Annotated in this window: 50 protein-coding genes and 1 pseudogene (1 of these 51 running past the window's edge); 23 read left to right on the plus strand and 28 right to left on the minus strand. The window is 66.5% G+C overall.

Annotated features, from left to right (window positions below; all coding sequences use genetic code 11):
• The 6 genes from HMPREF2886_RS29185 to HMPREF2886_RS29210 all read right to left on the minus strand — a co-directional run.
• Window positions 1–769, minus strand: a 769-nt coding sequence (locus HMPREF2886_RS29185) for an MFS transporter (RefSeq protein WP_139148433.1), incomplete at its 3' end; no start/stop codon positions are given.
• 577 nt (window positions 770–1,346) lie between these two features.
• Window positions 1,347–1,715 carry a DUF2195 family protein gene (locus HMPREF2886_RS29190; RefSeq protein WP_070748873.1) on the minus strand — a complete coding sequence of 123 codons (369 nt, stop codon included), beginning with the start codon at window positions 1,713–1,715 and terminating at the stop codon, window positions 1,347–1,349.
• 189 nt (window positions 1,716–1,904) lie between these two features.
• Window positions 1,905–2,459 carry a BRO-N domain-containing protein gene (locus HMPREF2886_RS29195; protein WP_070748875.1) on the minus strand — a complete coding sequence of 185 codons (555 nt, stop codon included), beginning with the start codon at window positions 2,457–2,459 and terminating at the stop codon, window positions 1,905–1,907.
• 530 nt (window positions 2,460–2,989) lie between these two features.
• Window positions 2,990–3,523 carry an REP-associated tyrosine transposase gene (locus HMPREF2886_RS29200; RefSeq protein WP_070748877.1) on the minus strand — a complete coding sequence of 178 codons (534 nt, stop codon included), beginning with the start codon at window positions 3,521–3,523 and terminating at the stop codon, window positions 2,990–2,992.
• Window positions 3,524–3,877: 354 nt separating this feature from the next.
• Window positions 3,878–5,125 carry a ribonucleotide-diphosphate reductase subunit beta gene (locus tag HMPREF2886_RS29205; RefSeq protein WP_003086547.1) on the minus strand — a complete coding sequence of 416 codons (1,248 nt, stop codon included), beginning with the start codon at window positions 5,123–5,125 and terminating at the stop codon, window positions 3,878–3,880.
• A 263-nt stretch (window positions 5,126–5,388) separates the two neighbouring features.
• A complete protein-coding gene (locus HMPREF2886_RS29210; RefSeq protein WP_003082358.1) occupies window positions 5,389–8,280 on the minus strand; it encodes a ribonucleoside-diphosphate reductase subunit alpha in 2,892 nt (963 codons plus the stop codon).
• A gap of 732 nt (window positions 8,281–9,012) precedes the next feature.
• On the opposite strand from HMPREF2886_RS29210, the gene HMPREF2886_RS29215 reads away from it, so the two are divergent.
• The 3 genes from HMPREF2886_RS29215 (at window position 9,013) to HMPREF2886_RS29225 (ending at window position 11,956) form a co-directional block, all read left to right on the plus strand.
• A complete protein-coding gene (locus HMPREF2886_RS29215; protein WP_033969263.1) occupies window positions 9,013–9,723 on the plus strand; it encodes a winged helix-turn-helix domain-containing protein in 711 nt (236 codons plus the stop codon).
• Window positions 9,724–9,810: 87 nt separating this feature from the next.
• The gene (locus HMPREF2886_RS29220; RefSeq protein WP_033969262.1) at window positions 9,811–11,427 is read left to right on the plus strand and encodes an ATP-binding protein; all 1,617 of its coding nucleotides are present in this window, start codon (window positions 9,811–9,813) and stop codon (window positions 11,425–11,427) included.
• Between the two features lie 319 nt (window positions 11,428–11,746).
• Complete coding sequence (locus HMPREF2886_RS29225) at window positions 11,747–11,956, plus strand: cold-shock protein (protein WP_003082372.1); 210 nt, start codon at window positions 11,747–11,749, stop codon at window positions 11,954–11,956.
• 104 nt (window positions 11,957–12,060) lie between these two features.
• Here HMPREF2886_RS29225 and HMPREF2886_RS29230 read toward each other — a convergent pair whose 3' ends face one another.
• The 4 genes from HMPREF2886_RS29230 to ndvB all read right to left on the minus strand — a co-directional run bounded on the left by HMPREF2886_RS29230 (window position 12,061) and on the right by ndvB (window position 17,140).
• Window positions 12,061–12,444: a hypothetical protein gene (locus tag HMPREF2886_RS29230; RefSeq protein ID WP_003163102.1), complete on the minus strand. Its 384-nt coding sequence runs from the start codon at window positions 12,442–12,444 to the stop codon at window positions 12,061–12,063.
• A gap of 17 nt (window positions 12,445–12,461) precedes the next feature.
• On the minus strand, window positions 12,462–13,265 hold the full coding sequence (locus HMPREF2886_RS29235; RefSeq protein ID WP_033969259.1) for a putative RNA methyltransferase: 804 nt from the start codon (window positions 13,263–13,265) through the stop codon (window positions 12,462–12,464).
• Window positions 13,265–14,416: a succinyl-diaminopimelate desuccinylase gene (dapE, locus tag HMPREF2886_RS29240; protein WP_033969258.1), complete on the minus strand. Its 1,152-nt coding sequence runs from the start codon at window positions 14,414–14,416 to the stop codon at window positions 13,265–13,267. The genes HMPREF2886_RS29235 and dapE overlap by 1 nt, the downstream gene beginning before the upstream one ends.
• Window positions 14,417–14,530: 114 nt before the next feature.
• Window positions 14,531–17,140, minus strand: coding sequence for a glycosyltransferase NdvB (gene ndvB / locus HMPREF2886_RS29245; RefSeq protein WP_070748879.1), 2,610 nt, complete (start codon window positions 17,138–17,140; stop codon window positions 14,531–14,533).
• A 211-nt stretch (window positions 17,141–17,351) separates the two neighbouring features.
• Here ndvB and tcdA point away from each other — a divergent pair, with 211 nt between their 5' ends.
• Window positions 17,352–18,164: a tRNA cyclic N6-threonylcarbamoyladenosine(37) synthase TcdA gene (gene tcdA, locus HMPREF2886_RS29250; protein WP_003086553.1), complete on the plus strand. Its 813-nt coding sequence runs from the start codon at window positions 17,352–17,354 to the stop codon at window positions 18,162–18,164.
• Here tcdA and HMPREF2886_RS29255 read toward each other — a convergent pair whose 3' ends face one another.
• Window positions 18,165–18,893 carry a 4'-phosphopantetheinyl transferase family protein gene (locus HMPREF2886_RS29255; protein ID WP_033969256.1) on the minus strand — a complete coding sequence of 243 codons (729 nt, stop codon included), beginning with the start codon at window positions 18,891–18,893 and terminating at the stop codon, window positions 18,165–18,167.
• Between the two features lie 227 nt (window positions 18,894–19,120).
• The gene (locus HMPREF2886_RS29260) at window positions 19,121–19,909 is read right to left on the minus strand and encodes a dienelactone hydrolase family protein (RefSeq protein ID WP_003086555.1); all 789 of its coding nucleotides are present in this window, start codon (window positions 19,907–19,909) and stop codon (window positions 19,121–19,123) included.
• Window positions 19,910–20,084: 175 nt separating this feature from the next.
• On the opposite strand from HMPREF2886_RS29260, the gene HMPREF2886_RS29265 reads away from it, so the two are divergent.
• Together HMPREF2886_RS29265 and HMPREF2886_RS29270 are read left to right on the plus strand one after the other, a co-directional pair.
• Window positions 20,085–20,756 (plus strand): polysaccharide lyase family 7 protein, encoded by a 672-nt coding sequence (locus HMPREF2886_RS29265; RefSeq protein WP_042167566.1) that lies wholly within the window; start codon window positions 20,085–20,087, stop codon window positions 20,754–20,756.
• Between the two features lie 3 nt (window positions 20,757–20,759).
• Window positions 20,760–21,197: pseudogene (locus HMPREF2886_RS29270) on the plus strand (lipoxygenase family protein); the annotation flags it as partial.
• A 43-nt stretch (window positions 21,198–21,240) separates the two neighbouring features.
• Here the strand turns inward: HMPREF2886_RS29270 and HMPREF2886_RS29275 are convergent.
• A complete protein-coding gene (locus HMPREF2886_RS29275; protein WP_033969252.1) occupies window positions 21,241–21,975 on the minus strand; it encodes a TerC family protein in 735 nt (244 codons plus the stop codon).
• A 456-nt stretch (window positions 21,976–22,431) separates the two neighbouring features.
• Here HMPREF2886_RS29275 and HMPREF2886_RS29280 point away from each other — a divergent pair, with 456 nt between their 5' ends.
• Window positions 22,432–23,628: a lytic murein transglycosylase gene (locus HMPREF2886_RS29280; protein WP_033969249.1), complete on the plus strand. Its 1,197-nt coding sequence runs from the start codon at window positions 22,432–22,434 to the stop codon at window positions 23,626–23,628.
• Between the two features lie 31 nt (window positions 23,629–23,659).
• Here the strand turns inward: HMPREF2886_RS29280 and HMPREF2886_RS29285 are convergent, their stop codons facing one another.
• Genes HMPREF2886_RS29285 through napE form a run of 6 tightly spaced genes read right to left on the minus strand, consistent with a single transcriptional unit; the run spans window position 23,660 to window position 28,243 of the window.
• Entirely contained in the window at window positions 23,660–24,256 is a 597-nt protein-coding gene (locus tag HMPREF2886_RS29285) for a cytochrome c3 family protein (protein WP_003082412.1), read from the minus strand.
• Window positions 24,257–24,266: 10 nt separating this feature from the next.
• Window positions 24,267–24,758, minus strand: a complete 492-nt coding sequence (locus tag HMPREF2886_RS29290) for a nitrate reductase cytochrome c-type subunit (protein WP_003082414.1) — start codon at window positions 24,756–24,758, stop codon at window positions 24,267–24,269.
• A gap of 10 nt (window positions 24,759–24,768) precedes the next feature.
• Window positions 24,769–27,273, minus strand: coding sequence for a nitrate reductase catalytic subunit NapA (gene napA, locus HMPREF2886_RS29295; RefSeq protein WP_033969246.1), 2,505 nt, complete (start codon window positions 27,271–27,273; stop codon window positions 24,769–24,771).
• The gene (locus HMPREF2886_RS29300) at window positions 27,254–27,583 is read right to left on the minus strand and encodes a chaperone NapD (protein ID WP_003082422.1); all 330 of its coding nucleotides are present in this window, start codon (window positions 27,581–27,583) and stop codon (window positions 27,254–27,256) included. Before HMPREF2886_RS29300 ends, napA begins: the two co-directional genes overlap by 20 nt.
• Window positions 27,576–28,067, minus strand: coding sequence for a ferredoxin-type protein NapF (napF, locus tag HMPREF2886_RS29305; RefSeq protein WP_058177965.1), 492 nt, complete (start codon window positions 28,065–28,067; stop codon window positions 27,576–27,578). The genes HMPREF2886_RS29300 and napF overlap by 8 nt, the downstream gene beginning before the upstream one ends.
• A gap of 8 nt (window positions 28,068–28,075) precedes the next feature.
• The gene (napE, locus tag HMPREF2886_RS29310) at window positions 28,076–28,243 is read right to left on the minus strand and encodes a periplasmic nitrate reductase, NapE protein (protein WP_033969237.1); all 168 of its coding nucleotides are present in this window, start codon (window positions 28,241–28,243) and stop codon (window positions 28,076–28,078) included.
• 221 nt (window positions 28,244–28,464) lie between these two features.
• Here napE and HMPREF2886_RS29315 point away from each other — a divergent pair, with 221 nt between their 5' ends.
• The 4 genes from HMPREF2886_RS29315 to HMPREF2886_RS29330 all read left to right on the plus strand — a co-directional run bounded on the left by HMPREF2886_RS29315 (window position 28,465) and on the right by HMPREF2886_RS29330 (window position 34,631).
• Complete coding sequence (locus tag HMPREF2886_RS29315; protein WP_003082431.1) at window positions 28,465–29,067, plus strand: outer membrane protein; 603 nt, start codon at window positions 28,465–28,467, stop codon at window positions 29,065–29,067.
• A gap of 79 nt (window positions 29,068–29,146) precedes the next feature.
• On the plus strand, window positions 29,147–29,824 hold the full coding sequence (gene phoP, locus HMPREF2886_RS29320; protein ID WP_003082436.1) for a two-component system response regulator PhoP: 678 nt from the start codon (window positions 29,147–29,149) through the stop codon (window positions 29,822–29,824).
• Window positions 29,821–31,167 (plus strand): two-component system sensor histidine kinase PhoQ, encoded by a 1,347-nt coding sequence (gene phoQ / locus HMPREF2886_RS29325; protein WP_003082438.1) that lies wholly within the window; start codon window positions 29,821–29,823, stop codon window positions 31,165–31,167. The genes phoP and phoQ overlap by 4 nt, the downstream gene beginning before the upstream one ends.
• A 101-nt stretch (window positions 31,168–31,268) precedes the next feature.
• Window positions 31,269–34,631, plus strand: coding sequence for a diguanylate cyclase (locus tag HMPREF2886_RS29330; RefSeq protein WP_070748883.1), 3,363 nt, complete (start codon window positions 31,269–31,271; stop codon window positions 34,629–34,631).
• Between the two features lie 3 nt (window positions 34,632–34,634).
• Here HMPREF2886_RS29330 and HMPREF2886_RS29335 read toward each other — a convergent pair whose 3' ends face one another.
• Window positions 34,635–35,636 carry an AraC family transcriptional regulator gene (locus HMPREF2886_RS29335; RefSeq protein WP_070748885.1) on the minus strand — a complete coding sequence of 334 codons (1,002 nt, stop codon included), beginning with the start codon at window positions 35,634–35,636 and terminating at the stop codon, window positions 34,635–34,637.
• Between the two features lie 335 nt (window positions 35,637–35,971).
• On the opposite strand from HMPREF2886_RS29335, the gene dctA reads away from it, so the two are divergent.
• On the plus strand, window positions 35,972–37,282 hold the full coding sequence (gene dctA, locus HMPREF2886_RS29340; RefSeq protein ID WP_003133810.1) for a C4-dicarboxylate transporter DctC: 1,311 nt from the start codon (window positions 35,972–35,974) through the stop codon (window positions 37,280–37,282).
• 74 nt (window positions 37,283–37,356) lie between these two features.
• Here dctA and HMPREF2886_RS29345 read toward each other — a convergent pair whose 3' ends face one another.
• Window positions 37,357–38,247, minus strand: coding sequence for a LysR substrate-binding domain-containing protein (locus HMPREF2886_RS29345; protein WP_033969234.1), 891 nt, complete (start codon window positions 38,245–38,247; stop codon window positions 37,357–37,359).
• Window positions 38,248–38,448: 201 nt separating this feature from the next.
• Between HMPREF2886_RS29345 and HMPREF2886_RS29350 the strand changes: the two genes are divergently transcribed.
• The 4 genes from HMPREF2886_RS29350 to HMPREF2886_RS29365 all read left to right on the plus strand — a co-directional run bounded on the left by HMPREF2886_RS29350 (window position 38,449) and on the right by HMPREF2886_RS29365 (window position 42,606).
• Window positions 38,449–39,078 (plus strand): glutathione S-transferase family protein, encoded by a 630-nt coding sequence (locus HMPREF2886_RS29350; protein ID WP_003140525.1) that lies wholly within the window; start codon window positions 38,449–38,451, stop codon window positions 39,076–39,078.
• Window positions 39,075–40,094, plus strand: coding sequence for an LLM class oxidoreductase (locus HMPREF2886_RS29355; RefSeq protein WP_070748887.1), 1,020 nt, complete (start codon window positions 39,075–39,077; stop codon window positions 40,092–40,094). Before HMPREF2886_RS29350 ends, HMPREF2886_RS29355 begins: the two co-directional genes overlap by 4 nt.
• A 102-nt stretch (window positions 40,095–40,196) precedes the next feature.
• On the plus strand, window positions 40,197–41,336 hold the full coding sequence (locus tag HMPREF2886_RS29360) for an acyl-CoA dehydrogenase family protein (protein ID WP_070748889.1): 1,140 nt from the start codon (window positions 40,197–40,199) through the stop codon (window positions 41,334–41,336).
• 88 nt (window positions 41,337–41,424) lie between these two features.
• Complete coding sequence (locus HMPREF2886_RS29365) at window positions 41,425–42,606, plus strand: CaiB/BaiF CoA transferase family protein (protein ID WP_070748891.1); 1,182 nt, start codon at window positions 41,425–41,427, stop codon at window positions 42,604–42,606.
• Window position 42,607: 1 nt separating this feature from the next.
• Here the strand turns inward: HMPREF2886_RS29365 and HMPREF2886_RS29370 are convergent, their stop codons facing one another.
• The 4 genes from HMPREF2886_RS29370 to HMPREF2886_RS34465 form a co-directional block, all read right to left on the minus strand.
• On the minus strand, window positions 42,608–43,105 hold the full coding sequence (locus HMPREF2886_RS29370; protein ID WP_033969224.1) for a SprT family zinc-dependent metalloprotease: 498 nt from the start codon (window positions 43,103–43,105) through the stop codon (window positions 42,608–42,610).
• Between the two features lie 167 nt (window positions 43,106–43,272).
• Window positions 43,273–43,872, minus strand: a complete 600-nt coding sequence (locus HMPREF2886_RS29375; RefSeq protein WP_015503312.1) for a Yip1 family protein — start codon at window positions 43,870–43,872, stop codon at window positions 43,273–43,275.
• A 158-nt stretch (window positions 43,873–44,030) separates the two neighbouring features.
• A complete protein-coding gene (locus tag HMPREF2886_RS29380) occupies window positions 44,031–44,624 on the minus strand; it encodes a DNA-J related domain-containing protein (RefSeq protein WP_033969221.1) in 594 nt (197 codons plus the stop codon).
• Window positions 44,625–44,848: 224 nt separating this feature from the next.
• On the minus strand, window positions 44,849–45,841 hold the full coding sequence (locus HMPREF2886_RS34465) for a fimbrial protein (protein ID WP_128688653.1): 993 nt from the start codon (window positions 45,839–45,841) through the stop codon (window positions 44,849–44,851).
• 579 nt (window positions 45,842–46,420) lie between these two features.
• On the opposite strand from HMPREF2886_RS34465, the gene ttcA reads away from it, so the two are divergent.
• Window positions 46,421–47,245 carry a tRNA 2-thiocytidine(32) synthetase TtcA gene (gene ttcA / locus HMPREF2886_RS29395; RefSeq protein WP_070748895.1) on the plus strand — a complete coding sequence of 275 codons (825 nt, stop codon included), beginning with the start codon at window positions 46,421–46,423 and terminating at the stop codon, window positions 47,243–47,245.
• 46 nt (window positions 47,246–47,291) lie between these two features.
• Complete coding sequence (locus HMPREF2886_RS29400) at window positions 47,292–47,963, plus strand: DNA-3-methyladenine glycosylase I (RefSeq protein ID WP_070748897.1); 672 nt, start codon at window positions 47,292–47,294, stop codon at window positions 47,961–47,963.
• 1 nt (window position 47,964) lies between these two features.
• Here the strand turns inward: HMPREF2886_RS29400 and HMPREF2886_RS29405 are convergent, their stop codons facing one another.
• Together HMPREF2886_RS29405 and ddaH are read right to left on the minus strand one after the other, a co-directional pair.
• A complete protein-coding gene (locus tag HMPREF2886_RS29405) occupies window positions 47,965–49,383 on the minus strand; it encodes a basic amino acid/polyamine antiporter (RefSeq protein ID WP_070748899.1) in 1,419 nt (472 codons plus the stop codon).
• 104 nt (window positions 49,384–49,487) lie between these two features.
• A complete protein-coding gene (gene ddaH / locus HMPREF2886_RS29410) occupies window positions 49,488–50,252 on the minus strand; it encodes a dimethylargininase (protein ID WP_070748901.1) in 765 nt (254 codons plus the stop codon).
• Between the two features lie 210 nt (window positions 50,253–50,462).
• Here ddaH and ddaR point away from each other — a divergent pair, with 210 nt between their 5' ends.
• From ddaR to HMPREF2886_RS29435, 5 genes are all read left to right on the plus strand, one after another.
• On the plus strand, window positions 50,463–51,863 hold the full coding sequence (gene ddaR, locus HMPREF2886_RS29415) for a transcriptional regulator DdaR (protein WP_033976709.1): 1,401 nt from the start codon (window positions 50,463–50,465) through the stop codon (window positions 51,861–51,863).
• A 12-nt stretch (window positions 51,864–51,875) separates the two neighbouring features.
• Entirely contained in the window at window positions 51,876–52,646 is a 771-nt protein-coding gene (locus tag HMPREF2886_RS29420) for an NAD-dependent deacylase (protein WP_033969212.1), read from the plus strand.
• 65 nt (window positions 52,647–52,711) lie between these two features.
• A complete protein-coding gene (locus tag HMPREF2886_RS29425) occupies window positions 52,712–53,329 on the plus strand; it encodes a C40 family peptidase (protein ID WP_003082470.1) in 618 nt (205 codons plus the stop codon).
• Window positions 53,330–53,411: 82 nt separating this feature from the next.
• Complete coding sequence (locus tag HMPREF2886_RS29430) at window positions 53,412–53,945, plus strand: C40 family peptidase (RefSeq protein WP_003082473.1); 534 nt, start codon at window positions 53,412–53,414, stop codon at window positions 53,943–53,945.
• Between the two features lie 19 nt (window positions 53,946–53,964).
• The gene (locus HMPREF2886_RS29435; RefSeq protein WP_033976711.1) at window positions 53,965–54,627 is read left to right on the plus strand and encodes an O-methyltransferase; all 663 of its coding nucleotides are present in this window, start codon (window positions 53,965–53,967) and stop codon (window positions 54,625–54,627) included.
• Between the two features lie 7 nt (window positions 54,628–54,634).
• On the opposite strand, the gene HMPREF2886_RS29440 is transcribed toward HMPREF2886_RS29435, so the two are convergent.
• On the minus strand, window positions 54,635–55,494 hold the 3' portion of the coding sequence (locus tag HMPREF2886_RS29440; protein ID WP_058173052.1) for a LysR family transcriptional regulator. It continues 55 nt past the right edge of the window; 860 of the gene's 915 nt are visible here — the last part of the coding sequence; the start codon falls outside the window, past its right edge; it ends in the stop codon at window positions 54,635–54,637.

A 55,494-nucleotide genomic window follows, 5' to 3' on the forward strand; every position in this document is an offset into this window, starting at 1 on the left:
TCGCGTAGCGCGCCGGCTTGAGCAGGAAGTAGGCGATGCCGAGGACCAGCACGTGGGGATTCCTGAGCGCCTTCAGCAGGGCGCCGGAATGGCTCGGCCGGGGCGCGTTGGCGGGGCGCGCGGCCTCGGCCTCCACGGGCGGCAGGCCGACGTCCTGCGGACGGTTGCGCTGGAGGAAGAAGAACAGCACGGCCACCGCCAGCACCACTCCCGCCGAGGACAGGAAGGCTATGCGCCAGTCATGCGTCAACCGATAGGCGCACCAGCCGGCGAATGGCGTCGCCACCAGCCCGCCGAAGGCGTAGCAGGTACTCCACAGGCCGAGCACGCGGCCTCGCTCGTAGGTGGCGAAGAAGGCGCCGATGTTCTTGCACAGCCCCGACCAGCCGGTGGACTGCGCCAGGCCCTGGACCACCATGCAGGCGGCGAAGATCGGCAGGGTGGCGAAGGTACCCATCGCCAGCGCCGCCAGTGCCGAGGTGAGCAAACCGCCGAGCACCACCACGCGGGTGCCGAAGCGGTCGGCGAACACCCCCCACATGAACTGGCCCACGGCGTAGGCGGCCAGGTAGAGGGCATCGAGATCGGCCATGGCGCTCTTGTCGAGTTCGAAGGAGGGGTCTTCGGCGATGCCGAGCTTGGCCACCGAGAAGGCCTTGCGGGTGAAGTAGAAGGCGGCGTAGGCCAGCCAGGTGATGACGAAGATCTGGATGCGCCAGCGCTGGAGCGATTGCCAGCCACGGTGCAGGGTACCGTTGTGGTTGTTCATGTGGGTCCCTATGGGTCTAGACAGTGCGGGGAGGTTGTTCTTGTTGTGCTGCTGCAAAGCTGTCCGGATGCATGGTCTAGGCCAGATGCCTTTGATCATGACTTTTTTCACGCAAGGTTGGGTCTGGTGACGTGCTCCTTCTCGGCCATGCCGAGATAGCAATAGGGTATTGATCAGTAAAGGCGGGGCTTGCCCGGCGATCCGATCAGGCGGATCGGTGAACGGAGGCCAATCTAGCACCGTGATTTTTATTGGTATAGACCAAAAATAGTGCAAAAGGATTTGAATTTTTGCGAGGGAATGCCCTGAATTAATGCGAAAACGTCGCACTGGGAGGGGTGATGCAAGGCATTTATTGAGAAATTTCAGGAGTTTGGAATAGACCAGATTTTCGATGGATAGGCCGAAGGCCCGCCCGGCTGGATGCAAGGCGGGCTTTCATCGCGGAAGCAGGCATAGAAGTCCAGGATTGGCGGGAGACCGAGATGGTTGCCGCTGTGCTCGTTTCAGAGCGGTGAAACGCCGCTTGCAAGGCTGGTCGAGGCCCCGCGCCGGCCGTCGCTGGGGCGGTGGACAGTCAATCGGCGCCGGCGCAGCCGAGACGCACCGCGAGCGTCCTGCCAGTCGCCAGTCGCGTATCCGCCGCCAGCATCAGCGTGCGGACGCCTTCGTGGCGACCGTCGAGCAGGCCTTCCTGAAGGACCAGCGCCTGCGCATTGGCCTGCGTGGCCAGCAGCCGATAGCGCACCAGCGCCGAGGTACAACCGCACTCGCCGGTGGAGCGCCGGGCCTCAAGGGTGATTGGCAGGTGCAGTTGGCCGTCCGCCGTGTGCGGCGCACCGAGTTGGGCGGTGAGGCAGGCGGAGAGGGCATTGTCGAGCGTCGCCGCGTCGGTGAAGGGGCTGGCCAGGCAGAGGCTGCCGAGGAGCAGGGTTTTGGCGTCCATGACGGGGTTCCGCTGGGGCTGAGAGGGAATCATGGCTGAGGTGGGCGGGTGCTGCCAGCCCAGGAGGGCTATCAAGGAAAAACGTCTGGCTGAAACCACCGCTCTATCCGGTGACGAGCGTCGACTTGCATGAACGAGTGGCGTCCTCCACTGCTCAAGCCCTGACTCCTTTCAGGGCGTATGACGGGGTCAGGCCCGGATCAGCGGGCGTGAGCTGTCGAGGAGGTGGGGGCAGTCGGAGAGGGGGATCCAGGTCTTGCCTTGCCAGTGCAGGGTGTCGATCTCGGCGGTTTTCCAGCGCAGCACGGCGCGCTGGGGCGTGGCGTTGGGGCGGGTTTGGCTGCGCAGGCGTGGCAGCACCGAGCCGCTGACCCAGCGGCGCAAACCCCGCGCCGCGCCGGGCACGGCGAGCCAGAGCAGGGCGTAGAGCCCGGACTCGCTGACCAGGCAATCCTGGCGTGGCCCATGGCGTTCGTCATGGAGCCAGGCGAGCCGCCACTGGTCGGCATCCAGGTGCCGTTCCAGCGCATGGCAGAGGGCGAACAAGCGCTCGCGCTGTTCCGCCGTCGCCAGCGGCCACGACGTCTCGTCCCACAACGCCGCCGGCGCCCGACCGCCCAGGTAACGGCCCAGCAGTCGTGCCAGGTCGGAGAGCACGAACCAGCCTTCCTCATCCAGCAGCACGGCGCGCAGGACCCGATGGTGGTGGGTGAAACGGCTGGGGTGGAGGAGGGTGTCAGACATGGCGCACCTCCGGGGAGGTGGTGTTGGTGTCGTGCCGCGAGGGGATGAATGGGGTGGGTTGAAAAACGAATGGCATACGCATGTCCTCAATGGAATACACCGCTACTTTCGGGAGCGGTTTGCCGCTGGGTGGTATGCGTTCTTAGCGCCGACGAATGATTATGGAGTGCACCGATAGCGGTCAACGGTAGGGCGAATAACTGCAAAGCAGTTATCCGTCGATTCTCTGAAGCCATTGCTTGTACATCGGTTTGACGAAGTTTCTTCAATCCCCCGATGCTCGGGCGTTACAGGAAAATCCTGTGTAGCTGCGGATAACGCTTCGCGTTATTCGCCCTACCTCTTCCAGAGAAACATCCGATGCTCCGGTCCGTCCCATCAGGAGGCCGAGCGGAATCGTCGTGTAGGAGGCCGAATGCAGGGGCAAGCGCTTTGGTTACTTTCTCGGGGCCGGCCATCCTGCGAGGCCGAGAAAGACTTGGTAGCCGGGGTAGGGCGAATAACGGCACGGCCGTTATCCGCCAGCAGACTCAAACCCGCTCGGCCGCCCGGACCTCCAAGGAAGGATCACCGGCCCAATCCTCGGGATAAAGCCCTTCAGCCACGGCCCGGTGGAAGGTGGAGAAGGGCCAATCCTTGACCGCTGTAACCAGCCCGTGTTTCACAGGGTTGAGATGGATGTAGCCGAAATGGCGCCGGTAGTCCGTGTCATTGCGAATCAGGTGTTCCCAGTAGCGCTGCTGCCAGATGGCGCGTTGTCCTCGCCGCCGTTGCGCGAAGGTACGTGATTCGTGGCAGGGGATGCGCCGTGCGAAGCCGGACTTGATGACCTTCCAGCGGGTGGCGAAATCCGCGTCGTCGGGCGGCAGGGTCCAGAGGCAATGCATGTGCTCCGGCAGCACGACCCAGGCATCGATGCGGAAGGGATGCCGGCGCCTGGTCTGGGCGACCACGCGGCGCAGCAGGTCGATTTCGCGGGTCAGCAGGTTGGAGCGGCGGTCATGCAGGGTGACGGTGAAGAAATAGGTGCCGCCGGGGACCCAGGTTCGTCGGTAGCTTGGCATTGGGGATCGTCCGTGTATCCAGAAGGATTTCGGAGCGTACCTTGGCCAGCTGGCGGATAACGCTGCGCGTTATTCGCCCTACGGAGATTTCAGATTGAGCGAATGGTTGGGCATGTTTTTATTTCTTGTTTTCTAGGGCTGTTTGACTCAAATAGTCTGTCGATGGTGTCTTGGGGATAGTGAGCTTGGCACATATCTTCTATTTGATTTGGTGAATTAACTTGCTGAACACCTTGGGTTTTTATTTCTCTTTAATGAAGAACCCCGCACAAGGCGGGGCTCTTCATCTCTACCACTGTCCCGAAATCCCTTTCCGGCGACAGCGTCTAACGGTCTTGACCTAAATCGAGAATCTCAATCCCAGCTCAGTGCTCCGCCCGTCTGGTACTCGATAACCCGCGTCTCGAAGAAGTTCTTCTCCTTCTTCAGGTCCATGATCTCCGACATCCACGGGAACGGGTTGGTGGTCCCCGGATACTCTTCCTTCAGGCCGATCTGGGTCAGGCGCCGGTTGGCGATGAACTTCAGGTAGTCCTCCATCATCGCCGCGTTCATGCCCAGCACCCCGCGCGGCATGGTGTCGCGCGCGTATTCGATCTCCAGCTGGGTGCCCTGGAGGATCATCTGGGTCGCCTCGTCCTTCATCTGGGCGTCCCACAGGTGCGGGTTCTCGATCTTGATCTGGTTGATCACGTCGATGCCGAAGTTCAGGTGCATCGACTCGTCGCGGAGGATGTACTGGAACTGCTCGGCGGTGCCGGTCATCTTGTTGCGGCGGCCCATGGAGAGGATCTGGGTGAAGCCGCAGTAGAAGAAGATGCCTTCCAGCACGCAGTAGTAGGCGATCAGGTTACGCAGGAACTGGCGGTCGGTTTCCGGGGTGCCGGTCTGGAACATCGGGTCGGAGATCGAGCGGGTGTACTTCAGGCCCCACGAGGCCTTCTTCGCCACGCTGGGGATCTCGTGGTACATGTTGAAGATCTCGCCCTCGTCCATGCCCAGCGACTCGATGCAGTACTGGTAGGCGTGGGTGTGGATCGCCTCTTCGAAGGCCTGGCGCAGGATGTACTGGCGGCACTCGGGGTTGGTGATCAGGCGATAGACGGCCAGCACCAGGTTGTTGGCGACCAGCGAGTCGGCGGTGGAGAAGAAGCCGAGGTTGCGCATGACGATGCGCCGCTCGTCCTCGCTGAGGCCGTCCTTGCTCTTCCACAGGGCGATGTCGGCGTTCATGTTGACTTCCTGCGGCATCCAGTGGTTGGCGCAACCATCCAGATACTTCTGCCAGGCCCAGTCGTACTTGAAGGGGACGAGCTGGTTGAGGTCGGCGCGGGCGTTGATCATCTGCTTGTCGCCGACCTGCACGCGCGCGGCGGAGCCTTCGAGGTCGTCCAGGCCTTCCTGGATGTCGAGGTCGTTCAGGGCTTTCTTGGCGCGGGCGACGGCGTCGGAGTCGTCGGCGGAAACGGCGCGCGCTTCTTCCACCGAGCCGGCGGCTTCGTCGTCCAGCTTGTCATGGCCCTGGGCAACGGCCTGGGCGGCGGCGGGCGCGGCCTTGGCTTCGGTCGGGTCTTCTTTGTCGAATTCGTCCCAGCTCAGCATCTTGCTCTCTCCTGGTCTGGCGGCCGTCTCGGCGGCCTGGATATGGGGCGTGAGGTGCACGCGAAAGCGGTGGTCCGGCACGGTCTGGCCGGGCCGTTCTTCTCCCCCGGAGGGAAGAAGGGGATTGTTCCTGGCCCTGGCGAGGGGCCTTGTGCTGCCAGCGTGGCGCTGGACGAGCGACCGTCAGGCGCCGGGCAGGCCGGACCCACGAGAGGAGTCCGGCCTGCCCGGCCGCGACACGGATGCCGTTCAGCGATGCGCGATCACTGGCAGGCTTCGCAGTCGGGGTTGTCGATGCTGCATGCCTGCGGCACCGGCGCCGGCTTCGGCTCGGCGGCCGGGGCGGCTTGCAGGCCGTCGTTGCCACCGGCCGACACGGCGTTGAGCTTGCCGGTGTTGATGGTGGACTTCTCGGTGCTGGTGGCGGCCAGGGCACGGAGGTAGTAGGTGGTCTTCAGGCCGCGGAACCAGGCCATGCGGTAGGTCACGTCGAGCTTCTTGCCCGAGGCGCCGGCGATGTACAGGTTCAGCGACTGGGCCTGGTCGATCCACTTCTGGCGACGGCTGGCGGCTTCGACGATCCAGCGGGTCTCGACTTCGAACGCGGTGGCGTAGAGGTCCTTGAGGTCCTGCGGGATGCGCTCGATCTGCTGCACGGAACCGTCGTAGTACTTCAGGTCGTTGACCATGACCGGGTCCCACAGGCCGCGGGCCTTGAGGTCGCGTACCAGGTAGGGGTTGATCACGGTGAACTCGCCGGAGAGGTTCGACTTGACGTACAGGTTCTGGTAGGTCGGCTCGATCGACTGCGAGACGCCGGTGATGTTGGCGATGGTCGCGGTCGGCGCGATGGCCATGATGTTCGAGTTGCGGATGCCTTTCTGTACGCGCTCGCGCAGCGGCGCCCAGTCGAGGGTTTCCGACAGGTCGACTTCGATGTACTTGGCGCCGCGCTCTTCGATCAGCTTCTTCTCCGAGTCGATCGGCAGGATGCCTTGCGACCACAGCGAGCCCTGGAAGGTCTGGTAGGCGCCGCGCTCGTCGGCCAGGTCGCAGGAAGCCTGGATCGCGTAGTAGCTGATGGCTTCCATGGACTGGTCGGCGAAGGCGATGGCCGCGTCCGAACCGTAGGGGATGTGCTGCAGGTACAGGGCGTCCTGGAAGCCCATGATGCCCAGGCCGACCGGACGGTGCTTGAAGTTGGAGTTCTGCGCCTGCGGGACCGAGTAGTAGTTGATGTCGATGACGTTATCGAGCATGCGTACCGCGGTCTTGACGGTCTTCTCCAGCTTGGCGGTGTCCAGCTTGCCGTCGACGATGTGGTTGACCAGGTTGATCGAGCCCAGGTTGCAGACGGCGATCTCGTCCTTGTTGGTGTTCAGGGTGATCTCGGTGCAGAGGTTCGAGCTGTGCACCACGCCCACGTGCTGCTGCGGGCTGCGCAGGTTGCACGGGTCCTTGAAGGTCAGCCACGGGTGGCCGGTCTCGAACAGCATGGAGAGCATCTTGCGCCACAGGTCCTTGGCCTGGACGACCTTGTGCAGCTTCAGCTTGCCGTAGCTGGCCAGGGCCTCGTAGTACTCGTAGCGCTCCTCGAAGGCTTTGCCGTAGAGGTCGTGCAGGTCGGGGACGTCGGACGGCGAGAAGAGGGTCCAGGAGCCGTCGTCGAAGACGCGCTTCATGAACAGGTCGGGGATCCAGTTGGCGGTGTTCATGTCGTGGGTACGACGACGGTCGTCACCGGTGTTCTTGCGCAGCTCGAGGAATTCCTCGATGTCCAGGTGCCAGGTCTCCAGGTAGGCGCAGACCGCGCCCTTGCGCTTGCCGCCCTGGTTGACCGCGACCGCGGTGTCGTTGACCACTTTCAGGAAGGGCACGACGCCCTGGGACTTGCCGTTGGTGCCCTTGATGTAGGAGCCCAGCGCGCGCACCGGGGTCCAGTCGTTGCCCAGGCCGCCGGCGAATTTCGACAGCATGGCGTTGTCGTGGATGGCGCCGTAGATGCCCGACAGGTCGTCCGGCACGGTGGTCAGGTAGCAGCTGGAGAGCTGCGGACGCAGGGTGCCGGCGTTGAACAGGGTGGGGGTGGAACTCATGTAGTCGAAGGACGACAGCAGGTTGTAGAACTCGATGGCACGTGCCTCGCGGTCCTTCTCCTCGATGGCCAGGCCCATGGCCACGCGCATGAAGAAGATCTGCGGCAGTTCGAAGCGGATGCCGTCCTTGTGGATGAAGTAGCGGTCGTACAGGGTCTGCAGGCCGAGGTAGGTGAACTGCTGGTCGCGCTCGTGATCGATGGCCTTGCCCAGTTTCTCCAGGTCGAATTCCTTCAGCTTGGCATCGACCAGCTCGAACTCGGCGCCTTTCTCGATGTAGGCCGGCAGGGCCTTGGCGTACAGCTCGGCCATTTCGTGATGGGTGGCGCTCTCGGCCACGCCGAGGAAGCCCAGGGCTTCGGCGCGCAGGGTGTCCATCAGCAGGCGGGCGGTGACGTAGGAGTAGTTCGGCTCGCGCTCGACCAGGGTGCGCGCGGTCATCACCAGGGCGGTGTTGACGTCCTTCTCGGCGACGCCGTCGTAGAGGTTCTTCAGGGTCTCGCGCTCGATCAGCGCGCCGTCCACCTCGGCCAGGCCTTCGCAGGCTTCGCTGATGATGGTGTTCAGGCGGCCCATGTCCAGCGGCGACAGGCTGCCGTCGGCGCGGGTGATGCGGATGCTCGGGTGCGGCTGGGCGACGTCGCTGGCGGCGCCGGCGTTCTTGCGCTCGGCGGCGCGGGCTTCGCGGTAGATCACGTAGTCGCGGGCGACCTTCTGCTCGCCGGCGCGCATCAGGGCCAGTTCGACCTGGTCCTGGATCTCTTCGATGTGGATGGTGCCGCCGGACGGCATGCGGCGCTTGAAGGTGGCGGTGACCTGCTCGGTCAGGCGGCGCACGGTGTCATGGATACGCGACGAGGCGGCGGCGGTGCCGCCTTCCACGGCGAGGAACGCCTTGGTGATGGCCACGGTGATCTTGTCATCGGTGTAGGGGACTACGGTGCCGTTGCGCTTGATCACGCGCAGCTGGCCCGGCGCGGTGGCGGCCAGATCCTGCGACGAATCGGCGGCCTGCGGCGCGCTGGCCTGCGGGTTCTCGCGTGTGGTGTCGGTATGCATGGGTGGGTATCTCCACGTTCTCGTAATGGTTTTGCTAGCGGGCGCCGGGGCGCCCATTCCCTTGAATCGATAAAGAGCCGGGCAGCCGGCCTCGCGGCGGCTGCTTCATTCGAATGCTGAGGGTGGGGACTGTGAGTGCCTCCCTGGCCCTGGCGGGTTCGTGGCGTTTTGCCGTCGAACACAATACCTAGTGGTGTTGACTGTCTGTTTACAGAGTCCGTTGCAACACCCGTACCGCTTTTCCATCGTCATGAAGGGCTCCTTGCGGTGAGCGCCGTCGATGCTTTCAGTACGTCTGGAAAATGCTTTTTTGCGGAGCCGCCGGAGCCATCAGAGTGGTCCGTGCACGGTTGGTTCCGTTGTAGCCGTTCGTGCGCTCGAAACCCAAGATATAGGGGGTGGCGACGGTGGGGATACAAGATAATGCGCTGATGGGGTGTTTGCAAGGTGACAGTCTGGGGGAAACCTGTGGATAAAGTGTGGGTCTTCTGTGCGTGAGTCCTAGGAAACGTCTGTAGGCCGCGGCAGCGCTGGAGAATGCCATTCGTCGCCCTCGGAAAGCACCGGCGCAGACCCACTCCCCAACCTTTCGGGGCGCGCACCCTACCCACAATATGTAGTGTTTGCAAGATGTTCCTCGCGTGCTGCCGCGCGTCCCCCGTATTGGCTACAATGCGGGCCGCTCTGAGGGGGCCGCGCGGCGGCTCCGGGACCGCGATACGAGGAGGCTGTGTGGAGCAAGAAGCCTGGCGCATCCTGATCGTCGAGGACGATCGACGCCTGGCCGAGCTGACCCGGGAATACCTGGAAGGCAACGGCCTGAAGGTCGATATCGAAGCCAACGGCGCGCTCGCGGCGGCGCGGATCCTCGCCGAATGCCCGGACCTGGTGGTGCTCGACCTGATGCTGCCGGGCGAGGACGGCCTGTCCATCTGCCGCCAGGTGCGTCCGCAGTTCGACGGTCCGATCCTGATGCTCACCGCGCGCACCGACGACATGGACGAGGTGCTCGGCCTGGAGATGGGCGCCGACGACTACGTGTGCAAGCCGGTGCGCCCGCGTGTGCTGCTGGCGCGCATCCGTGCCCTGTTGCGGCGCAGCGAGGCGCCGGAAGCGGGCGCTCCGGCGGCGGACAGCAAGCGCCTGGCGTTCGGTCGGCTGGTGATCGACAACGCGATGCGCGAGGCCTGGCTGGACGGGACCACCATCGAGCTGACCAGCGCCGAGTTCGACCTGCTCTGGCTGCTGGCGGCGAACGCCGGGCGCATTCTCTCCCGCGAAGAGATCTTCAACGCCCTGCGCGGCATCGAGTACGACGGCCAGGACCGTTCCATCGACGTGCGCATCTCGCGAATCCGCCCGAAGATCGGCGACGACCCGATGCACCCGCGGCTGATCAAGACCGTGCGCAGCAAGGGCTACCTGTTCGTCGGCGAGGGCTGAGGCGCTTTTTTCCAGCGGGCCGGGGCGCGGGCGTCCCGGTCGGCCGGCCAGAATCAACAGCAGCGGACAGCGGCCGGGGGCTCGCCGATGAAATCCATCTTCCTGCGCATCTATGGCGGCATGCTCCTGGCCCTGCTGCTGGTCAGCGGCCTGGGCCTGCTCGGCCTGCACTGGATCAACGAGGTGCGCGGCGAGCACTACCGCGAGGAACTGGCGCGCGGCACCTTCCGCCTGATGGCCGACAACCTGCAACCGATGACCGCCACCGAGCGCAAGCGCGCCCTGGCGCAGTGGAGCCGGTTGCTGGGTATTCCCCTGCAACTGCGCGGGCTGGATGAGCTGCGGATGGACGGACGCAGCCGCGCGCGCCTGATGAACGGCCAGGTGCTGGTGAAGCAGACCGCCGAGCACGCCGTCACCGTCTATACCCAGGCCAGCGCCGCCGAGAACCTGGTGCTCAGCGGCGAGGTGCAGCAGGTCAGCGAGCAACTGGCGCGGGCCACGGTGTACCTGCTGATGGACGAACTGGTGCGCTACCCGGCCAGCGAACAGCCTTACCACCTGGCGCGGATCGTCCGCGACAAGCGCTTCGGTTTCCCGGTGCACCTGCTCCAGGTCAAGGAGCTGGACCTCGACGACGACCAGCGCCGGCGGGTGGTGGAGGGCGACACGGTGATGGCGCTGGGCAAGGACGGCGACTCGATCCGCATCTTCGCCGGCATCCTCGACACGCCCTGGGTGCTGGAGCTGGGCCCGCTGTTCCAGATGAACCTCTATCCGCCGCAGCTGCTGTTGCTGCTCGGCGCGCTGTGCCTGAGCTTCATCGGCCTGATCACCTACCTGCTGGTGCGTCGTCTGGAGCAGCGCCTGCGCAGCCTGGAGGCGGCCGCCACGCGGATCGCCCGCGGCAGCCTGGACACCCGCGTCGAGGTGCGCGGCGGCGACTCGGTGGGACGCCTGGGCGCGGCCTTCAACCATATGGCCGAGCATATCCACCGGCTGCTGACGGTGCAGCGCGAGATGGTTCGCGCGGTGTCCCACGAGCTGCGCACGCCGGTGGCGCGGTTGCGCTTCGGCCTGGAGATGATCGAGGCCGCCGAGACCGACGGCGCACGCCTGAAGTACCTGGAGGGCATGGACAACGATATCCAGGACCTCGACAAGCTGGTCGACGAGATGCTCACCTACGCGCGCCTGGAACAGGGCTCGCCGCCGCTGACCTACCAGCGCCTGGAGCTGGGTGCGCTGGTGCGCCAGGTGGTGGAGGAGATCGCTCCGCTGCGCCGCGAGGTGCTGGTCAGTTGCGAGGAGGGCGCACTGGTGCCTGAGGAACTGGGAAGCTGGATCGAGGCCGAGCCGCGCTACCTGCATCGGGCCTTGCAGAACCTGCTGACCAATGCGCTGCGGCATGCCGATCGTCGGGTCAGGATCAGCTACCGGGTCAGCCTGGAGCGTTGCCGGGTGGATGTCGAGGACGACGGGCCGGGGGTGCCGGAGGCGCAATGGGAGCGGCTCTTTACGCCATTCCTACGCCTGGACGATAGCCGGACCCGGGCTTCCGGCGGGCATGGCCTGGGACTGTCCATCGTCCGGCGGATCGTCTACTGGCATGGCGGTCGGGCCTCCATCGGCCGCAGCGAGACTCTGGGCGGTGCCTGCTTCACCCTGGCCTGGCCGCGCAAGGCAGGTCTGCGCGACCGCTGAAAAGCCGACGGAAATATGGCGGCTAGCTATCTGCAAGTGCATGCGCAGACGTATTCCAGGCGTAGCGAAAACATATCGGAAGGCCAGTCCCGCCGGGCGTGGCGAGTATTCCGCCAGGGGCTAAAAAAGTCCTTTTCAGTTGGACTCGTTTGTTTATACTCCGGGACGCGGTGGCTAGTGGAACGCCATTCGAAATGCCCGCTCCAACGGCATTTTGCCGGGGTCGGATAACAAGAACAGCGTTGCGCAGCCGAACCGTCGAAGTCTTCCCGGATTGGGAAGGCCACTTATAAAAAATTGCAAGTTGGAGAGTGTGGTAATGGCTGATCGTGAGGTCGGAACCGTCAAGTGGTTCAATGACGCCAAAGGTTATGGATTCATTCAACGCGATAGCGGTCCGGACGTGTTCGTTCACTACCGCGCCATCCGCGGCGAGGGTCACCGCTCCCTGGTGGAAGGCCAGAAAGTGGAATTCTCGGTGATCCAGGGCCAGAAAGGCCTGCAAGCGGAAGACGTCTCCAAGGTCTGATTCCCGCAAGCAAAAGCCCGTCGCGAGACGGGCTTTTGTCATCCAGCGCATCCACCCCGCCAGGCCCCGTTGGGCGGCCCCTCGCAGCGCGGGGTTTTCGTCGTTCAGGCGGTGCGCCAGGTAATTTCCTCGACGCCCCCGGCGTCGACCCGCAGCCAGCGGTCGGCATCCTCTTCGCCCTGGTTTTCCTCCCAGCCGCCCGGCGCGCAGCGGATCTCCACGCCGAGCGCGGCATGCGCGGCCCTGGCGCAGGCGAGGTCGTCGTCCCAGGGCGTGCTGTCGCTCTCCAAGAACAGGCTGTGCCACTTGCCCACCGCCTTCGGCAGCCAGGTGACGCGCACCGCGCCGTGCTCGCCGCGGGCGGTGCACTTGAGGGTCTGGCCGCGCTCCTGCCATGGGCCGCAGGGCCCCAGCGCCTGTTCCAGCCAGGCGGCGACGGCCGCGTGCTCGGCGTCTTTCAGGTAGATCTCGATATCCGGTTGGCGCATGGGGTCCTCGGGGACGGTCAGTCGCGTTGCAGCCAATCGTAGCGCACCGCCACGCTGACTTCGAAGGGTTCGGCCAGGATTCGCGCGCGGCGCTCGGGGTTGACCCGCCAGCCGTGCGGGGTCATGGCCAGGAGGTTTTCCCGCGCGTCGTAGCTGTCCAGCGCCAGGCGGAACTCGAGGGTCTCGGTGTGGCGCAGGCGCAGTTGCGCGGGCAGGCCGGCGAGGTGCTTGTCGTCGGCGTAGTCGCGCACGTCGTCATAGAGCCGCTGGCGCAGTTCCAGCAGGTGCGCGCTGGCCGGGCCCAGGCGCAGTACGCCGCCGCCGGGGGCGAGGACGCGCACGGCTTCGTTCCAGTCGATCGGGCTGAACACGCTGGCGATCAGCTCGCAACTGGCGTCGGCCAGCGGCAGCCGGGCCATGCTCGCCACCAGCCAGGACAGCTGCGGCGCGCGGCGGCAGGCGCGTTTCACCGCCTCGCGGGAGATATCCAGGGCATAGCCGTCGGCGCCGGCCAGGGCTTCGCCGAGCCGGGCGCTGTAGTAGCCCTCGCCGCAACCGATATCCAGCCAGCGTCGCGGCGCGCGTTCGCCGGCCAGTTCGGCCAGGCGCCGGGCCAGCGGCGCGTAGTGGCCGGCGCCGAGGAACTGGCGACGGGCCTCGACCATGGCGGCGTTGTCGCCCGGATCGAGGCTTTTCTTGTGCTGCACCGGCAGCAGGTTCAGGTAGCCCTGGCGGGCGCGGTCGAAGCGGTGCCCGGCGGGGCAGGCGACGCCGTTGTCGACCTCGCCCAGGGCGGCGGAGCAGAGCGGGCAGATCAGCATCAGGCGAGCAGCCTCACCAGGGTCTGGTAGTAGATTTCGGTGAGCAGCTCCAGGTCGCTGGCCAGGACCCGCTCGTTGACCTGGTGGATGGTGGCGTTGACCGGGCCGAGTTCGACCACCTGGGTGCCCATGGTGGCGATGAAGCGTCCGTCGGAGGTGCCGCCGCTGGTCGAGGGCTGGGTCTCGCGGCCGGTGACCGCCTTGATGCTGGCGGCCACCGCATCGAGCAGTTCGCCCGGCTCGGTGAGGAACGGCAGGCCGGACAGCGCCCATTCGACGTGCCAGTCCAGGCCGTGCTTGTCGAGGATCGCCTCGACGCGTTTCTGCAGGCCTTCGACGGTGGATTCGGTGGAGAAGCGGAAGTTGAACAGCGCGGTCAGTTCGCCGGGGATGACGTTGGTGGCGCCGGTGCCGGAGTTCAGGTTGGAAACCTGGAAGCTGGTCGGCGGGAAGAAGGCATTGCCGTCGTCCCAGTGTTCCGCCGCCAGTTCGGCCAGCGCCGGGGCGGCCAGGTGGATCGGGTTCTTCGCCAGGTGCGGGTAGGCCACATGGCCCTGTACGCCGCGGATGGTCAGCTTGGCGCCGAGGGAGCCGCGGCGGCCGTTCTTCACCACGTCGCCGACCAGGCTGGTGCTCGACGGTTCGCCGACGATGCACCAGTCCAGGCGCTCGCCGCGTGCGGCGAGGCGTTCGACCACCGCCTTGGTGCCGTGGTGGGCCGGGCCTTCCTCGTCGCTGGTGATGAGGAAGGCGATGGCGCCCTTGTGCCCCGGGTGGTCGGCGACGAAGCGCTCGACGGCGACGATCATCGACGCGAGGCTGCCTTTCATGTCCGCCGCGCCGCGCCCGCAGAGCATGCCCTGGTCGTCGATCAGGGCGTCGAAGGGTTGGTGCTGCCAGGCCTGCAGCGGGCCGGTGGGCACCACGTCGGTGTGCCCGGCGAAGCACAGCACCGGGCCGTCGCCGCCGCGCCGTGCCCAGAAGTTGTCCACCTCCTCGATGCGCATCGGCTCCAGGGCGAAACCGGCGGCTTCCAGGCGGCGCATCATCAGGGCCTGGCAGTCGGCGTCGAGGGGCGTGACGGAGGGGCGGCGGATCAACTCGCAGGCGAGTTCGAGGGTCGGCGAGAGACTCGGCGAAGAGGCGGTCATGGGGAGGGCATCCTGAGCGGGTCGAGCGGAAAGGGGGAATCTTAAAGCATAAACGCGGGCGAAGGGACGCCGTTTAGGCGAGCGGGGCCGGCTGTCCCGACGCCTCGCCCGACCTCAACCGCCGATCCGCTCGGCGCCGCCGGCCAGTTCCTCGCGCGGTTTCGGCAGCGACGAGAGCAGGGCCATGACCAGCGCCGCCAGGTAGGGCAGCGATTGCACCAGGAGCATGGCGACCCAGATCAGCAGGTCGCGGCTCGGCACGCCCTGAACCGCCACGATGCCGGCCGCCGCGCCCCACAGCAGGAGCATCACGAAGACTTCCTCGCGGGCCTCCGCCAGGGCCACCAGCAGGCCGTGGCTGGAGCGCATCTTCGGCGTGCGGAAGAACGGGATGCCGCGGGTGACGAAACCGTACAGCACCGCCTTGGCGATGGTGTGCGACAGTGACAGGCCGGCGAGGGCGGCGAAGAACGCGTCGCGCAGGTCGACGCCGACGGTGCGCCGGTAGAGGAAGAGGATCTTGCCGACCTTGAAGGCGAACAGGGCCAGCGGCAGGATCGCGAAGATCAGCAGCGGCGGGTCGACGCGCTTGGGCACGATGATCATCGCCGCCGACCAGAGCAGCGCGCCGAGGGTGAAGAAGATGTTCAGGCCGTCGGCGATCCACGGCAGCCAGCCGGCCACGAAGTGGTAGCGCTGGCCGCGGGTCAGGCGGCTGCCGTCGGGACCGCGGCCGCGCAGCAGGGCGTCGGTATGCCGTTTCATGATCTGGATCGCGCCGTAGGCCCAGCGGAAGCGCTGCTTCTTGAAGTCGATGAAGGTATCGGGCATCACCCCCTTGCCGTAGCTGCGCTCGAAGTAGGCGGCCGACAGGCCCTTCTCGAACACCCGCAGGCCCAGCTCGGCGTCCTCGGTGATGCACCATTCCGGCCATCTCAGCTCGTCCAGCACGCTGCGCCGGATCATGGTCATGGTGCCGTGCTCGATGATCGCGTCGCGGTCGTTGCGGGTGACCATGCCGATGTGGAAGAAGCCCTTGTACTCGGCGTAGCAGAGCCGCTTGAAGGCGCTCTCGTGCTGGTCGCGGTAGTCCTGCGGCGACTGCACCACGGCGATCCGCGGGTCGCCGAAGTGCGGCACCATGTGCCTGAGCCAGTCGGGGTCGACGCAGTAGTCGGCGTCGATCACCGCGACCACCCCGACGTCCGCCGCCACGTGGCCCAGGGCGAAGTTCAGCGCGCCGGCCTTGAAGCCTTCCAGCGGGGCGACGTGGAAGAAGCGGAAGCGCTCGCCCAGGCGCGCGCAGTGCGCCTCGACCGGCTGCCAGACGGCCGGGTCGCGGGTGTTGTTGTCGATCACCAGGACTTCGTAGTCCGGGTAGTCGAGGCGGGCGAGGGCGTCGAGGGTCTGCTTCAGCAGTTCCGGCGGCTCGTTGTAGCAGGGCACGTGGATCGACACCTTGGGCCGATAGGCCTGCGCGGCGGTGATCGGCAGGAATGGCCGGCGCCGCTTGCGCGTCCAGACCGCCTCGGCCAGCTCGTGGGCCTCGGTGAACAGCACGATGACCACCCCCAGCGCGCCGACGCCCAGCAACGCGCCGACGGTCAGGCTGAACCAGGTGCTGTACTGCTGGCTGTAGTCGTAGGCGATCCACACCAGCACCGAGGCGCAGGCGAACGAGACCACGGCGAGGAAGGTCCTCCCGCGCTGGCGCAGCGAGGAACTGTCGATCAGCAGCAGGGTGAAGGCGAGTACCGCGAGTACCGCCGAGGCGATGGCCAGGGCGCGCCACTTGGGAATCGGCACCACCGGCCCGGTGAAGTTGAACTTGGCCTTGCGGTCGGCGTTGTAGACGCCCCAGTAGGCGCCCACCGAGCCTTCGGCGCTGACCTTCCAGGGCTGGTCGAAGGCCTCGATGATGAAGTAGCTGTAGCCTTCGCCGTTGAGCGCGTTGGTCAGGCGCCGCAGGTAGATGGCCTGGTCCGCGGGCGTCGCCTCGGCGCTGCCGCGCATGCGCCCGTTGCTCGGCCAGCCGACCTCGGCGAGCAGCAGCGGCTTCCTCGGGAAGGCGGCCTTGAGTTCGCGCGCGCGTTCGAGCACGAAGTCCACCGCGTCGGCCACCGGCGTGGCCTCCCAGTAGGGCAGGACGTGGGCCGCGATCAGGTCGACGTGTTGCGCCAGTTCCGGGTGTTCGCGGTAGACGTGCCACTGTTCGGCGGTGGTCACCGGAACCTTGACCGCCGCGCGGACCCGGTCGAGGTAGGCGATCAACTGTTCCGCCGTCACCTCGCGGCGGAACAGCGCCTCGTTGCCGACTATCACCCGCACCACGCTCGGCGACTCGTTGGCGATGCGGATGGCGCGGGCGATCTCGGCTTCGTTGCCGGCCGGGTCCGGGCCGAGCCAGATGCCCAGGCTGACGCGCAGGCCGAACGCCTCGGCCAGCGCCGGGATGTCGCCGAGCGCGCCCTGGACCGAATAGGTGCGGATGCTGTGGGTGTGCCGGGCGACCAGTTCCAGGTCGGCGCGCATCTGTTCGGCGCTGGGGTAGCGGCCGCTCTGCGGGTTCTGGTTGAGGCGGAACGGCGAGAAGGAGAAGCCGGAGATGCTTTCCGGCCAGTCCGGTACGCTGACCGGACGGTTGTACAGGGCCCAGATGCCGGTGAAGAGGGCGGCCAGGGCGACGATGACCACCAGGTTGAGCCCGATCTTGCGTGAAGACATAGAGATGAAACCAGGTTCCGGATGTTTCGCTGAACACGGGGCGGCGCATGCTACCCCGCACCCCCCGGGGTGTACAGGCGCCGGGCCGGCGGGTCTGTTGCAAGTCTAGTCCGGCCTGCGCGACGAGCCGTAAGAACGCAGGCGACGCGGCGGCCGCGGCTTTTTATAATGCGCGCGGCAATCCGCGATTCGGTTTCAGAGGTGGTTGGTGATGCAGGTGGATGAACAGCGCTTCGGCGGTATCGGCCGGTTGTACGGTCGCGAGGGGCTGCAACGCCTGGCCGATAGCCACGTCGCGGTGGTCGGCATCGGCGGGGTCGGTTCCTGGGCGGCGGAAGCGCTGGCCCGCAGCGGCGTCGGCGAGATTTCCCTGTTCGACCTCGACGATGTCTGCGTGACCAACACCAACCGCCAGGTGCATGCCATCGAAGGCTCGGTGGGCAAGGCCAAGGTCGAGGTGATGGCGGCGCGCATCCGGGCCATCAACCCGGCCTGCCGGGTTCACGCGGTGGCCGATTTCGTCACCCGCGAGACCATGGCCGAGTACATCGTCGACTTCGACTACCTGATCGACTGCATCGACAGCGTGGCCGCCAAGGCCGCGCTGATCGCCTGGTGCAAGCGGCGCAAGATCCCGGTGATCACCACCGGCGGCGCCGGTGGCCAGGTCGACCCGACGCAGATCCAGGTCGCCGACCTGAACAAGACCTTCAACGACCCGCTGGCGGCCAAGGTGCGTTCCACCCTGCGCCGCGACTACAACTTCTCGCGCACGCCGGGGCGCACCTACAGCGTGCCCTGCGTGTTCTCCAGCGAACAACTGCGCTACCCGAAGCCGGACGGCACGGTGTGCCAGTCGAAGAGTTTCGTCGGCGAAGGGGTGAAGCTGGACTGCGCCGGCGGCTTCGGTGCGGTGATGATGGTCACCGCCACCTTCGGCATGGTCGCCGCCGCCCGCGCCGTCGAGCGCCTGGCGGAAGGCCGCGCGCTGCGGCCGTCGAGGCGCACGCCGGGGAACGCCTGATCAGGCGCCGACCGCCACCAGGCTGAGCAGGCGTTCGTCGAGCACGGCGAACTGGGCGTCCAGCTCGCTGCCGTGGCGCCACTCCGGCGACAGGTCGGTGAGCAGGCGCAGCCGGGCGTGGCCGTCGGTGCGCCATTCCAGCAGTTCCGCATGTTCGAAGTAGAAGCGCTTGCCCACCAGCGGATAGAGCGCCTTGAACAGGCTTTCCTTCAGCGAGAACGCCAGGGTCACCAGCAGGCCGGTGCGTCGCTCCAGGTCGTCGGCGAAGCGCAGGCGCTCGCCTTCGGTGAGGATCTCGCCATGCAGGTAGCGCGCCCGTTCGGCTTCGAGCAGGGTTTCCACGTCCAGGCCGAGCCCGCGCCAGTCGCCGCGCGCCGCCACCAGGGCGGCGGCCCAGCGGTCGCCATGGGTGATCGAGCCGCTGATCGCGGCCGGCCAGACCGGCGCGCGGTCCTCGCCGACGGCCGGCGTCTGGGCGCGGCCATCGAGGGCGAACAGGGCGGCACGTGCGCAGAGGCGCCCGGCGAGAAACTCGGCCTGGCGCTTGGCCACCGCGCGGAGGATGTTCGCCGGCGGCTGGATGCCGGCCAGGGCGAAGTCGCCGGGTTGCAGCAGCGCCGGGTCGAAGCGGGTGCTGCGCAGTTGCACGCCGGGCAGCGCGACGGGCAGCGGCCAGCGGTCGTCCAGCGGGGTGCAGAAGGAGGGGAGACGGTCGTTCATGGCGCGCATTGTGCCGGTTCCCGACGTGGCCCACCAGTCACGCGGCGCTTACACAAGATTGCAAAAGCGCAACAAAGGAAAACGGACCGCGAGGCCCGGTTTTGACAGACTGCGCCGCGCATTCCTGTGGAATGCAGGTGAGGTTGTTTGTTGATGACGGGATACTGTCCTGTCTCGACCTTTCAAGACGGGAGTCCCTCCGGGGACTCCCGTTTTTTTATGCGTCGGCGCAGGGTTCAACCCTGCCCGAAGATGTCCTTGAGGAACGCCTGCAGGTCGGCCCAGGAGCGCCGGTCGGCCTGGCGGTCGTAGCCGATGTCCAGGCCGTGGCCCTTGTGCGCGTCGGCGTCGGGGTTGGTGAAGCCGTGTTTGGCGCCGTCCTGGATCACCACCCGGTAGTCGGCGCCGGCGGCGCTCAGTTCCTGTTTCAGGGCGTCGAGGTCCTTGGCCGGGACCAGGCTGTCGGCGCTGCCGTGCTCCACCAGGATCTTCGCCTTGACGCTGCCCTTGCTGGCCGGGGTAGCGGTGCCGAGGGCGCCGTGGAAGCTCGCCACTCCGGCCAGCGGCAGGCCCTGGCGGGCCATGTCGAGGACGATCTTGCCACCGAAGCAGTAGCCGATCGCGGCGATCTGGCTGGGATCGGTCTGCGGTTGCCGCTTCAGCAGTTCCAGGCCGGCGAGGAAGCGCGCCTTGGCGGCGTCGGCATCCCGGGTCGCGGCCTGCATGAAGGCCATCGCGTCCTGCGGGTGCTCGGTGTGCTTGCCTTCGCCGTACATGTCGATGGCCAGGGCGCTGTAGCCGAGTTCGGCGAGGTCGCGGGCGCGGCGCTTGGCGTAGTCGTTGAGCCCCCACCATTCGTGGACCACGATGACCCCGGGGCGGATTCCCGGCTTGCTGTCGTCGTAGGCGAAATAGCCGACCATGCGCGTGCCGTCGGCGCTCCGGTAGGGCATCTCGCGGGTCTGGATAGCGGCCTGGGCGCTGGCGGCGCAGGCGATGAGCAGCAGGGCGCAGAGCAGGCGCATGGCATCTCTCCGTGAAAGGGTCCCCGATCAAGATAGACGCTTGTGCGCGGGACGCGGGGAAAACCCTCGGTGCCGGCCTTGCGCCGCTCAAACGCGGGCCATTCGGCCAGGCAAAGCGTGCGCCGCTCATCTACCCTATGGGCGAGTCCCTTCCCCTCGCTAGGACACCGTCTGGATGCCTGACCTGAGTACCTGGAACCTGACCATTCCCCAGGGCCGCCCGGCCATCACCATCTCCACCAGCCAATTGCAGCGCGACTACCGCAGCGACTATTTCCAGCGCACCGCCGACGGCATTCGCTTCTGGGTGCCGGTCAACGGCAGCCACACGCGCAACAGCGAGTTTCCGCGCAGCGAGTTGCGCGAGACCCTGTCCAGCGGCAGGCCCTACAACTGGCGTTACGCCAGGGCCGACAACTGGCTGGAGGCGACCCTGCGCATCGAGGCGGTGCCCTCGACCCGGCGCATGATCATCGGCCAGATCCACAGCGATGGCAGCAATAGCGGCCAGGCCGCGCCGCTGGTGAAGCTGCTCTACCAGTTGCGGCTCGACCAGGGGCGGGTCCAGGCGCTGGTCCGCGAGCGGCCGGATGACAGCGGGAGCAGGGTCTACACGCTGATGGATGGGATTCCCCTGGGCCAGTCGTTCAGCTACCGCATCGGCGTTTCCCGCGACGGGCTGCTCAGCGTGTCGGTGAACGGCAGCGCCCTGGAGCAGCGGTTGGATCCGCAGTGGGCCTACCAGGGTTTGTACTTCAAGGCCGGGCTCTATCTGCAGGACAACCGAGGGCCGTCCAGCGAGGGTGGGCGAGCGACGTTCAGTGAGCTGCGCGCTAGCCATCAATGATCGGTCGAGGTGCTGACCAGGGTGATCTTCACTGCCTCCGCGCAGCATGCGGCGGTCAATTTTCCCCAGCCTTCGATGATGACCTACGCGCCAGCGATCTGTGCCACGAGCGCGGCGCCGGCACCGGACTCGCCGAGCGGCAAGAGCGAGGCCGATTGGTTGAAGATGATGCCGCCGACCCTGGTGGCGCTGGAGAAGGTGAACATCTATCACCTGCTCGGTTCGGTCTGCCACGGTCGCCTGGGCGACTACCGGCAGACCGGGTTCCCCTACGCGCCGGTGTTTTCGGACAGGCGGGTGACCGCCAGCGGCGGCCCGCTGGAGCGCTTCCAGGCACGTCTGAAGGAGATCGAGGCGACCATTCGCTCACGCAACCAGGCGCGTCGCAGGCCCTACGAGTACCTGTTGCCGAGCCGGATCCCGGCGAGCACCAATATCTGAGACGGAGGCAGAGGACGGGGCGCCCCTGGGCGCCCCGTTGCTCTTAGCGGCCTTCGCTTTCGGCGGTGTCCGCCGGCGCGGCATGCCGCTGCTTCAACTGGCGGCGCGCCAGGAGGCTGCCGAGGAGGATCACGAACAGCGCGCCGAAGGCCGCCGCACCGTAGTGCAGGTAGGAATCCCATTGCGCGTAGGGCGCCAGCCAGGGCTTCAGGGCGCTGTCGGTGAGCAGCATGCCGCCGGCGATCCAGCCGAGCAGACCGCCGCCGAAGAGGATGATCAGCGGGAAGCGGTCGATCAGGCGCAGGATCAGCTGGCTGCCCCAGACGATGATCGGGATGCTGATCAGCACGCCCAGGGAGACCAGGAAGAAATCTCCGGCCGAGGCGGCGGACAGGGCGATGACGTTGTCCAGGCTCATCACCGCGTCGGCGATGATGATGGTCTTGATCGCGCCGAGCAGGTGGGTGCTGCCCTTGATGTCGTCGCCGTTCTCCTCCTCCGGCAGCAGCAGCTTGATGCCGATCCACAGCAGCAGGAGCGCGCCGATCACCTTGAGGTAGGGCAGGTCGAGCAGGTGCAGGGCGAAGAACAGCAGCAGGATGCGGATCAGGATGGCGCCGGCGACGCCGCCGAAGATCGCCTGCTTGCGCCGGTGCGCCGGCAGGTGCCGGCAGGCGAGGGCGATGACTACGGCGTTGTCGCCGCCCAGGAGGATATCGATGGCGACGATCTGCAGCAGGGCTGTCCAGAACGTCGGGTCGCTCAACCAGTGGATCAAGGTTGTACTCCGAAACGTGTAGTGAGGGTGGAAAGCCGGGGGCGGTGGCGGGTGGCGGCCGCCCGGCTTTCCTGCGGTGGTCTGGGACCGTCGGGGCCGGCTCCGGCTTGTGGACGGAGGCGGGGAACACTGCTTGGACCGGCGAACGCCCGGCCAGTGCCCGGAAAACGGACGCGCGGGTGGCGCAGCGCGTTCGGGCACGGATGTGACGCGGCGGATCGGCCGCGAGACACCCGGCATGCGTATTCCGCCACCAGTCTGCCCGAGCAAGGTTTCACCCGCCTTTCAGGGCGGAGATGGCGCCGCATCCGGCGGGACGGTAGGCTAGTGGCCCGTGTGGCTGACTCGACCAGTCGAACGCCGAACAGCGAGTCAACCGTACAGGCCACCAGGCCTTCGGCGCCGGGGGAAGCCCGCCGGTGCCATGGATGACCGTTCACCGTACAAGGAAACCCCATGCGCAGTCTTCTGCTCTCCTCGCTGGCCCTGCTACCCGCCCTGGCCCTGGCGCAACCCGACGCCTCGACCTTCCCTTCCTGTCTCGCCGGCCTGCAGAAGAAGGCCCAGGCGCAGGGCATTTCCGCCGACAGCTATGCGCGCTTCACCAGCGGCCTGCAGGCCGACCTCAGCGTGCTCGACCTGCTCGATGCGCAGCCGGAGTTCACCACCCCGCTGTGGGACTACCTGGCCGGTCTGGTGGACGAGCAGCGGGTCAGCGATGGCAAGGCGATGCTCGCCCAGCACGACAAGCTGCTCGACCAGGTGGCCGCGCGCTACGGCGTGGACAAGTACACGGTGGTGGCGGTGTGGGGCGTGGAAAGCGACTACGGGCGAATCTTCGGCAAGCGTCCGCTGCTGACCTCGCTGTCGACCCTGTCCTGCTACGGGCGCCGCCAGTCGTTCTTCCAGGGCGAGTTCCTCGCCACCCTGAAGCTGTTGCAGGCCGGCGACATCCGCGACGCCGGCATCACCGGCTCCTGGGCCGGGGCCTTCGGCCATACCCAGTTCATGCCATCGACCTACGCGCGGATCGCCGTGGACTTCGACGGCGACGGTCGCCGCGACCTGGTAGGCAGCGTGCCGGATGCCCTCGGTTCCACCGCCAACTACCTGAAGAAGGCTGGCTGGCGCACGGGGCAGCCGTGGGGCTATGAAGTGAAGGTGCCGGCCGACTTCCCCGCCAGCCTGGCCGGGCGCGGCAAGCGCCAGCCGCTGTCGGCCTGGGTCGCCCGTGGGGTGAAGCGGGTCGACGGCCAGCCGCTGCCGGGCGGCGACGAGAAGGCTGCGATTCTCCTGCCGACCGGGGCCCAGGGCCCGGCCTTCCTGGTCTATCGCAACTACGATGCGATCTATTCCTACAACGCCGCGGAAAGCTACGCGCTGGCCATCGCCCTGCTTTCCGACCGCCTGCGCGGCGGCAGCGGCCTGGTGGCGTCCTGGCCGACCGACGACCCGGGCATCAGCCGGCTCGAGCGCAAGCAATTGCAGAAGGCGTTGCTGGCGCGCGGCTACGACATCGGCGAGGCCGACGGGCTGATCGGCACCAGCACGCGCAAGGCGATCCAGGCCGAGCAGAAGCGCCTCGGCCTGACCCCGGCCGACGGTCGCGCCGGGCGCAAGATCCTCGAGGCGCTGAAGGGCGCCCAGCCCTGATCCCCTAGCGCCGCCCGGTCCGCGGGCGGCGCTACCAGCCCTTCACCCCGGTCATGTCCGGCAGGTGGTGGGCGATCCCCTTGTGGCAGTCGATGCAGGTGGCTTCGCCGCTGGCCAGGGCGGTGGAGTGCATCTGCCGCGCGCGCACGCTCTGCCGGGTGAAGTCCATGAACTCGAAGTTGTGGCAGTTGCGGCATTCCAGCGAATCGTTGGCCTTGAGCCGTGCCCATTCGTGCTCGGCCAGCTCGCGGCGGTGATCGAGGAATTTCTCGCGGGTGTTGATGGTGCCGAAGATCTTGCCCCAGACCTCCTTGGAGGCCTGCATCTTGCGCGCGATCTTGTCGGTCCACTTGTGCGGCACGTGGCAGTCGGGACAGGTGGCGCGGACTCCGGAACGGTTGCTGTAGTGGATGGTGTCCTTGAGTTCGACGAACACGTTGTCGCGCATCTCGTGGCAGGAAATGCAGAAGGTCTCGGTGTTGGTCGCCTCCAGGGCGGTGTTGAAGCCGCCCCAGAAGACGATCCCGGCGATGAAGCCGCCGAGGGTGAGGAAGCCCAGGCTGAAATGCACGCTGGGACGACGCAGGACCCGCCAGTAACCGGCCAGCCAGGCGATGAGTGCTTTCATGCGGCCTCCCTCAGGGTTTGCGCGCCGCATTGGCGGCTTCTTTCTCGAGGATCTGGTCGATGTTCTCGAAGCGGTTGTCGACCAGCGGCTTTACGTCCTGTTGTGGCACATGGCACTGCACGCAGAAGTAGCGGCGCGGCGAGACGGCGGCCAGCGGCTGGCCGTCGCGGTCCATGTAGTGGGTGATGCTGATCATCACCGCCTGGGTTCGCGCGCTGTTGGCGCGGCTGTGGCAGGACAGGCACTTGTTGCTGTCCTTGTCGATGCGATAGCCGACGATGCTGTGGGGAATGGTCGGCGGCTGCTCGGGGTAGTTGCGCTCGCGTTTCAGGTCCTTGTTTTCCTCGGCCGCCAGCGGCGGCGCGGGGCGGCTTTCGGCCAGCGTGCCGCCGGGGCGGCGGCCGTCGGGGGCGGGCGCGTCCAGCGGGTAGCCGAGGTCGGCGGCGAAGGCCGCGGGGGCGCCGAGCAGGACGAGGAGCAGGGCAGTCAGCAGAGGTTTCATGGCGCGCTCCTCAGGCCAGGTTGAGCAGTTCGATGCGAACGGCGCACTTCTTGTAGTCGGTCTGCTTGGAAATCGGGTCGGTGGCGTCCAGGGTGACCTTGTTGATCAGCTTGTTGGCGTCGAAGAACGGCACGAACACCAGCCCCTGGGGCGGCTTGTTGCGCCCGCGGGTCTCGACCCGCGCGCGGATCTCGCCGCGCCGGCTCACCACCTTGACCTCGCTGCCGCGGCGCAGCTTGAGCTGGCGCGCATCCTCAGGGTGCATGTAGACCAGCGCGTCGGGCACCGCCTTGTACAGCTCCGGGACCCGCGCGGTCATGCTCCCGGTGTGCCAGTGTTCGAGCACCCGGCCGGTGGCGAGCCAGAACGGGTAGTCCTGGTCCGGCGCCTCGGCCGGCGGTTCGTAGGGCAGGGCGAAGACGATCGCCTTCTTGTCCGGATAGCCATAGAACTGCACGCCGCTGCCCTTGCTCACGTAGGGGTCGTAGCCCTCGCGGTAGCGCCAGCGGGTCTCCTTGCCGTCCACCACCGGCCAGCGCAGGCCGCGCGCCTCGTGGTAGGCGTCGAAGGGGGCGAGGTCGTGGCCGTGGCCGCGACCGAAGGCGGCGTATTCCTCGAACAGGCCCTTCTGGATATAGAAGCCGAATGCGTCGACCTCGTCGTTGGCGTAGCCCTTGGCCAGGTCGCTGGCCGGGAAGCGGTCGACCTGGCCGTTGCGGAACAGCACGTCGTAGAGGCTCTTGCCCTTCAGCTCGGGGGCCTTCGCCAGCAGTTCGGCGGGCCAGACCTCGTCGGTGGTGAAGCGCTTGGAGAATTCCACCAGTTGCCAGAGGTCGGACTTCGCCTCGCCCGGTGCCTTCACCAACTGGTGCCAGAACTGCGTGCGGCGCTCGGCATTGCCGAAGGCGCCTTCCTTCTCCACCCACATGGCGCTGGGCAGGATCAGGTCGGCGGCCTGGGCCGAGACGGTGGGGTAGACGTCGGAGACGATCACGAAGTTGTCCGGGTTGCGCCAACCGGGCAGCACTTCCTGCATTACGTTGGGACCGGCCTGCATGTTGTTGCTGACCTGGGTCCAGTAGACGTTGAGCACGCCGTCCTTGAGCATCCGGCTCTGCTGCACGGCGTGGAAGCCGACCTTCTCCTGGATGGTGCCGGCCGGCACCTTCCAGATCTTCTCCGCGGTTTCCCGGTGCTTCGGGTTGGTCACCACCAGGTCGGCGGGGAGCCGGTGGGAGAAGGTGCCGACCTCGCGCGCGGTGCCGCAGGCCGAGGGCTGGCCGGTGAGCGAGAAGGGGCTGTTGCCCGGTTCGCTGATCTTCCCGGTGAGCAGGTGGATGTTGTAGATCAGGTTGTTCGCCCAGACCCCTCGGGTGTGCTGGTTGAAGCCCATGGTCCAGAACGACACCACCTTGCGCTTGGGGTCGGCGTAGAGTTCGGCGAGGGCCTTCAGCCGCTCGGCCGGCACGCCGCTTTCGCGCGCGGTGCGCTCCAGGGTATAGGGCTTGACGAACTCGGCGAAGGCCTTGAAGTCGATGTCGCTCCAGGTGTTGGCCTTGTCGGCGTTCTTCGCCTTCTTCTCCAGCGGGTCGTCCGGGCGCAGGCCGTAGCCGATGTCCTCGGCGCCATGGGCGAAGCGCACGTGGCGCTCGACGAAGTCGCGGTTCACCGCGCCGCTCTCGATGATGTGGTTGGCGATGTAGTTGAGGATGATCAGGTCGGTCTGCGGCTTGAACACCATGGGCAGGTCGGCCAGCTCGAAGCTGCGGTGCTCGAAGGTGGACAGCACCGCGACCTTGACCTGCGGCGCGCTGAGCCGGCGGTCGGTGACCCGCGACCAGAGCACCGGATGCATCTCGGCCATGTTCGAGCCCCAGAGGACGAAGCTGTCGGTGGCCTCGATATCGTCGTAGCAGCCCATCGGCTCGTCCATGCCGAAGCTGCGCATGAAGCCCATCACCGCCGAGGCCATGCAGTGGCGGGCGTTGGGGTCGATGTTGTTGCTGCGCAGGCCGGCCTTGAACAGCTTGTTCGCCGCATAGCCTTCCCAGACCGTCCATTGGCCGGAGCCGAACATGCCGACCGACTCCGGTCCCTTGGCCTTGAGCGCGGCCTTGAATTTCTCGGCCATGATGTCGAAGGCCTGCTCCCAGCTGATCGGCTGGAACTCGCCCTGCTTGTCGAACTTGCCGTCCTTCATGCGCAGCAGCGGGCGGGTCAGGCGGTCGCTGCCGTACATGATCTTCGACAGGAAGTAGCCCTTCACGCAGTTGATCCCGCGATTGACCTCGGCCTTGATGTCGCCGTGGGTGGCCACTACCTGGCCGTCGCGGGTGGCGACCATCACGCTGCAACCGGTGCCGCAGAAGCGGCAGGGTGCCTTGTTCCAGGCCAGGCTGGTGACGTCCGCCTCGGTCACCAGGTTGCTGGCGCGGACCAGGATCGGCAGGCCGGCCGCCGCCGCGGCGATGGCGGCGGCGTTGGCCTTGGCGAATTCACGACGGGTGAGGTTCATCGATTGTCTCCTCGGGCGAGCACGGTATCGCGCGGTCGGTCATGGCCGCCGCGTCGTTACTATCGTCGTCGTGCAGGATCTCGTGGTAGACCAGCACGGCGTTGAGCACTCCTGGCAGGTTCTGCAACTGGCCCAGGGTGTCGAGAATCTGTTCTTCGCGTTCGGCTTCCAGCACCAGGATCAGCTTGCCCTGCGGGCTTTCCTGGTAGATCTCCAGGCCGTCGAGCAGCGCCAGGTTGGCCTTCACCGCCGGCAGTCGCTCGGGTCGGCAATGCAGGATGAGGCTGGCGATCTGCAGGGCTTCAGGCATGTCGTGGAGACTCCTTGGTGGATAGCGCGCGCAGTTGGATGGCCTGGCTCGGACAGGGCGCCAGGCAGGCGCCGCAGCCGTTGCAGCGCTGGCTGTCCAGCTCGGCCAGGGCGACGCCGCCGGGGGCCGGGCGGAAGCGGATCGCGGCGGGTTCGCAGGCGTCCTGGCAACTGCGGCAGTGGATCCCGGCCAGGGCCAGGCAGGCTTCGCCGATCGCGGCGATCCAGGGGAAGGCCGGGCGGGTGCCATCGAACAGGCCGGCCTCGCAGCGGCTGGCGCATTCCCCGCACAGCGTGCAGCCAGCGCTGGAGAGGTCGAGTTCGGCGAGTCGCCCGGCGCCGATCCGTAGCACGCCTTCCGGGCAGGCCTCGACGCAGGCGGCGCAGCCTGTGCAGCCTTCGGCGAAGTCGGCGGCGGTCCACGGCGGGCGGCGCGTCGGCGGGTGCCCGCCGAGGCGGCGGAACAGCTCTCGGCGACTGCTCATACCCGACCTCAGGCCGGCGGCCCGGGCGGGCCGGCCAGTAGCTGGTACATCCAGACGCAGAAACCGAAGCTGCCGACCAGTGCGACGGACAGCAGCGGGAACAGGCAGATCACGAGAAACAGGAAGAGCCTGGCTTCCATGCCCTTGACGCGTCCCTGGTCGGGTTGTTCGTTCATTGGCCCAGCCTCTGTGCAGGCGACTGTAGGAAGCCTAGACCCTACTTGCAGTACGGGCAAAAACCTCGCCGAGCCGGCGCTTGGCAGCCTGGAAACAGAGCGTTCGCCGGCAAACGCGAGTCGTTCAGCCCGGGTTCAGCAAGCGTTCAGGGGCGGTTCAGTACCCTGTCCGTACTCTGCAAGCCGTGAACGACACGACTCTCGCAGAACGGAGAAACACCATGAAAGCACTCAAGACTCTCTTCATCGCCACCGCCCTGCTGGGTTCCGCCGCCGGCGTCCAGGCCGCCGACAACTTCGTCGGCCTGACCTGGGGCGAGACCAGCAACAACATCCAGAAGTCCAAGTCGCTGAACCGCAACCTGAACAGCCCGAATCTCGACAAGGTGATCGACAACACCGGCACCTGGGGCATCCGCGCCGGCCAGCAGTTCGAGCAGGGCCGCTACTACGCGACCTACGAGAACATCTCCGATACCAGCAGCGGCAACAAGCTGCGCCAGCAGAACCTGCTCGGCAGCTACGACGCCTTCCTGCCGATCGGCGACAACAACACCAAGCTGTTCGGCGGTGCCACCCTCGGCCTGGTCAAGCTGGAACAGGACGGCAAGGGCTTCAAGCGCGACAGCGATGTCGGCTACGCTGCCGGGCTGCAGGCCGGTATCCTCCAGGAGCTGAGCAAGAATGCCTCGATCGAAGGCGGCTATCGTTACCTGCGCACCAACGCCAGCACCGAGATGACCCCGCATGGCGGCAACAAGCTGGGCTCCCTGGACCTGCACAGCAGCTCGCAATTCTACCTGGGCGCCAACTACAAGTTCTAAATGACCGCGCAGCGCCCGCGAGGGCATGCTTCGATGGCCGGGCCGGAAGGTCCGGCCGCATCTCATCCGGAGGAACCTCATGAAACTGCTGGTAGTGGAAGACGAGGCGCTGTTGCGCCACCACCTCTATACCCGCCTGGGTGAACAGGGGCACGTGGTGGACGCGGTACCGGATGCCGAGGAAGCCCTCTACCGGGTCAGCGAATACCACCACGACCTGGCGGTGATCGACCTCGGCCTGCCGGGCATGAGCGGCCTGGACCTGATCCGCGAGCTGCGTTCGCAGGGCAAGTCCTTCCCGATCCTGATCCTCACCGCCCGCGGCAACTGGCAGGACAAGGTCGAAGGCCTGGCCGCCGGGGCCGACGACTACGTGGTCAAGCCGTTCCAGTTCGAGGAACTGGAAGCGCGCCTGAACGCGCTGCTGCGACGCTCCTCGGGGTTCGTCCAGTCGACCATCGAGGCCGGCCCCCTGGTCCTCGACCTGAACCGCAAGCAGGCGCTGGTCGAGGAGCAACCGGTGGCGCTGACCGCCTACGAATACCGCATCCTCGAATACCTCATGCGGCATCACCAGCAGGTGGTGGCCAAGGAGCGCCTGATGGAGCAGCTCTATCCCGACGACGAGGAGCGCGACGCCAACGTCATCGAGGTGCTGGTCGGCCGCCTGCGGCGCAAGCTGGAGGCCTGCGGCGGCTTCAAGCCGATCGATACGGTGCGCGGCCAGGGCTACCTGTTCACCGAGCGCTGCCGGTGATCCGTTCCCTGCGCATCCGCCTGATGCTCGGCGCCGCCGCCCTGGCGGTGCTGTTCATGCTGGCGCTGCTGCCGGCCCTGCAGCGTGCCTTCGGCATCGCCCTGGAGAACACCATCGAGCAGCGCCTGGCCGCCGACGTGGCGACCCTGGTCTCGGCGGCGCGGGTGGAGAAGGGCCGCCTGGTGATGCCCGAGCACCTGCCGGTGGAGGAGTTCAACCTGCCGGAGGCCAAGGTCCTCGGCTATATCTACGACCAGAATGGCGATCTGCTCTGGCGCTCCACCTCGGCGGCCGACGAGTCGATCAACTACACGCCGCGCTACGACGGCCGCGGCAACGAATTCCACACCACCCGCGACGCGAAGGGCGAGGAGTTCTTCGTGTTCGACGTCGAGATCGACCTGCTGCGCGGCAAGCAGGCGGCCTACAGCATCGTCACCATGCAATCGGTCAGCGAGTTCGAGAGCCTGCTCAAGGGGTTCCGCGAGCAGCTCTACCTGTGGCTCGGCGGCGCCCTGCTGGTCTTGCTCGGGCTGCTCTGGCTGGGCCTGACCTGGGGCTTCCGGGCGATGCGCGGGTTGAGTTCCGAGCTGGACCAGATCGAATCCGGCGAGCGCGAGAGCCTGAGCGAGGAGCATCCGCGCGAGCTGCTGCGCCTGACCCACTCGCTGAACCGCCTGTTGCGCAGCGAGCACAAGCAGCGCGAGCGCTACCGCCACTCCCTCGGCGACCTGGCGCACAGCCTGAAGACGCCGCTGGCGGTCTTGCAGGGGGTCGGCGACCAGCTCGCCGAGGAGCCCGGCAACCGCGAGCAGGTGCGGGTGCTACAGGGCCAGATCGAGCGCATGAGCCAGCAGATAGGCTATCAGTTGCAGCGCGCCAGCCTGCGCAAGAGCGGCCTGGTACGCCATCGCGAGCAATTGGCGCCGCTGGTGGAGACCCTGTGCGACGCGCTGGACAAGGTCTATCGCGACAAGCGGGTAAGCCTGCAGCGGGACTTCTCGCCGTCCTTCAGCGTGCCGGTGGAGCGCGGCGCGTTGCTGGAACTGCTCGGCAACCTGCTGGAGAACGCCTATCGCCTGTGCCTGGGCCGGGTCCGCGTGGGCGCCCGGCTGGGGCCGGGGTACTCGGAGCTGTGGGTCGAGGACGACGGTCCCGGGGTGCCTGCCGAACAGCGCGCACGAATCATCCGCCGCGGCGAGCGCGCCGATACCCAGCACCCGGGGCAGGGCATCGGCCTGGCCGTGGCGCTGGACATCATCGAGAGCTACGACGGTGAACTGAGCCTGGACGATTCCGAGCTGGGCGGCGCCTGCTTCCGCATACGTTTCGCTACAGTCTGAGACTTGGCGGCCGTTACCTACGTCTGAGGTGTTTCCGCGCTACGCTGAAGTCTGTTCGGCTGGCGCAGTTCCTTTGACGCAGGTACCGGGGATTCGAGCGGATGTTCAGTGGCAAAACCGACGACAGGGGCTTGTGGGCGGGCATCCAGGCCGGTGTGCTGTTCTTCCTCGCCGCCCTGGCCTGCATCTACCTGTCGCGCCAGCCTGCCACCATCGCTGCGATCTGGCTGCCCAACGCGATCCTCACCGCCGCCCTGCTGCGCGCGCCGCTGCGCCAGTGGCCGGCGATCCTGCTCTGCTCCGCCGTGGCCAACCTGGCGGCCAACCGCCTGTATGGCGACAGCCTGTGGATGAGCGCGGCGTTCCTGCCGGCCAACCTGAGCGAAGCGATCTTCGCCGCGATGCTGTTACGCATCAACCGGGTGTGCGAGGACTTCGAATTCAACCTGCATTCGGCGGTTCGCGTGCTCTGGGCTGGCGCGCTGATCCCGCCCTTGCTCGGCGCCCCGGTGGGCGCGGTGCTGGTCAGCGTCTTCGGCATGGGGCGTTTGCCGGAGATGTGGGCGCGCTGGTACGTGGGCGATGCGATGGGCATGCTCGCGCTGCTGCCGTTGTGCATGGCCAGCAACCTGGCGGCCTGGCGTCACGGTCTGTCGGGGCGGGCGGGAGTGGACAACGCGATGCTCCTGCTGGTGACCCTGGTGATCAGCTTCGTGGCCCTGACTCGCCTGCCCTACGCCTTCATCTACGTGCTCCTGCCGCTGCTGGTGGCCGCCGCCAGCACCAGCGTGTTCGGCACCGCGCTGATCGGCTGCCTGAACACCTGTTTCATCGCCGTGCTGATCGCCCTCGGCGTGTTCGTCCCGGAGTCGTCCCAGCAGCGTTTCGGCGAGCCGCTGCTGTACCTGCCGATGGCCTTGACCCTCATTCCCGCCTTCCTGGTCTCGGTGATCATGGAGCGCAGCCGCCGCGAGCAGCACCAGGTGGCCATCGGCGAGGCGCAGTTCCGCGGCGCCATGGAATTCTCGGCGATCGGCATGGCCCTGGTGTCGCTGGAGGGGCGGCTGTTCAAGGTCAACGAGGCGCTGTGCCGGATGCTCGGCTATTCCGCCGAACGCCTGGGCGAGCTGTCGTTCCAGGAGATCACCTATGCGGACGACCTGGAACTGGACCTCGACCTGGTGCGCGACCTGCTCGCCGGGCGTATCAACTCCTACCAGATGGAGAAGCGCTACCTGCGCCAGGACGGCGAAACCTTCTGGGCGCGCATCAGCGTGTCGCTGGTGCGCGACGAGGAGGGAGTCGCCCAGTACTTCGTCACCCAGGTGGAGGATATCGACAGTCGCAAACGTGCCGAGCTGGAGCGCGAGCGCCTCGCCGAACGGATCAAGCTGGCCACCGACGCCGGGCAGATCGGCATCTGGGAGTGGGACCTGGCGCGCAACCGCCTGCACTGGGATTTCCGCATGTTCGACCTGTACGGCATCCGCAGCGGTCCCGGGGAGACCACGGTGGAGCAGTGGAAGGCGACCCTGCATGCCGAGGATCACGACCGCGTGCTGCGCGAGCTGGAGCGCGCCGTCAGCGGGTTGCAGAAATTCGACTGCGAGTTCCGTATCGTCCGCCCCAACCGCGAGGTTCGCCACCTGCGGGCGATCGCCACGCTGACGCGCGACGAGGACAACCGTCCGGTGCGGATGATCGGCATCAACAGCGACATCACCGAGATCCGGACCCTGGCGGAAACCCTGCACGAGGAAAAGGAACGCCTGCAGGTGACCCTGTATTCCATCGGCGATGCCGTGTTGACCACCGACGCCGGCGGCCGCGTGACCTTCATGAACCCGGTGGCCGAGGCGATGACCGGCTGGACCCTGCAGGACGCCATCGGTGCGCCCCACGAACTGGTCTTCAACGTGCTCGACAGCGACACCGGCGAGGCCCTGGAAAGCCCGGTGCGACGCTGCCTGCAGAACACCCGGGTGTTCTACCTGGAGGACGGCGCCACGCTGATCAGCCGCAAGGGCGAGCAGCACGATATCCAGAATTGCGCGGCGCCGGTGCGCACCCGCGATGGCGAGATCATCGGCACCGTGCTGGTGTTCCAGAACGTCACCAAGGCCCGGGCGATGCAGCGCGAGCTGAGCTATCACGCCTCCCACGATGCCCTCACCGGGCTGTTCAACCGCACCAAGTTCGAGGAGGAGCTGCAACGCGCCCTGGCCAACGCCCAGGAGCGGGCGACCCAGCATGCGCTGTGCTTCATCGACCTCGACCGCTTCAAGGTGGTCAACGATTCCGCCGGGCACGCGGCGGGCGACATGCTGCTGCGCGAGCTGAGCCGGATTCTCGCCGACCGTACCCGCGCCTCCGACACCCTGGCGCGGCTGGGCGGCGACGAGTTCGGCCTGCTGCTGTTCGATTGCGACCTGGCGGAGGCGGAGCAGGTGGCGAGCAAGCTCATCGAGCAGATCTGCTCGGTGCGCTTCCCCTGGGAAGGGCGGCTCTACGACGTGGGCGCGAGCATCGGCATCACCGCCCTTACCGCCACCTCGCGCAGCACCAGCGAACTGATGAGCCAGGCCGACGTGGCCTGCTACGCGGCCAAGCATGCCGGGCGCAACCGGGTTTCGGTGTACCAGTTCGGCCATGAGGAAGTGGAGCGCCAGCACCGCGACATACTCCTCGCCAGCGGGCTGCGCGAGGCCCTGGAGAACGACCGCTTCCAGTTGCAGGCGCAGGAGATCGTGCCGGTCGGCCCCCGCCGCGACGGTGACCGGCACTACGAGCTGCTGCTGCGACTGTACGATCCGGATGGCCAGATGACTCCGCCGGGCGCCTTCATCCCGGCCGCCGAGCGCTTCAACCTGATGGCCAGCATCGACCGCTGGGTGATCAACGAGGCGCTGATCAACTTCGGCGCGCGGATCGCCGCGGTGGAGGGCCTGAGCATCGGCATCAACCTGTCCGGCAACTCGCTCAACGACCCGCTGTTCCTGCCTTACCTGCTGGATCGCATCGAACACTCGCCGCTGAGGCCGGAGCGCCTGTACTTCGAGCTGACCGAGACGGCGTTGATGAACCAGTTGTCGGTGGCTTCGCGGATCGTCGCCAAGCTGCGTGACCTCGGCTGCAAGGTGGCGCTGGACGACTTCGGCTCCGGCCTGAGTTCCTTCAATTACCTGAAGAATTTCGTCGTCGACGTGATCAAGATCGACGGCAGCTTCGTCCGCAACCTGGACAAGAGCCCGGTGGACCAGGCCATCGTCGACTCCATCAACCAGATCGCCCACCGCCTGGGCGCGGTGACCGTGGCCGAGTTCGTCGAGAGCCGGGAAATCCTCGATCACCTGGCGCGCCTCGGGGTGGATTTCGCCCAGGGCTACGCGGTCGGTCGGCCGCAGCCGTTCGCCACGGTGCTCGACCAGTTGCGCAGCGGGCTTCGTCGCCAGGAGCTGGGCTGAGCTTCAGGCTTCCGCCTGGTGCCGGTACGCGCCGGGGGTGAGGCCGGTCCACTTCTTGAACGCGCGATGGAAGGCCGAGGGCTCGGAAAAGCCGAGCTGCTCGGCGATGTCCTGGATCGACAGCTCGTCCCGACCCAGGTGGTAGATCGCCAGGTCGCGGCGCAGGTGGTCCTTGAGTTGCTGGAAGCTGCCGCCTTCATCGCGCAGGTGGCGTCGCAGGGTCTGCGAACTCATGTGCAGTTGGCGGGCGACCTGGTCGAGGTCCGGCCAGTGCCGGCAGTCGCGGCCGAGCAGGCGGCGGATCTGGCTGGTCAGGCTGTCGCCGCCGTCCGGGCGCGCCAGCAGGTCGGCGGGAGAGTGCTGGAGGAACTGCTTGAGGGTGCGTTCGTCCTGCAGCAGCGGCATGCCCAGGTAGCGGGCGGCGAACAGCAGGCTGGTGCAGCCGGCGGAAAACCGCCGGGGGCAGGGAAACAGCAGGTCGTACTCGGCCTGGTGGTCCGGCGCCGGGTAGCTGAAGGTGGCTTCCTCCAGGCGGATGCGCTGGCCGATCAGCCAACTGGCGAGGCGGTGCCAGATCACCAGCAGGCTTTCGGCGAGGAAGTGATCCGGGTCCGACAGGTGGCTTTCCTCGAGGCACAGGCGCACCAGGTCGCCGTCGCGCCGCAGGTGGATCAGCGGCGCCTGGGGGAACAGGCCGTAGAACAGTTCGCCGCGCTGCAGGGCCTTTTCCAGGGTCCGGCAATGAATCAGGGTGTGGCACATCATGGCGAAGGTGCCGCGCTTGCTGCGGACTTCGCCGAAGCCCATGTATTCGTCGTCCAGCACTTCCCAGAGCAACTGCATCAGGCGGGTGAACTGCTCCGGCGCGATGCGTGCCCGCGGTTCGTCCAGCAGGGCCGGCTGGATACCGGCGCGACGCAGCAGGGCGGGGCCGTCCAGGCCTTGGCGCGTGGCCCCGCGCAACGCGGCGCGGACGAAATGGCTGGCGATGGTGCGCTCACGCATGGCGGCGTCCTTGTTGTTGGAACGGCGATGGTAGGGCGCCGCCCGGTAGACGACAAGGGTGGTGGCGGACTCCCGCCATGCTCGCGCAGCACAGCCGGCCCGCCGGGCGGTAATCCGCCACGCTTAGCCCGCTATGCAATTTTCATTTATTATTTAATTTATTGATTTATAAGGATTTTATTTAGAGAAAGAGCATCCTGGCACAGCCTCTGCAATGCCTGGGCAAGGTTCCGCCGCGGCGGTTCACGACAAAAAATCTCCCCAGCAAGGGGGGTAACGCTACCGGTGAGCGCGTTCCAGGGAACTGGCGAAGCGCCCCCGTGAGGACTCTGCCCATGACCAAACAACCCTTCTACAAGAGCCTGTACGTGCAGGTTCTGGTCGCCATCGCCATCGGTATCGCGCTCGGCCACTGGTACCCGGAAACGGCGGTGGCGATGAAGCCGTTCGGCGACGGCTTCGTCAAACTGATCAAGATGGCCATCGCGCCGATCATCTTCTGCACCGTGGTCACCGGCATCGCCGGCATGCAGAGCATGAAGTCGGTCGGCAAGACCGGCGGCATGGCGCTGCTGTACTTCGAGGTCGTCTCCACCGTGGCCCTGATCATCGGCCTGGTAGTGGTCAACGTGGTCCAGCCGGGCGCCGGCATGCACGTCGACCCGAACACCCTCGACACCAGCAAGATCGCCGCCTACGCCGCTGCCGGCGAGAAGCAGAGCACCGTCGACTTCCTGATGAACGTGATCCCCGGCACCGTGGTCGGCGCGTTCGCCAACGGCGACATCCTCCAGGTCCTGTTCTTCTCCGTGCTCTTCGGCTACGCCCTGCATCGCCTGGGCAGCTACGGCAAGCCGGTGTTCGAGTTCATCGAGCGCGTCTCCCATGTGATGTTCAACATCATCAACGTGATCATGAAGGTCGCCCCGATCGGCGCGTTCGGCGCCATGGCCTTCACCATCGGCGCTTACGGCGTGGGTTCGCTGGTGCAGCTCGGCCAGCTGATGCTGTGCTTCTACATCACCTGCATCCTGTTCGTGCTCATCGTCCTCGGCGGCATTGCCCGCGCCCACGGCTTCAGCATCCTGCGCTTCATCAAGTACATCCGCGAGGAACTGCTGATCGTGCTGGGCACCTCGTCTTCCGAGTCGGCCCTGCCGCGGATGATCGACAAGATGGAAAAGCTCGGCTGCAACAAGTCGGTGGTCGGCCTGGTGATCCCCACCGGTTACTCCTTCAACCTCGACGGCACCTCGATCTACCTGACCATGGCCGCGGTGTTCATCGCCCAGGCCACCGATACGCCGATGGACATCACCCACCAGATCACCCTGCTGCTGGTGCTGCTGATCGCTTCCAAGGGCGCCGCCGGCGTCACCGGCAGCGGCTTCATCGTGCTCGCCGCGACCCTTTCCGCCGTCGGCCACCTGCCGGTCGCCGGCCTGGCGCTGATCCTCGGCATCGACCGCTTCATGTCCGAAGCCCGCGCGCTGACCAACCTGGTCGGCAACGGCGTGGCCACGGTAGTGGTTTCCAAGTGGTGCAAGCAGCTCGACGAAGGCACCTTGCAGCGCGAACTGGCCGGCGAGGGCAACGCTTCGTCGCCTGCCAGCGATATTCCGGTGGGCGGCCGCGAAGCGGTCTAAGCTCAAACCTGTTCGGCAGGGGGAAGTGAAGAGCTCCCTGCCGCCCTTCGAACCCGCCCTCGTGGCGGGTTTTTTTATGCCTCGGCGGCGGCCTGCTCGCGCAGCCAGGCGAGGAACAGCGAGAGGGGCGCTCGTTGCGCCGCTCCTGGCAGGCTCACCGCGTAATAGGCGAAGCGGCTCGGCCAGGGCCGCTCGAGGGCGACCGCCAGGCGGCCGCTGGCGATCTCTGTGCGGGCATGGATCTCACGTACCAGCGCGATACCCTGGCCGGCCTCGGCGGCGCGAACCAGCAGCAGGTCGTCGGCGAAAGCCGGACCTCTCTCGCTGCGCGGGTCGTCCTCCGCCCCCATCGCCCGCAGCCACAGGCGCCAGTCGTTGCGCTCCGACTCCTGCAACAGCGGGTAGGCCAGGCAATCGATAGCTTCGCGGATCTCAGGGCCTTCCGCCAGCAGGCGCGGGCTGGCCACCGGGATCAGCGGCGGGGCCATCAGCGCCTGCACGTCGAGTCCGGGGTAGTCGCCGAGCCCGTGGCGGATGGCGACATCGATTCGTTCCCGGCGCAGGTCGGCGAGCAGTGCCGTAGCCTCCACGCGGACTTCCACCTGCGGGTGCGACGCGCTGAATTGACCGAGGCGCGGCACCAGCCAGGTGGCGGCGAAGGAGGGCTCGGTGCTGACCGTGAGGGTCTGGCGGGCATTGATCGCCTCCAGCTGGGCAAGGCTCGCGGTGATCTGCTCGAAGGCCTGGCGGAGGCCGGGATAGACCTGCTCGCCCTCCGGCGTCAGGCGCATGCCATGGCTGAAGCGCTGGAACAGGACGACGCCGGTGCGTGCCTGCAGAGCCCTTAGCTGCTGGCTTACCGCGCCGGGAGTGACGCCCATGGCCGCGGCCGCGCGGGTGAGATTGCCATGGCGGGCGGTTTCGACGAAAGCGCGTAGCGCGAGGAGCGGGAGGACGGCACCCATGAATTCAGTTTTTCTATAAACAGGTTGTAGAAAGGATCGTTTTTCATCCGCCGGCCTGGGCCTCAGCATGTGTGGCGAAACGAGAGACTTTAGCCTAGCTGCTTTCTTCGGTGTGCGGGAAGCGGCCGAGGCGGTTTCCACGGTCGGCGCCGCCCCCATCGCCCGGGCGCCGGATAGTCCAGCGCTGCAAGGATACTTGCCATGCCTTCCCTCCAGCTCTACAGCGACAGTTCACCCAACGGATTCAAGATCACCATCGCCCTCGAGGAACTGGGGCTGCCCTACGCACTGCACCACGTTCGCATCGACCATGGCGAGCAACGCCGCCCGGAATTCCTGCGCCTGAATCCACATGGCCGGATACCGGTGCTGGTAGACCGGGCCGCCGGCATCACCCTGTTCGAGTCGGCGGCGATCCTGCAGTACCTGGCGGAGACCAGTGGGCGGTTGCTTCCCGACGCCCCCCGGGAACGCTGGGAGGCCCTGACCTGGCTGACTTTCCATGCTTCCAGCATGGGGCCCATCCTCGGCCAGCGCGTGCATTTCGAGATCTTCGCCGAAGAGCGGTACCCGCCGGCCATCGAACGCTATCGGCGGCTCTCCGAGGAGGTTTTCGCCACCCTCGACCAGCGCCTGGCCGGACGGCCCTGGCTGGCCGGTGAGCAATACTCCATCGCCGATATCGCCACCTTCGGCTGGACCCATACGGCGCGGATCGTCGACTTCGACTTCAGCCATTATCGCCACCTGGACGACTGGCACCGGCGCATGGCCCTGCGGCCGGCGGTGCAGCGCGGGATCGTCCTGCCGGAACCGGCGGTGGGTCCATGAGCGCCCTGCTGCAAGGCGCCTCGGCGCCGGCCTTCGTCGGGCACCCTGGCTATCGGCGCATGTTCGCCGCAGACGCGCTGACCCTGGGCCTGTTCCTGCCGTTGCGTTTCTACCAGGGTGACATGAGGGTGCTGCTGGGCCAGGCGCGGCTGGTCGAAGAAATCGATCGACTGGGATTCGCCGCCGTCTGGGTACGCGACGTAGCGCTGTTCGACCCGCGCTTCGGCGATGCCGGACAAGTGTTCGACCCGTTCACCTACCTTGGCTATCTGGCCGCGCGGACCCGCCGTATCGCCCTGGCCACCGGCAGCGCGGTGCTTTCCCTGCGCCAACCGGTCGACCTGGCCAAGGCCGCGGCGAGCGTCGACCGATTGTCCGGCGGACGCCTGGTGCTGGGCCTCGCCTCCGGCGACCGGCCGGTGGAGTTCCCCGCCTACGGGTTGGAGCATGCGCAGCGCGGCGAGCGGTTCGCCCAGGGGCTGGACTACCTGCGCCAACTGCTGCACGGCTGCCGGCACGTCGCCTCGCCGCTCGGTACGCTGGACGACGCCGAACTGTTGCCGCGTCCGCCGGCCGGCGCCATCCCGCTGGTCGTCACCGGCTCCGCGCGACAGCCGGCGGACTGGCTGGCACGCCAGGCGGATGGCTGGCTGACCTATCCGGAGTCGACTGTCAATGCGTCCGGGCCACGTCGCCTGGCTGGGAAGATCCGCGCCTGGAGGATGTCCATCGCGGACGGCGGGTTCCGCCCGCACATGACCAACGAATGGCTGGACCTGGTGGACGACCCGGCGTATCCGCGTACGCCGTTGCACGGCGGCTACGTCTTGCGCACCGGGCGCAACGGCCTGATCGAGCTGCTCGGCGAATGGCGCGCGGCGGGCGTCAACCACGCCGCCCTGGGCATCCAGTTCTCCGCCAGGCCGGCAGCGGAAGTCATCCAGGAACTGGCCGAGGAGGTGCTGCCGCTGTTCCCGTCCCACCCGGGCGTACAGCCGGCGAGCATGGACTGGTAGCTGACCGATTCGGTCAACCGAGCCTGAGCGGTCGCGTCATTGAGGGTGCCGGCCGGCGCCGCCTACCCTGCGGAACCACTGACCGCAGGGAGTTCCCCGTACATGCAACGGCAGATCTTCGAGACCGAACACAACCTGTTCCGCGACGCCTTTCGCGCCTTTCTCGACAAGGAGGTGGCGCCGCACCAGGACGCCTGGGAAGAGGCCGGGGTGGTCGACCGCGCTGTCTGGAGGAAGGCGGGTGAGATGGGCTTCCTGCTGCCCTGGGCGGATGAGGAGTACGGCGGCGCCGGGCTCAAGGACTTCCGCTACGAGCAGATCATGTGCGAGGAGCTGGCGCGGATCAACGAGCCGGGCTTCATGATCCCGCTGCACTCGGCGTTGTGCGGGCCGTACATCGCCGAATACGGTAGCGCCGAGCAGAAGGCCCGCCTGTTGCCGGGGATCGTCCGTGGCGAGACCATCCTCGCCGTGGCCATGACCGAGCCGTCCGCCGGCTCCGACCTGGCCGGCATGCGCAGCACCGCGGTGGACAAGGGCGACCACTGGCTGCTCAACGGCTCCAAGGTGTTCATCTCCAACGGCCTGCTGGCCGACCTGGTGATAGTCGCGGCGAAGACCGATCCGGCGAACAAGCACGCCATGGGCCTGTTCCTGGTGGAGCGCGGCATGGAAGGCTTCGAGCGCGGGCGCAACCTGAAGAAGCTCGGCATGAAGAGCCAGGACACCGCCGAACTGTTCTTCAACAATGTGCGGGTGCCGAAGGAAAACCTGCTGGGCGACGCCAAGGGCGGCTTCTTCTACCTGATGAACATGCTCGCCCAGGAGCGCCTGACCAACGCCTGCGGCGCGGTGGCCGGGGCCGAGGCGGCGTTGCAGGCGACCATCGACTACGTGAAGGAGCGCCAGGCCTTCGGCCGGCCGGTGGCGCACTTCCAGAACACCCGCTTCAAGCTCGCCGAAATGCGCACCCAGATCGACGTGGCGCAGGTCTTCACCGACCGCTGCGTGATGGACCACAACCAGAAGAAGCTGACCCCGGAGGTCGCCGCCGAAGCCAAGCTGTTCACCACCGAGCTGCTGGGCAAGGTGGTCGACGAAGGCGTGCAACTGCATGGCGGCTGGGGCTACATGTGGGAGTATCCGATCTGCAGGATGTACGCCAACGCCCGCATCCAGCGGATCTTCGCCGGTACCTCGGAGATCATGAAAGAGATCATCAGCCGCGGCATGAAGCTCTGACGCCACGGCCATGTCGCGCCGCGCGGCGGGCGGATAGGCTGCTCGGCAGGCGATCCCGACCAATGCCCGGCGACCCGGAGGAGGGAGCATGAAAGGCCCGTTGTCATCGTTGAAAGTGCTGGATTTCTCGACCCTGCTGCCGGGGCCGTTCGCCTCGCTGCTGCTGGCCGACATGGGGGCCGACGTGCTGCGCGTGGAGTCGCTCGGGCGCATGGACCTGGTGCGGGTGCTGCCGCCGCACGTCGACGGCACCTCGGCCAGCCATGCCTACCTGAACCGCAACAAGCGTTCCATCGGCCTCGACCTGAAGCGGCAGGGCGCACGCGAGGTGGTGCTGGAACTGGTGCGCGAATACGACATCGTCCTCGAACAGTTCCGTCCGGGGGTGATGGACAAGCTCGGCGTCGGCTACGAGGCGCTGAAGGCGGCGAACCCGCGGCTGATCTACGTGGCCATCACCGGCTACGGCCAGACCGGGCCGTACCGCGAGCGCGCCGGGCATGACATCAACTACCTGGCGCTGGCCGGCGTCGCCAGCTACACCGGGCGCCGCGAGCGTGGCCCGTTGCCGCTGGGGGTGCAACTGGCGGACCTCGCCGGCGGTTCGCTGCATGGCGTGATGGGCCTGCTGGCGGCGGTCATCCACCGGCAGCAGACCGGCGAGGGGCAGTTCGTCGACATCAGCATGACCGACTGCGCCTTCAGCCTGAACGGCATGGCCGGCGCCGGCTATCTCGCGGCCGGGGTCGAGCCGGAGATGGAGGCGCTGGCGCTGAACGGCGGCAGCTTCTACGACTACTACCGCACCCGCGATGGCCGCTGGTTCTCGGTGGGCAGCCTGGAACCGCAGTTCATGCAGCAGTTCTGCGCCGCCATCGGCCGCCCGGAACTGGCCGCCCGCGGCCTGTCGCCGAAGCCTGAAGAGCAGCGGGCGCTGAAGCGCGAGATCGAGATGGAGTTCGAGAAACGCGACTTCGCCGAATGGCAGGCGGTGTTCGCCGACCTGGATGCCTGCGTGGAGCCGATGCTGCCGCTCTCCGAGGCGCTGGAACACCCGCAGTTGCAGGCGCGCGGGCTGGTCGCCCGGGTGCCGCTGGCGGACGGCGGCAGCCAGGCGCAGATGGCCTGTCCGATCAAGTTCTCCGCCGGCCTGCCGGCGCCTCGCCACATCGGCGCGGCGCTCGGTGCCGATACCGTGGCTGTCCTCGAAGGCCTGGGCTACTCCGCCGAGCGGATCGCCGAGCTGAAGGCGGCCGGGGCCATCGCCTGAGTCACTCGCGGAACACTTCGCCGGTGAACACCAGGGTCGCCTTGCAGCGCCGGCAGTAGTAGCGGCGCCCCTTGGCCACCAGGTTGTGGCGTTGCGGGGAGAACGGGAAGTCGTTGTGCTCCGGGCAATGGCAGCGGTACAGGTAGCGGGTGGTGGCGCGGCGCTTGACCGCGTAGGTGTGGCAGCGGTCCGGCGGCAGGCCGTAGATGCCGCGCATGATCAACTGCCACTCCTCGCCGTGGGGGCGGATGCGCGGGCCGAACAACTGGTGCGCGATCAGGTGCGCGACTTCGTGGGCCACGGTCTGTTCCAGGAAGTGCTCGCGGTTCTCGCGGTACAGCTGGGGATTGAAGCGCAGCAGGTTCTCGTCGAGGTGGGCGACCCCGGCTTTCTGGCCGCGCAGGCGGAAGCTGACGGTCGGGCGGGGGAAGCTGCGTTGGAAGAAGTGTTCGGCCTGCCGATAGCAGGCCTCGACGCGGGCGTTGAGGTGTTCGGGCATTCGGGAAGACTCCAGCAGCGGGCGATTATGCCGGAGACGGGAGGGCGGGCGCAGGCGTCGGGACGACCGCTCGTCCGGGGTGCAGGATCAGGCAAGCGCGGCGGCGGCCAAGAAAAAACCGGGCGGCGGTTGCCCGCGGCCCGGTCGTACGATGCGTTCGCTGGGCGTCAGTTGGTGTATTCCGGGCCGACCCCGCTGCCCCAGAGGATCACCGACAGGGCGATCATCGCCACCAGCACCACCAGGCCCACCGCCAGCACCGAGCTGGAGAACAGGAAGCCTTCGTCCTTGTGGATGTTCATGAAGGTGGGGATCCCCACGTAGAGCAGGTAGACCGTGTAGCTGATCGCCGCCACCCCGACGATCATTCCCAGCCAGAGGTGCGGATACAGCGCCGCCAGCCCGGCTATGAACAGCGGCGTGGCGTTGTAGGCGGCGAACACGATGCACTGGGTCAGGCTCGGATTGGCGTCGTAGGTCCGCGCCATCCAGTGGATGAACGCGCCCATCACCGCCACCCCGGCGAGCATCGCCAGGTAGGTGAGAACCGTCATCTGCAACGCGCTGGCCTGGGTCAGCTTGACCGGATCGCCACCGCCGACCACCCAGCCGACCTGGGTCGTGCCGATATAGGCGGAAATCGCCGGAATGGCAGCCAGGATCAGGATGTGGGTCAGGTACATGTGGCTGATGCTTTCTTCTTCGCCACGGATTTCCTGCCACTCCTGATCGGGATGGGTGAAGAGCCCCCATACATGATGGATCATGCCGTTTCCTCCTCGTTCTTATGTGGTCGCCCCCCAGCGAAGCGCCGGGCGCGCATGGACAGCGCCACCCGGTGCTCGGCCGACCTATGCGACCTTATGTCGCAGTATAGGAACGGCCCGACCCCTCGTCGCTCGCGGGGTTAGAGCAAATCGAAGTTTCACGGCCGGCTGTAATAGCGTTGCAGTATTTCCATCGCCTTGTTGATCGATTGCAGGCGCGCGGTGCTGCCGCCGCGGTCGGGATGGTGCTGGCTGACCAGTTGCCGGTAGCGCAGCTTGATGGCGGGATAGTCGATCGCGCCTTCCAGCTCGAACAGGGCGAGGGCGGCGGCCTTTTCCTCGCTGCCCTGCATGCGCGTCCAGAAACTCTGCAACAGCCGCTCCACGTCGGCCTCGCTGGTCTGCCCCAGGTGGCGAAGGTCAAGGTAGTAGTCGCGCAGCGGGTCGCCCTGTTCCAGCGCCTGCGTGCCGTCCACGTAAGGACGTAGGCGCAGGCTCAGCGGGCTGATCTCCAGGTGTGCCTCGCGCTCTGCCCAGAGGTGGTCGCGCAGGTGGTAGAGCGCGTTGAACAGCAGGAAATGGGTGCGGAACAGCACCAGCTTGTCGGCCAGTTCGCGATGGGGGATGTGCGTCGAATGGCGGGCCTTCAGCAACTGGATCAACTGGTATTCGGAAAGCCCCTCGGGATGCTCGCGCAGCAGGCAGAGGATCTGCCCGGCGAGGTCGAGGCGGTGGTCGAGGTCGGTTGTCATGGGGCAAGACTAGCATTGACCGATCCGAGAGGCCGGGGCGGTGTCGTTTCCTGGGAGAAACTGCCGACCCGGTCGCGCGGCGGGTGCGAGCTTGCGAGCGCTCGGCAGGCCGTCGCGTACGGTATTCCCTTCGTCATCGACATTGGCGAGTGGGCCGTGGCCGGGGGCGCTGGCCGCGCGCCTTGGTCTTTCTCTTGAGTGCTCGCTCGAACTGGCTCTGCGTATCAGTTGTATTCGAGCACATAGGTCAGTGTCGCGTCCGCCTTGCCGGGTTTGATTTCAGAACCGTTTGCCGCATAGCGCGCTTTTCCAGAGAGCTTATAGACCTCCGCCGTGGGATCCCTGCGTATCCATGGCAACGCCATTGCATTTGCCCGGGCAAAGGGAAGCGCTTTTCCTTGTTCGTCGGTCAGCTGTATGCCTACTCCCGATGCGACCTCAGGATCGCCAGTGCCGGAGAGGGCCAGCAATCCGCCCGATACATTGCCTTCGAAATAGGCTTTTACCGGCGGCTTCTGCGTGAACTCCTCGCTTTTACACTGGATGTCTACGGAGAACTCGCTCCAGAGCGCGTCATTCCGGCGGACCTGGGAGGCGGGTACCTTGCCCAGGGGGACATCGACTACTTTCCTGGTGGGCTGGCAGCTCTCGATGAATACTTTATTCACGAGCTTGGTGGTGCGGGCCGCATAACGAAACTCGATTGGTGCCAGGTTCCCGTACGTTGTGGTTGCGGTGAAGGACAGCGGGACGTCTCCGGAGCCTACCGCCATTCCTGTCCGAACGAACTCGATATGCAGAACGTTCTGCACGTTGTAGATGATGCCACCAGAAGGCCAAATTGCTTCATGGGGCGCATACCATTCGGCACTGCTGATGCTGGTGCCTATGCCTATACCTATACGAATCCCCACGCCTTCCACATTGGTTGCGAAGATATTTCCATTTTCATAAGGGAAATTGTCCACCTTCGCGGTCAAAGTACCTTTCGCGCCTCTCTGGCACGAGAAGCTTGCCTTTATCGCGCTCACATAAAGGGTGGATTTCGCAAGAACCCCGCCAATCGCAACCTTGTTGAGGTTCAGGGACGATGGAAGCGGGGGCACTGCATAGGAAGCTGCTGGAGCTGCCCCGTTCCAGGCACAGGTATTGGAGAGGGCGGGCCCGGCGTGAATCGCTACAGCCAGGAACAACAATGGCTTCAAGAGGTTCTTCATAAGAAGTGCCTGAGCAAGAAATAAAATCCAGGTTCTGCCGGTATCTTTCGGCCTGGAAGGCTTCGGAAGTCGTTGAATTCGAAATCTTACGAAAAGTCTGAAAGCTCTTATAGGTGAGGGATTGCGGTTAGGATTTTTCCTAAAAAACTTAGGAAAGTTCTCCGCTCTTCCCGGGCTGGCCAGCGCCTGGCTACTTCCTGAGGTGGCTGCTGTCTTGGGCGTTGATCGCTCAGGCCCAGGCCCGGCCCGGCCGCAAGGCCAGGGCGGGCTGGCCCGGTGCGTGGTCGCCAGGGCGCGTGCCGCGGGAGACCGCGATGCGCCGCCAGCTCTTGCTGTCGTGAGGGAGCGCCGCTGGCTGAAGAGCGATTCTCGGGCGGCCCTCGCCGAACACGGCCGTGCGCCATGCGTATTGGGCGCCGAGGACCTGGGGCATGCGGGCGCGATCCGCCAGGGGGCCGCTATCGGAACGATCGAAATTATCCCTTTTGGACCAATGGCTTACATGAGATTATCCGGGTTTTGCAAATTGTACGTAAAATAGTCGGCTTTTCTCCCCGTATACCCGGATTCCAGAGCACCATGGGCACCCTTTCGGTCAATCAGAACAAACTGCAGAAGCGCCTGCGCCGCCTGGCCGGCGAGGCCATCACCGACTTCAACATGATCGAGGATGGCGACAAGGTCATGGTCTGCCTGTCCGGTGGCAAGGACAGCTACACCATGCTCGACATCCTGCTCTACCTGCAGAAGGTCGCGCCAATCCGCTTCGAGATCGTCGCGGTGAACATGGACCAGAAGCAGCCCGGTTTTCCCGAGCACGTCCTGCCGGAGTACCTGAAGTCGATCGGCGTGGAGTACCACATCGTCGAGAAGGACACCTACTCGGTGGTCAAGGAGAAGATCCCGGAAGGCAAGACCACCTGCTCGCTGTGCTCGCGCCTGCGCCGCGGCACGCTGTACACCTTCGCCGACGAGATCGGCGCGACCAAGATGGCCCTCGGTCACCATCGCGACGACATCCTCGAGACCTTCTTCCTCAACATGTTCTACGGCGGCACCCTGAAGGCCATGCCGCCGAAGCTGTTGGCCGACGACGGGCGCAACGTGGTGATCCGGCCGCTGGCCTATTGCAGCGAGAAGGACATCGAGGCCTATTCCCGGCTCAAGGAGTTCCCGATCATCCCCTGCAACCTCTGCGGTTCGCAGGAGAACCTGCAGCGCCAGGTGGTCAAGGAAATGCTGCTGGAATGGGAACGCAAGTCGCCGGGGCGTACCGAAATCATGTTCCGCGCCCTGCAGAACGTGGTGCCGTCGCAACTGGCCGACCGCAACCTGTTCGACTTCGCCAACCTGCGCATCGACGAGAACGCCGCGCCGCGCTTCCTCGACGTGATGAACCTCTGAGCCGCGCCGTCGGTCAGTTCTTCTCTCCGGTCTGCAAGGATTCCCGATGCGCGACTACGCCTGGATGTACGAATACTGCCTGAACCGCTTCGGCTCCAGGGAGGCGCTGGAAGCGCGCCTGCCGCAGCCGAAGAGCGCCGCCGAACTGCGCGCGGTGGGTGACGACCGCTACCTGTCGCTGATCAGCCTGCGGATCTTCCGCGCCGGTCTCAAGCACAGCCTGGTGGACGCCAAGTGGCCGGCTTTCGAGGAAGTGTTCTTCGGCTTCGATCCGCAGAAGGTCGTGCTCATGAGCGCCGAGCATATCGAGCGGCTGATGCAGGACGCCCGCCTGATCCGCCACCTGGGCAAGCTCAAGAGCGTGCCGCGCAATGCGCAGATGGTGCTCGACCTGGCCCGCGAACATGGCAGCTTCGGCAACCTCCTCGCGGATTGGCCGGAAACCGACATCGTCGGCCTGTGGAAGCTGCTGACCAAGCGCGGCAACCAGCTCGGCGGCTTGTCGGCGCCGCGTTTCCTGCGGATGGCCGGCAAGGACACCTTCATTCCCAGCGACGACATGGTCGCCGCGCTGAAGGCCCAGGAAATCATCGACAAGCCGCCCACCAGCCTCAAGGACCTGGCGGCCGTCCAGGGAGCCTTCAACCAGTGGCGCGAGGAGAGCGGCCGGCCGCTGTGCCAGCTGTCGGTGATGCTGGCACATACGGTCAATCATTGAGCTAGAGGCTCAGCCGACCGCTGCCGATCATCCATAGCGCCGCCAGCGCGAGGGCCAGCACCAGCGCCGCGACGTTGCCTTCGGCGCGATTGCCGAACGCCGGCAGGCCGCGCTGGCGACGGGCATGCAGGAAGAAGCCGAGGCCCGGCGCGTAGAGGATCATCGACAGCAGCAGGTATTTCAGCCCGGCGGCGTAGATCAGCCAGACCCCGTAGAGCGTCCCCAACAGCGCCAGCGCCAGCATCGCGCCCGAGTGCGGGCGGCGCGCCACCAGCTTCAGGCAGAAGCCGGCGCAGAGCAGGTAGGGGATCAGCGCCATCGAGGTGGCCAACTGGATCAGCGCGTTGTAGCCCGAGGCGTTGAGGAAGGCCACCAGCAGCAGCGCAGAGATCAGCGTGCTGGTCAGCCACAGTGCCGGTGCCGGGGTTTCCACCGCATTGGTGCGGCCGAACAGTGCCGGCGCGGTGTGCGTTGGGCCACGGCTGGCCAGGTAGAGCATTTCCACCGCGAGCATGGTCCAGGCCAGCAGCGCGCCGCCGACCGAGACGATCAGCCCGACGTTGATCAGCGTGGCGCCCCAGGGGCCCACCGCCGCGGCCATCACCTGGGCCATCGAGGGGTTCTTCATCTGCGCCAGTTCGTGCTGCGGCACCACGCCCAGCGACAGCACCGAGACGCAGACCAGCAACAGCAGGGTGACCACGAAGCCGAGCAGGGTTGCGCGGCTGACATCGGCCGCGTGCCGCGCGTGGCTGGCATAGACCGTGGCGCTCTCGATGCCGAGGAATACCCAGACGGTGTAGAGCATGGTGGTTTCCACCTGGCGGGTGACGCTGCCCAGTGCCGGGCTGCCCCAGAAGTCCAGGTGAAAGGTCTCGATGCGGAAGGCCAGGGCTACGCAGAGGATGAACAGGGCGATCGGCACCACCTTGGCGAGGGTCACGATGGCGTTGGTGATCGCCGCGTTGTGCACGCCGTGGAGGACGAAGGCATGCATCAGCCAGAGCACCGTCAATTCGCCGAGCAGCGCCGGCCAGGTGGTTCCGTCGCCGAAGAAGGCCAGCGCGCCGAACGAGCCGAGGGCGCTGAACAGCACCACCAGGTAGCCGGCGTTGCCGACCCAGGCGGAAATCCAGTAGCCCCAGGCGGCGTTGAACCCCAGGTATTCGCCGAAGCCTTCGCGGGCGTAGCCGTAGACGCCGTCGTCCAGTTCGGGGCGGGTGGTCGACAGCCACTGGAATATCCGCGTCAGGGTCAGCATGCCGACGAAGGTGATCGCCCAGGCGATCAGGATCGCGCCGGCGCCTGCGCCTTCGGCCATGTTCTGCGGCAGGCTGAAGATGCCGCTGCCGATGATGCCGCCCACCACCAGCGCGGTCAGCGCCGGCAGCCCCAGTTTTCCCTTGTCCGAATCGGCCATGTGGCACCTCCGAAACTGCATCCGGTATGTCGCGCCCGACGCAGGCGGAGCCTGCGCCGGGGTGCGACGGCGGGTGGCGGCGGGTCGGTCCGCCGCGGCATGGTTCAGAAGCGCAGCGACATGCAACTGACGCCGCCGTCGATCTTGCGGTATTCGGAGGTGTCCACCTCGATCACCCGGTAGCCGAGGCGGGCGATCTTCTCGCGGGTCCGGGGATAGCCGGCGGGCATGATCACCCTTTCGTTGACCCAGATGCAGTTGGCGGCGTAGGACTCCTCTTCGGGGATCTCGATGATGTTGAAGTCCTGGAACTCCGGCTTGCTGACGAACTCGCCGGCGGCCAGCAGGTTGTTGTGTTCCAGATAGGCGAGCCCGGTCTTCAGGTGCAGGACCTTTTCCAGGCGCACCACCGAGCCGCCGAGACCATGTTTTTCCAGGATCGCGATCATCTGCCGGGCGCCCTCGGCGTTGGTGCGGGCCGATTCGCCGATGTAGAAGTGGTCGCCGACCATCATGATGTCGCCGGCTTCCACCGTGCCGGGGGCCTCGATGCGCTCGACCTTGCCTGGATAGAAGCGCTGCACGGTTTCCTCGATGATCTCGGTCTCGCCGCGCCGCGATTCGGCGCCGGGGCGGGTGATGATGGCGCAGTGCGAGGTGCAGAGCACCGGATCCTCGACGAACACCGAGTCGGGGAAGCGTTCGTCCGGCGGTAGCAGGGTGATGTCCACGTCGCAGGTCTGCAAGGCGCGGATGTAGGCATTGTGCTGCTCGAGGGCCTTGGCGTAGTCCGGCTTGCCGAGGTGGCTGGAGGTCAGGCCGTCGACCAGGCTGCGAGCGGGCGTGCGAGCGATGATGTGCTTGAACATGACGATTTTCCTCGTGTGGGGACGACGAGGTCGTTGCAAGCCACGCGCCAGCCAACGCCCGGGAATTGCCTTGGAAATCCTTGATAAATTGGAGGATTTTCCTGGTTTTCCGAGGGCTTGGTTGATCCACGCCAAGGATGCTCGGTCGCGCTGCGTCGAAGATTGGACAACTGACGAGACTTCGACATCCGGGAAACCGAGGGGGAGAGCATGGCGCTTGTCGAGGAGCCGACGATTTCCGCGCGAAGCGGTGAACTGGCCTGGTTGGTGGACTGCCTGGCGCCGATTTTCGACGGCCTGCGGCAACCGGTCACGGTGGTCGATCCCTCCGGTCGCTTCGTCTACTACAACCGTGCCAGCGGCCTGCTCGATGGTCTCGACCCGCAGCGGGCGCTGGGCATGCACCTGTTGCAGAGCGCCCCCTGGCTGGCGGCCGAGCAAAGCACGCTGCTGCGTTGCCTGGCCGAAGGTCGGCCGTCGATCGATACGCTGCAGGCCTACGTGGGGGCCGGCGGCGAGCTGTTGCAGTATCGCCACCGGGCGATCCCGCTGCGCGGGCGCGACGGTTGCCTGCTCGGCGCGATGGAGCTCGGCGAAGTCGTCGCCGAGACCGAAGAGACCGCAGGCCTGGCGGATTGCCCGAACATCCTGAGCGTGGCGCCGAGCCTGCTGCGGCAGTTGCAGCGCCTGGACGTCTTTGCGGCCACCGACCTGCCGCTGCTGATCCATGGCGAGACCGGCACCGGCAAGGAACTGTTCGCCCGTCGCGCCCATGCCCTGAGCCCGCGACGCAGCGGTCCGATGATCAGCCTGAACTGCGCGGCGATTCCCGAGACGCTGCTGGAAAGTACCCTGTTCGGCACCACCCGCGGCGCTTTCACCGGCGCCGAGAACCGCAAGGGCATGTTCGCCCTGGCGCAGGGCGGCAGCTTGTTCCTCGACGAGATCAATTCCATGCCGATGGCCATGCAGAGCAAGCTGCTGCGGGTCTTGCAGGACGGCAGCTACCTGCCTCTGGGCAGCCTGAGCCCGCAGCGGGCCGATGTACGACTGATCGCGGCGAGCAACCAGCCGCCGCGCCAGGCGATCGCCGAGGGACGCCTGCGCGAGGACCTGTACTACCGCCTGGACGTGGGCAGCCTGTGCATCCCGCCGCTGCGCGAGCGCCCCGGCGATGTGGAACTGCTGGCACGGGCGTTCGTCCGTCGCGATGCGCGCAGCCTCAACCCGCGTGTCACCGCTCTTGGCGAGCGGGCGCTGGCGCAGTTGCTGGCCTGCGACTGGCCGGGCAACGTCCGGCAACTGGAAAACGTGATCCGGCGCAGCCTGTTGCTGCACGGGGAGGGCGGTGCACTGCTGGATGAGGTGGCGTTCGCCGACGACGGCGCAGAGGCCGTGGGCGGCGAGGCCGCGCGCTCGATGAACAGCGCGGCGGTCGGAGGCCTGCGCGAGGCGCTGGCGCAACAGGAGCGCAACCTGATAGAAGACGCCTTGCGCCAGGCGCGCGGCAATCTCTCCCGGGCCGCCGCCCGGTTGCGGATACCGCGCACGACCCTGCTCGGGCGCATGCGCCGGCTCGGCTTGCCGGCTTCCCTCGATCCGCCAGCCTGACAGGAGCCAACCATGGACAGCCACAGCCCGATCGCCACCGTCGCCCAGGCCCTGCGGCGTGCCGAACGCATCCTGGTCATCACTGGCGCCGGCCTCTCCGCGGACTCCGGTATGCCCACCTATCGCGGCCTCGGCGGTCTCTACAACGGTCGCACGGAAGAGGGCCTGCCGATCGAGGCGGCACTTTCCGGACCGATGCTGCGGCGCGATCCGGCGCTGTGCTGGAAGTACCTCGCGGAACTCGGCAAGGCTTGCCTGGCGGCCCGACCCAACGCCGGCCACGAAGCCATTGCCGAGTTGCAGAAGCGCAAGCCGGAATGCTGGGTGCTGACCCAGAACATCGACGGCTTCCATCGCCAGGCCGGCTCGCCGGCCGAGCGGCTGATCGAGATCCATGGCGAACTGGCGCCGCTCTACTGCCAGTCCTGCGGCGCCGAGAGCGGTGGCCTGGAGGAGCATCTGCACGGCCAGTTACCGCCGCGCTGCGCGGCCTGCGGCGGCGTGCTGCGGCCGCCGGTGGTGCTGTTCGAGGAAATGTTGCCGGAAGAGGCGATCGACACCCTGTACCGCGAATTGCGCAAAGGCTTCGATGCGGTGCTGGTGGTGGGAACCACCGCGAGCTTCCCCTATATCGTCGAACCGGTGCTGCGCACACGGCAGGCGGGAGGCTTCACCGTGGAGGTGAATCCTGGCGTGACCGACCTCAGCGAGCGGGTCGATGTGAAAATGACAGGACGAGCCTTAGACATCATGCCGCAGGTGGTAAGTCACATTTATCGATAAAAAACTTGCATAGGATTGATCGAGAAGGCAAATTAGCCCGCTAGTAAAACTAATGAGACACGGTCGTGCCCATGCTTAAACGCTTAGCACCCCTCGTGCCCATGAGTTTCGTTCTGCTGCTGGCCGCTTGCGCCAGCCATTCGCCGGAGCCGCAGGTCGCCAAAGAGCCGACCGCAGCCAAGAGCAGCATCGACGTCGAACGCGACGCGATCGCTTGGCAGGATGTTGAGGACGAAGGGGCGGACAATTCATCGGCTGGTACGCCTGCGCTGGCGTCCAGCATCCTCGAGCGCGCTTTCGAACTGATCGGTACGCCGTACCGTTTCGGCGGTACGACGGCGAAAGGCTTCGATTGCAGCGGCTTCGTCGGCTACCTGTTCCGCGAGGAGGCCGGCATCAAGCTGCCGCGCTCCACCCGCGAACTCATCGATATGGACGTGCCGCTGGTCTCCAAGGACGAGTTGCAGCCGGGCGACCTGCTGTTCTTCAACAACCGTGGCCGTGGTCGCGTCAGCCACGCCGGCATCTACATCGGCGATGGCCAGTTCATCCATTCCGCCAGCCGCCGTGGCGGCGGGGTGCGGGTGGACAGCCTGGACTCCAGCTACTGGAGCCTGAGCTACATGGAAGCCAAGCGGGTGCTCGAGCCCGGCTACAAGGACGCCCTGACGAGCAAGCGCTAAACTTAAAGTTTTACTTTAAGTATTGCGTTTAACTCCTTGTCGTAGCAAAGTGGAAGCATTCCTCACCAGGAAGGCTTCCACTATGCATGCACTGGCCCGATTCTCGATCCTCGCCTTTGCTGCGCTGCTCACCGCCTGCGCCAGCAAAGCGCCGCCCCCCGCGCCCGCCAAACAGGTCGTATTCCGTCCAGCGACGAATTTCTCGCCCGCCGCCGACGATGTGCTGTTCCGTGCCCTCGGCCTGGTCGGCACGCCCTACCGCTGGGGCGGCAACACGCCCGATTCGGGCTTCGATTGCAGCGGCCTGATCAACTTCGTCTACCGCGACATGACCGGCATCAAGCTGCCGCGCTCGACCCGCGAGATGATTTCCATGCGCGCGCCCAGCGTGCCGGTGCAGGCCCTGCAGACCGGCGACCTGGTGTTCTTCGCCACCTCCGGTGGACGCACCGTGAGCCATGCCGGCATCTACGTCGGCGAGGGTCGCTTCGTGCATGCGCCGCGCACCGGCGGCACGGTGCGCCTGGACAGCCTGCAGAACAGCTACTGGCAACGCGCGTACCTGGACGCCAAGCGCGTGCTGGTCGCACCGTCGCCGTTGGCGCGGGTGCCCTGAGGCGGGGAGGTCCGGGGCCATGACCACCCGCACCCTCAATCTCGACGACAACCTCTACCGCTACCTGCTGGACGTTTCGCTGCGGGAAACCCCGCTGATGACCCGCCTGCGCGAGGAAACCGCGAAGCTACCCAATGCTCGCTGGCAGATCGCCCCCGAGCAGGGCCAGTTCATCGCCTTGCTGCTTACCCTGATCGGCGCGCGGCGGGCGCTGGAGGTCGGCACCTTCACCGGCTACAGCGCCCTGTGCATGGCTACCGCCCTTGGCGAGCAAGGGCGTCTTACCTGTTGCGACTTGCCCGGCGACTACCACCTGACTGCGCGCCGCTACTGGCGCGAAGCCGCTGTCGAGGAGCGCATCGAGCTGCGCCTCGGGCCCGCCCTGGAAACCCTGCGTGCGCTGCTCGACGAAGGCCTGGCCGGGCAATTCGACCTGGCCTTCATCGACGCCGACAAGGCCAACTACCCCGAATACCTGGAGGCCGCGCTGGCGCTGGTGCGCCAGGGTGGGCTGGTGCTTTTCGACAACGTCCTGTGGAGCGGCCGGGTGCTCGAAGCGCAGCCGAAGAGTGCGGATACCCGCGGTATCCAGCAGCTCAACCTGACGCTGAAGAGCGACGCGCGGGTCGACTATTCGCTGCTGCCGATCGGCGACGGGCTGAGCGTCTGCCGCAAGCGCTGAGCGAGGCTCAGCGTATGCCCCACGGCGGGCTGCCCAGGGCCTGCTGGAGAAACTGGACGAACAGCTTGACCTTCGGCGAGAGGGTCGCCGCCCGCGAATACATGGCGTAGATCAGGTCGTCCAGCGGCCGCTCCTGCGGCAGGGCCTCGACCAGCCGGCCGGCGGCCAGGTCCTCGGCGGCGATGAACAGCGGCAACATCGCCAGGCCCAGGCCGCGCACCGCGGCGTCGCGCATGGTCTGGCCGTTGTTGGTGTTGAAGCGTCCGCGCGGGGTGATCATCCGCGCCGGCTCCCCGGCCACCCGCGGCTCGAAGCTCCATAGCTGCGAGGGGGTGTTGTGGCTGTAGCCGATGCAGGGATGGCAGAGAATGTCTTCGATGCGTTGCAGCGGGCCGTGCCGCTCCAGGTATTCCGGGCTGCAGCACACTACCCGGCGGCTGGTGCCCAGTTGGCGGGCGATCAGCGAGCTGTCCTGCAGGCGGGTGATGCGGATCGCCAGGTCGTAGCCTTCCTTCTCGAAGTCGACGATCCGGTCGTCCAGTTGCAGGACCACTTCCAGGCGCGGGTTGCGCGCCATGAACTCCATCACCAGCGGGCCCAGCCAGAGCGTGCCGAAGCTCATCGGCGCCATCACCCGCAGCTCCCCGCACAGATCGTTCTCGCGTAGCGCCACGGTTTCGGCGGCGTTGTTCAGGTCCTGCACCGAAGCCTTGGCCGACTTGTAGAAGAAGCCGCCGGCTTCGGTCGGCTCGACGTTGCGCGTCGAGCGGTAGAGCAGGCGTACGCCGAGGTGACGCTCCAGGTCGCTGACGCGTTTGCTGATCACGGACTTGGACAGGCTCATGCGTTCGGCGGCGGCGCTGATGC

This window comes from Pseudomonas sp. HMSC066A08, from assembly GCF_001813025.1.
In the GTDB taxonomy this organism is placed as follows: Bacteria; Pseudomonadota; Gammaproteobacteria; order Pseudomonadales; family Pseudomonadaceae; genus Pseudomonas; species Pseudomonas aeruginosa.

Coding starts and splice junctions, on each gene's coding strand:
- HMPREF2886_RS29330 (WP_070748883.1), top strand. CDS start 31,269: ATGTTCAGTGGCAAAACCGACGACAGGGGCTTGTGGGCGGGCATCCAG.
- HMPREF2886_RS29255 (WP_033969256.1), bottom strand. CDS start 18,893: ATGCGCGCCATGAACGACCGTCTCCCCTCCTTCTGCACCCCGCTGGAC.
- HMPREF2886_RS29430 (WP_003082473.1), top strand. CDS start 53,412: ATGCATGCACTGGCCCGATTCTCGATCCTCGCCTTTGCTGCGCTGCTC.
- napA (WP_033969246.1), bottom strand. CDS start 27,273: ATGAACCTCACCCGTCGTGAATTCGCCAAGGCCAACGCCGCCGCCATC.
- HMPREF2886_RS29355 (WP_070748887.1), top strand. CDS start 39,075: ATGAGCGCCCTGCTGCAAGGCGCCTCGGCGCCGGCCTTCGTCGGGCAC.
- tcdA (WP_003086553.1), top strand. CDS start 17,352: ATGCAGGTGGATGAACAGCGCTTCGGCGGTATCGGCCGGTTGTACGGT.
- napE (WP_033969237.1), bottom strand. CDS start 28,243: ATGAACGAACAACCCGACCAGGGACGCGTCAAGGGCATGGAAGCCAGG.
- HMPREF2886_RS29190 (WP_070748873.1), bottom strand. CDS start 1,715: ATGGACGCCAAAACCCTGCTCCTCGGCAGCCTCTGCCTGGCCAGCCCC.
- HMPREF2886_RS29300 (WP_003082422.1), bottom strand. CDS start 27,583: ATGCCTGAAGCCCTGCAGATCGCCAGCCTCATCCTGCATTGCCGACCC.
- HMPREF2886_RS29350 (WP_003140525.1), top strand. CDS start 38,449: ATGCCTTCCCTCCAGCTCTACAGCGACAGTTCACCCAACGGATTCAAG.
- HMPREF2886_RS29435 (WP_033976711.1), top strand. CDS start 53,965: ATGACCACCCGCACCCTCAATCTCGACGACAACCTCTACCGCTACCTG.
- HMPREF2886_RS29195 (WP_070748875.1), bottom strand. CDS start 2,459: ATGTCTGACACCCTCCTCCACCCCAGCCGTTTCACCCACCACCATCGG.
- HMPREF2886_RS29220 (WP_033969262.1), top strand. CDS start 9,811: ATGAAATCCATCTTCCTGCGCATCTATGGCGGCATGCTCCTGGCCCTG.
- HMPREF2886_RS29380 (WP_033969221.1), bottom strand. CDS start 44,624: ATGACAACCGACCTCGACCACCGCCTCGACCTCGCCGGGCAGATCCTC.
- HMPREF2886_RS29345 (WP_033969234.1), bottom strand. CDS start 38,247: ATGGGTGCCGTCCTCCCGCTCCTCGCGCTACGCGCTTTCGTCGAAACC.
- HMPREF2886_RS34465 (WP_128688653.1), bottom strand. CDS start 45,841: ATGAAGAACCTCTTGAAGCCATTGTTGTTCCTGGCTGTAGCGATTCAC.
- HMPREF2886_RS29420 (WP_033969212.1), top strand. CDS start 51,876: ATGGACAGCCACAGCCCGATCGCCACCGTCGCCCAGGCCCTGCGGCGT.
- HMPREF2886_RS29260 (WP_003086555.1), bottom strand. CDS start 19,909: ATGCGCCTGCTCTGCGCCCTGCTGCTCATCGCCTGCGCCGCCAGCGCC.
- HMPREF2886_RS29265 (WP_042167566.1), top strand. CDS start 20,085: ATGCCTGACCTGAGTACCTGGAACCTGACCATTCCCCAGGGCCGCCCG.
- HMPREF2886_RS29225 (WP_003082372.1), top strand. CDS start 11,747: ATGGCTGATCGTGAGGTCGGAACCGTCAAGTGGTTCAATGACGCCAAA.
- HMPREF2886_RS29400 (WP_070748897.1), top strand. CDS start 47,292: ATGCGCGACTACGCCTGGATGTACGAATACTGCCTGAACCGCTTCGGC.
- HMPREF2886_RS29360 (WP_070748889.1), top strand. CDS start 40,197: ATGCAACGGCAGATCTTCGAGACCGAACACAACCTGTTCCGCGACGCC.
- HMPREF2886_RS29280 (WP_033969249.1), top strand. CDS start 22,432: ATGCGCAGTCTTCTGCTCTCCTCGCTGGCCCTGCTACCCGCCCTGGCC.
- ddaH (WP_070748901.1), bottom strand. CDS start 50,252: ATGTTCAAGCACATCATCGCTCGCACGCCCGCTCGCAGCCTGGTCGAC.
- HMPREF2886_RS29405 (WP_070748899.1), bottom strand. CDS start 49,383: ATGGCCGATTCGGACAAGGGAAAACTGGGGCTGCCGGCGCTGACCGCG.
- HMPREF2886_RS29315 (WP_003082431.1), top strand. CDS start 28,465: ATGAAAGCACTCAAGACTCTCTTCATCGCCACCGCCCTGCTGGGTTCC.
- ddaR (WP_033976709.1), top strand. CDS start 50,463: ATGGCGCTTGTCGAGGAGCCGACGATTTCCGCGCGAAGCGGTGAACTG.
- dapE (WP_033969258.1), bottom strand. CDS start 14,416: ATGACCGCCTCTTCGCCGAGTCTCTCGCCGACCCTCGAACTCGCCTGC.
- HMPREF2886_RS29285 (WP_003082412.1), bottom strand. CDS start 24,256: ATGAAAGCACTCATCGCCTGGCTGGCCGGTTACTGGCGGGTCCTGCGT.
- HMPREF2886_RS29335 (WP_070748885.1), bottom strand. CDS start 35,636: ATGCGTGAGCGCACCATCGCCAGCCATTTCGTCCGCGCCGCGTTGCGC.
- HMPREF2886_RS29235 (WP_033969259.1), bottom strand. CDS start 13,265: ATGCTGATCTGCCCGCTCTGCTCCGCCGCCCTGGGCGAGGTCGACAAC.
- HMPREF2886_RS29205 (WP_003086547.1), bottom strand. CDS start 5,125: ATGCTGAGCTGGGACGAATTCGACAAAGAAGACCCGACCGAAGCCAAG.
- dctA (WP_003133810.1), top strand. CDS start 35,972: ATGACCAAACAACCCTTCTACAAGAGCCTGTACGTGCAGGTTCTGGTC.
- HMPREF2886_RS29370 (WP_033969224.1), bottom strand. CDS start 43,105: ATGCCCGAACACCTCAACGCCCGCGTCGAGGCCTGCTATCGGCAGGCC.
- HMPREF2886_RS29365 (WP_070748891.1), top strand. CDS start 41,425: ATGAAAGGCCCGTTGTCATCGTTGAAAGTGCTGGATTTCTCGACCCTG.
- phoP (WP_003082436.1), top strand. CDS start 29,147: ATGAAACTGCTGGTAGTGGAAGACGAGGCGCTGTTGCGCCACCACCTC.
- ndvB (WP_070748879.1), bottom strand. CDS start 17,140: ATGTCTTCACGCAAGATCGGGCTCAACCTGGTGGTCATCGTCGCCCTG.
- HMPREF2886_RS29210 (WP_003082358.1), bottom strand. CDS start 8,280: ATGCATACCGACACCACACGCGAGAACCCGCAGGCCAGCGCGCCGCAG.
- napF (WP_058177965.1), bottom strand. CDS start 28,067: ATGAGCAGTCGCCGAGAGCTGTTCCGCCGCCTCGGCGGGCACCCGCCG.
- HMPREF2886_RS29200 (WP_070748877.1), bottom strand. CDS start 3,523: ATGCCAAGCTACCGACGAACCTGGGTCCCCGGCGGCACCTATTTCTTC.
- HMPREF2886_RS29230 (WP_003163102.1), bottom strand. CDS start 12,444: ATGCGCCAACCGGATATCGAGATCTACCTGAAAGACGCCGAGCACGCG.
- ttcA (WP_070748895.1), top strand. CDS start 46,421: ATGGGCACCCTTTCGGTCAATCAGAACAAACTGCAGAAGCGCCTGCGC.
- HMPREF2886_RS29375 (WP_015503312.1), bottom strand. CDS start 43,872: ATGATCCATCATGTATGGGGGCTCTTCACCCATCCCGATCAGGAGTGG.
- HMPREF2886_RS29290 (WP_003082414.1), bottom strand. CDS start 24,758: ATGAAACCTCTGCTGACTGCCCTGCTCCTCGTCCTGCTCGGCGCCCCC.